We start from the raw sequence: 57,671 nt of genomic DNA, 5'->3' as shown, positions 1-57,671 counted from the left end.
GGCGCAATCACCACCACCGAGGTCTTCCTCGAGCAACTGAAAACCGGCGGCGACATCGTCAACCTTCCTCGGTCGCCGGACGCACCGCCCACGCCGGAAACGGCGGCTACGCCGCCACCAAATGGGGCATGAACGGCTGGTCGGAATCCCTGCGCCAAGAACTGCTCCCCGCCATCCGGGTCACCCTCATCGAGCCCGGCGTCGTCGACACCGAACTACCGACCCACATCACCCACGAAGAAACGCGCGAGGCCGTGCAGAAGGGCTACGACGCCGCCACCGTCACACCCGAAGACATCGCCGAGGTCATCGCATTCACCCTCACCCGCCCCCGCCACCTCGCCATCAACGAAATCCTGCTCCGCCCCGCCGACCAACTCGGCTGACCCGCCGACCGGGCCAGGCCCCGCCGAAAACCCCTATCTGCCAGGAGGAACCCGGCTAATGAAACACATCGAACTCGGCACGCTCGACGTCGCCCGGATCGGACTGGGCGCGATGGGCATGTCCCACGGCCTGACCGGCGCCGGCACCGACGACGCGGAATCCATTCGCACGGTGCACCGCGCCATCGACCTCGGCGTCACCCTCATCGACACCGCCGAGATCTACGGCCCCTACATCAACGAGGAACTCCTCGGCCAAGCCCTCCAGGGACGCCGCGACCAGGTAGTCCTGGCCACCAAATTCGGCCTCGTCTCCCACTCCGGAGCCGGGCCTTGGACCCTCGACTCCAGTCCAGCCAACATCCGCACCGCCCTCGAAGGATCCCTGAAGCGACTCCGCACCGACCACATCGACCTGTACTACCAGCACCGCGTCGACCCGAACACCCCCATCGAGGACACCGTCGGCGCCCTGGCCGAACTCGTCACCGCAGGCAAGATCCGCCACATCGGCCTGTCCGAAGCCGGACCCGACACCATCCGCCGCGCCCACGCCGTTCACCCCATCACCGCCGTGCAGTCGGAGTACTCACTGTGGACCCGCGGAATCGAAGACCGCGTCATGCCCGTCCTGCGCGAACTAGGCATCGGCCTGGTTCCGTTCTCCCCCCTCGGCCACGGCTTCCTGACCGGCACCGTCCGCAACGAGAACGACTTCGAAGAAGGCGACTTCCGCCGCGGCAACCCCCGCTTCACCGGCGACAACTTCCGGCGCAACCTCACCCTCGCCGACGAAGTCCAAGCCATCGCCGCCGACGTCGGCGCCACACCCGCACAAGTCGCCATCGCCTGGCTACTCGCCCAAGGCGACGACATCGCCCCCATCCCCGGCACCAAGCGCGTAACCCGCGTCGAGGAAAATACCGCCGCCGACAGCCTCCACCTCCCCGACGACGCCCTCACCAAACTCTCCAACCTCCCCCCAGCCGCCGGCGACACCCACACCGAAGCCGGGCGACGCATGCTCAAACGCTGAACAGAACGAAGACGAACCATCCGCTCGTCGGCACTCCGAGCGCTGCGGGAATTTCGGCATCGCCTTCCTCGCACGGGCCGTGATCGTGGTCTCGATCACCGGCGCGCGTCGAAAGGCAAAGAGCCCAACGACTCTCGGCCCGATAACACCATCGATGTCCATACCGACCCGCACCGCGCACTCTCCCAAAGATGCTCTGACCCGACCACGTCGTGATCCTGGGGTATCGCCTCGGCGCAGGGTCGTTGACGGCTTGTCCGGGCGCTGCCGGTTTGGTGGTGTCTCGGCAGGGCAGCACGGCAGTGCCGGGGGCGGGACCAGGCTCCCTCGGCTCCAGCAGGAGGATGGTCAGCGTCGGCTGGGTCCCCGCAGTGGCTGCGGGGATCGGTCAGCTGACCGCTCGCGGCCGGGAATTCCACGACAGGCGTGTACTCCACCGCCACTGGCACGAACAGCCCGGGACTCCGCTGTAAGTATGACTTCCACGGTTTGACCGAGTCATTCGTCAGGGACAGGCCGTACGGCCGGAACCCAGCACTGGGTCGCATATCCCTGTGGACGATCTTCGTTCGACACCTCGTCGGCCGAGGCTATGAACAGGCGCTCCGTATGCCGAACCACGCGACCAGAACCATTGGTAGGCAGCGAAATATCGAGTTCGATCCAACTCGATGCAGGATCCTCGCCAATCCCTTGCTCGATCGGGACAGATGCGGAAAGGCGCACCATGTCCGGCCCCCAGTACGAAGAGGCCAGCAGGTCGAACTGACACACCGTAGGGGGGTCAAAGGCATCCAAGCATGCCCGGGTCAGAGACTCCTCGATCATCGGCTGTCCCTTGCGCGAAATTCTGCGGATGACGGACTGGTCGCGGCCATCAGACCGATGTGATTGGCAAACCAGTTTGGACGTAGTCGCAATGCTCTCAGAGTAAGGAGGTGCCTTTACTGCCCGAGGGACGTTATCCATTTCAAGGGTGGGGTTAGCTTGCTAATTTCGATGTTGAATATTTCATGGCCTGGACGAATAGTGTAGTTTTCGTGTACCATATCCCCCGCCGGATGATATCTCGCATCGCGTAGGAATTCTTCCTTCGCGATGCCCCCAAGGAGCCAAAGTCGTTTCCTTGGATACTCGTACGATGCGAAAAAGAAGTGTTCGACCGGCTCTTCGGCATGTTTGGCAGTGATTTGGGCGGTGTAGTCCTCGCGGGGCGCGACCTTTCGCTTCACCGTTTTCATACCAATCGATATGTTGCCGATTATGAAGTCTGCGTTGCCAGCGACATCTTCCACCAGCCATTCAACCGGAAGGGCTGTGTTCCGCCGTGCCCAGCCGTTGAAGCAAAGCTCTCCGATTTCTCCGACCCATCTGAGGTCGCTGTCCTTTTCCTTAAATATGTTTCCGTACCGCTTGTCTCGTTGGGCCCGGATGCGCTTCGCTTCAGCAATGAAGTTGTCGCGCACCTCTCCCTCTACAAATTGATGCACCAGCCGACTCCAATCCGGTACACGACCCGTACACACCAATCGAGAACCCCGCCAGAACCGCTTTCAGGTTCGATAATCTCCGACATTTCTTTAACCGACTATTCGTACGGACCCAAAAAACGAGATCCGTTGAAGTGGATTAGATGAGTCGGGTCCTCCGCGCACCATACATCGGTTTCCCACGCGATCTGAGTCAGATACTTACGCATCTCCTTGCGATCGGGGAAGCATGAAACATAAACCAGCCCGGGAGTCGCCAAGGCGAAGAGGTCAGCTAGTTCCCTGTGACGCTTCGAGTCGACTGGACCGTGCGAGTTGGCAGCCTCCATAAGGACAAGCCAGTTCTCATCTTCCAGATAGACGACCAGATCGGGCATTTTCCCGTGCTCATCTAAGGTCACGCCGAGTTCATAAAAGCGATCTCTTTCAAAGACCGCGAACTTGTCACCAGCATCTCCAACATATAGAAGCTCGCCACCCGGGGTGTAACGCGAACAGAATTCCTCCGTCATTTGTTTGATCAGGGGGTTCTGCCCGCCCGGTGTCAGGGAGAATTGCTTACCGTCCGGACTAACCACCGGTATGCGATTCATTTCTCGAGCTGCTGCATACTGCTTCTTGAGACTAGGTACGCGCTCGAGGTACGACGCGACAGCTGATTCGAATTCCGGTGTCCCGAAGAGCCAAATGACCTCAAGCGCTGAGATACTCACTTGGTAGTTCCACCTCGGCGAGTTCTTCGGCCGGTCCGGGCGGTCGGGGTTCTCTTCCACCAACATGGCCTGTACGAACTGGTGGAGCGTATACCGTCGAACTGTCTCTCGGGAGCTGGCGGCGTAGTCGCGCTCGTACATGTCGCGTATCCAGTCCATGATGGCCCGAGTACCGAGCATCGGATTAGTGGCAGCATTCCACGGATCCGAGGGCCGAAGCTGTAGCAAAGCCAGCAAAGTCATCGCTGATCGTTCGTTGGAGCGCTCATCGTCCATGCCGAGCGCACGCAGGACGGTCCTCGCCTCGTCGACTCGGTCAGAGATGCTGTTCACACAGCACTGTGTACCATATCGAGAGCCTTCTGGACGAGCACGTCGATCTCATCCTGCGCTGAGAGTTGTTGCGAGGCAACCGAACCCAACCACGACAACGCCTCCCTATCTGGGAATCTCAAGGTTCGCAGATCTGTTGCGTTGACTTGGGTATGCCCCGAGAAGATGCGGAAGAACTTGTCCACAAGGGACGAGTTGAGCCACATCGACAAGCCGAAAGCGGTCTCCCGATCCAAACCGTGACCGTCGCAGTGGAATACGTTGACATGGTTCTCGAACGCAATGGGGCCATGCCTTTTCTCGGGCGACCACACTGCCGCCACGATGCGGCGGCGTTCCTCCTTCGAGGAGAACCGCTTCACAACGCAATACCACCCCTCCGGGACCAACATCTTTGCATCCTTGTCGGTCTTCGGTAAAAACCACTGAGGCTTTCGGATCGGACGCGGCCAGTCGACCATTCCGTCCCGGACGTTGCCCGGGTAGATGAGGGGCACTGCAGTTTCGTCGGGTTCCATGAGTAGGCATTCCTTCGACCGGAAGTCGACGACACGCCCAGTCGAAACCGTGATGCCAAGGGTTTGCAACGTGCCAGGGCAGGCCATCATCTGCTCAGCGACGCCGGTGTCCTCGTCGTTGGCAGCGATCCGGATGAACCTGTGCGGATCATCCGGGTGTACGACGTCGGAGTACGCGACGACCCGGTGCGCAGCGTCGTCCTTGTGCCCGTTGCTGGTAGACAACGTCACGCGGTCGCGGCGCCCGTCTCTGGTTCCGCAGACGATCACGTTCTCCTGTAGGACACCAGTGTCAGCGAAAACTGTTGAACGAGACTCGAATACGTGGACCCGGTCCAGTGCAAGCTCGTCAAGCAAGTAGCTGCGAAATGCACCGAAGTACGGGCCGTTGCAGAATGACCGAGGCGTGATCGCTACAAGCTGTCCCCGAGGCTTGAGTGCGTCAGTCGCCAACGCGAGGAACGCCGCATACAGGTTCGGTGCGTCGATTCCCTTACTTCGGACAGCGGCGCGAGCTGCGGACGACGCAGCCAGCTTCGCGTACGGTGGGTTCTGTATCACAACATCGAATCCGGTGAGCCGTTCGTCTGCATCCAGCCCCGCGGATGCTGCGATGTAATCATCGGCCACCAGTTCAGTACTCACTCGACCGTCGCCAGCGCGCTTGCAAACTTCGAGGGTGTCCGCTAGGAACGGCAGTACCGCCGAGTCGCATTCGACAGCGACCACGTCTACCGACAGGCGCGGACGTTCTAGAAGAACCCTCGACACCAGCGCAGCCGTGAGCATTCCAGAGCCGGCTCCGGGATCGAGGACCCGGATACATCCACTCTCCGGCAGCGAAGGCATCATCGCGATCAGCGATGCTGCCCGGCGTGGAGTGAAGAACTGCCCCAGCGCATCCTGGCTCTTCGGGTCGAGTCCGGAGAGGGCCTCTACGCGGTTCTGTTCAGCCGTGGTCAGGACGTCAGGCGACATTCGGCCATCATGCCCGAGCAAGTCGAATGGTCCAAGCCTGGCGAGGTACCGAGGCGGCAATGTCACTGCCGAGCGAAGGTCTGCTCACTGACGAAGACACGGCCAGTACTACTACGTGCAGACTGAACGTAGGCACTCCACGAAGAGGCCTGAGGATCGACGACCGCCCTGATCGGGTCGACTAGGCCGCAGCTATCGTGATCGTAAGGGCTGAAACGCGCGTCGAGTCCGTTCGCGTCTGACCGGTTCTGCGGGTGGGTCGGCAGCCGCGAGCCGTAGGACGTGTCAGCGGCGGACCCGGATCCGGACAAACGTGCTCACGAACATCGGGCGCGGCGGATAGCCGCCGTTTCAGCCGGACATCGAAATGTGTTGCTCTACGATTATGCAGACCGGTCTGACCTAGATGGCCCCGAATACGGGTCAGGAAGGCGTGGGGGTGACATTGAGCGGCCAACAATCTGGACGCCGGACGCCACTGGAGGTGCAGCACATCCGAGATGCGCTGAAGCGTGAGTTCTCAGCGTTGATATCGATGAGCGACTACGAGGGCCGCCAACCTCACGAACGCGAAAACGCATTTCTGTCCAGAGCGCTGTCGGCAAGAGCAACGCGGATACTGACTGATTGCACATCCGACGAAGCCGCCGCTGGGGTGATCGATGGGCGCAACGACTTCGGCATCGACGCCGTGGGATTTTCGGCCTCGGGGTCCGAGATGTGGCTCATCCAAGCAAAATGGAGCGATAGGGGGCAAGCCGGATTCGACACTGCCGCCGCGCACAAACTTATACATGGGCTCAAAAAGCTCGACAACCGAGACTTCGACCATTTCAATGCCCGCCTGCAACTGCTTGCAGACCGAGTTCGAGCCGTGTTCTCCATACCGACCTGCAAAATCTACCTGGTCGTGGCAGTACTGGGCGAAGGGCGACTGTCTCAAGAGACCGAGACGATTCTGCGGGAGGCTGCCCAGGAATTCGGCGGTTACGGCCGCACCGTACGGCATTGCGTATTGAACCAGGCGGACTTCCACCAGGCAGTGCGCGACGACCTGGCCCCCGAGCCGATCGATATCACCGCCACCATGACCGAAGGCTGGCACTCCCGCGACACGCCTTACCTTGCTTACGATGGCCTGGTCTGCGCCCAGGAACTGGCCACCTGGTACGCAGACCATAGCGAGAAACTTTACGACCGAAACGTCCGTCGATCGCTGGGCCTCACCGACGTGAACCAGACGCTCGTCACGAGCCTCATCAATGACCCTCAGGGTTTCTGGTATCGACACAACGGCATCACCGTGCAGTGCGACGAGATTGATCCAGAGTTCTTCGCCCAACGCGGGCCCAGCAAACCAGTTCGTTTGACCCTGCGCAACGCGAGCGTCGTGAACGGCGCCCAGACTGTCACCTCCGCGCACCGTGCGTACGAACAGGACCCGGATGCGCTCGCTGACGCCTTCGTCACGGTGCGGATCATCTCCGTCTCCGACGCCCCCGCCGGATTCGCGAAGGAGATCACCGAGGCCACCAACACCCAGAACCGGATGGAACGTCGCGACTTCATCGCCATCGACGATGTTCAAGCCAAAGTCCGCGAGGACTTCCGGCTGACTCTGGACAAGGACTACGTGCTGCGCCGCGGTGAGACCGCTCCACCCCCCGACTTCGGCTGCTCGGTCCACGAGGCGGCCGTCGCGTTGGCATGTGCCCACCAGGATCCTGCGCTTTCAGCGCGTATCAACGGCAACCCGGATTCGGTCTGGGAGGACGGCCCCCACGGCATCTACCCCAGACTGTTCGGTCAGCAACCCAACGCATACCAGATATGGCGCAGCGTCTTGCTTTTTCGCAAAGTTCGCGACCGGTTGCATCGATGCCGACCGATGTTGTCTGGCCGAGCCGCTTCAATCGCCGATAGCGGCGCCCTGCTCATCGCCCACATGGTGTTCCAATTCGTCGATGCAGACGGGATAGACGAGCCCGACCCAGAGTGGGAATCTGCCCTCGATACGGTTGGCGAACTTGTGGACTCGACACTGAAACAGCTGATTCCGTCGGTGGACAAGCTGTTTGGCGACGGCAGCTATGTGACCACTACATTCACCAGCGAGTACCGCTGCGAGCGGCTCGTCGCCGCGACTCTTCGCGCAGTCGAAGAGGGCGCCGATGCACCCGACCTCAAACATTACCAAAAACCGAGCGCCTCGAAATCGACCAGCCGATCCAACGTCGTCTCGCTGATACTCAACGCTGACGGCATCGCATTCGGGACCGAACTCACCTATTTGCCCGGCCCGACCGAAGCCCGCGCGATAGGCGACTGGCTCGCCACCGACCCCGACAGATCATGCGCGATCTGGATCAAGAATAGGACGAAACCCCTGCAATGGAAGGTCGATGGCAAACGATACTCGCCCACCGGGCTCGTTCGCCATATCTGGCAGCAGGCGGGGTGGAAAGAGGCACCAAGCACTGTACGGGGACCTAAACACTGGGGAATCCAGAACGAAGGAACTCTGATCGAGATCGCCGATCGCATCTGGCAGCAGTACCATACTGACGAAATTCTGTGACCCGTCAGTTGCGATACCGCTAGGGCCACTGCGCGGTACTCGACGAACGTTGTGATCGTCCCCTGCCAATATCGCACCACAGGCCAGGTATAGCCGCCGTCCTTCAGACCGACCAGGGCCGCGAAGCCTGGCAGCGGGCCTCTACAGGGAGCCATACTGTGAGCCGGGGGAAGGATGATGCGGGGCGAGACTCTTCCATCGCCGGTCACCAGACGTACACCGCGCCAAGTAGATCCGACGCGCTGAACATCGTGAGAGTAAGCCCACGCCAACCTGTCTAATCGTGAGGGCTGTCTAATGGTGAGGGGGGACCGCAGCCTAATGGTGAGGGCGGGTCCATCGGATGGCCCGCGGCGTCCGGTCGCCGCGCGGGCGGGCCGGATGGGGTATCGGCTCGAGGAGGCCGGCGGCCTCAATCCCGATCCCGCGCGCGCTGGCATCTGATCGACTTCACCGACGAGTCAAGGATATTCAGCGGCAGCCTCGACGAGATCAACGCGCGTAACCACGAAACGGACGCGGCCACAACCGTTTTCGCCACGCGGTAGGGATCGCCTGCCGATCCGGCCCGGCTCTCCCGCACCGGTCGACACCGCGGCACACTTGTAGGCTTCGGCAGCTGCAGCGAATTTGCACATCCTAACGACTGGGCTGAGAGCATCGGTCTAGCCGGCGCGTCCGCAGCAGCAGGAGCTCTCGTGTGGATCGGCGTCGATCGACTATAGTCTGGCGGTGCCCGGCACGGGGGCGCGGCTCGATGTTGTAGGTATCCGGCAAGTCCTGCAACGAGTCTCAAGGACGCTCACCCTCCACACGTGCACAGACCAGCCGATTATGTTGCGCAGGATGCATGTACCTGCCTCTGACTGCTGAGCCGGACAGCACGGAGGATGTTGGCATGTCCGCGCTCGGAACTACCTCGCTCGTGGTCCTGGTGCCTTGTATTGTCTCCCTGGCAAAAGCCATTCGAGTAATCGTGATCGTGCGCACCGCGAAGTCCTTGGTGGAGGACTGCGATTCGGAGCAACGAGCGGACCTGAGTGCCCGGCTGATCGGCGTGCTGGCTCCGGGCCGCCCGCCATCTCGGCCTCCACGCCGTCGCCGGGGCGCAGTGCTCGGAGGCGGGCATGACTAAGTCGTCGAACAGGGCACAGACAGCGAGAATGTGTAGCGCTGCGACCGGTGCGAGCTACGTGGAGAGCCAGAAGTGGTTCGATCAAGGGCTGATCAGCCGTCAGCAGCCGGTGCCCGAGCCGTCGACCGCAGAGCAGCGGAGACTCGAAGCCATTGCGGCTCGTGAACTGGCCGAAGCGTTCCGTCATGGCCAACTGGACGGAGCGCTTCTGGGGATCCAGAAGGCCAAACCTGCGCGGGACGGCTTCCTATGGCTCAAGCCGCATCCTGCAATGGCGTATGCGGTTGTTCACCGGCTCTTGCCATACAACGACCGCAACTATGGTGGACTACGAGGCGTTCCGGGCCTACGTCCCCAAAGTCTCGAGGACGGATCGCTCGTGCTCGCCGACGTGCTGTCGACCGCCGGGCTAATCATTCGGGTGCCCTCCGACTTCTCCTTGCGCCCCGTATCATCCGGCCACGACGGCGATAACTATGACGCCATCTGGCACATCGATCCCAACTCTGCCGATGACAATGAAAGAAACTACCTCCGCAGTTGGTCGAGAATATTTGACGACGCAGGAGCGCGGCGTCGCGATCTGGTCCTCAGTCGATTGCTGAGAAGACCCGGAATACTCCGACAAATAGCAACGACGCACGGACTCGCTAACACGTGGTCGCACTGGCCCAGGGATATTGTCATCGAATGGTGCTGCGGCGCCACCGAATCGAAGGCGAAACTCCTGCTGCATAAGAGCGGCTTCACCAAGGAGTTGGACGGTGTCGAGGCCGACAGCCACGAATCCAGACATAGGATATGGTGGGGAGATACGGGACTCGACTTACGGTACTCCTCACACTACATTCCCGAATACGATTGGGTCCGCAATATCTCCGCAGGTTATTCGATCGACGAAGCCCTGGGCCGGTATCCTCTCCTGCATTGCAACCCTCCGAACATGCGGAAAATTACTCCCGCCGACCTCGAGACAATGACTCTGGCCTTGTTCACGAAGATGGGATTGGGCTCGACCTCCGTAAGCTCACGTGACGCGGGCGAAGACTTCGTTATGACTGATGACTCAGCAGAGCACAGAGCCTGCCTCGTTCGGGTCAAGCATGCAAGAAGCCCGCTAGGGACGGATGTGGTCCACTCACTCGCAAATCGCGTGGCGCGCAGTGGAGCAACTGAAGGTATCCTCGTGACAACAGGACGGTTCACTGCCTCCGCTCGCGAATCCTCTGTCCGCCACGAGCAAATTCGACTGATCGACGGTGACGGCTTGGTGGAGGCTTTGGCGGAGCACCTCGGGATCGGGTTGGCCTTGTAATCGCGCTGCTACGTCACTGGTTGGCCGAAACTTTCCCTCGCTAATTTTTAGTTCAGGCAATCGTAGCGGACGGGCTGCATTCTACGCTACGCGCAACAGTTTTAGGGCCGCGCGAGCAGTCATCCACCAGTTCGGGCACGTGCTGGCCTTCTACAGCCTGCCCAACGAGTTCAGACTGGATACATGGTTAAACAAGCAACCGGGGCGCTCCCCTGGCCGGCAGTCACTGGGGATCACCGACGCGTCCACACTGGCGCATGTGATCCGTATGCATCTGGAACAGGCTCATTGTTCTGCCGATGAGCAAAGCCAGGCCAGCATGCCAACTGTGAGTCCTGTGGACGGACGCAGACGGAGCGCTCGACGCTGGCGATCGCGGTATGGCCGATTATGTGGAGGTAAAATGACACCGGTAGCTCAGGTGGATCGCCTCGCACGGTTGCGGCGCGCGTCCAACGCCCTGCGCGCCGCCGCAAGTTCGTTCTCCTCGAAGCGATCGTTGGCGCATTGAATCGCGGCATCGACGAGATCGCTTAGGCTCTCCGTGTCGACCTCTGGGGGACAACGGAAGTTATCAGTCTGAGTTTCTCCACCTCCACCTCCACCGGCATAATGCAAGCCAGACTCGGCCAGTTTGCCGCGGAAGTGGTCACCCCAGAAGGGCGGGGCCATTGGGCTAAATGTCACTGAGACTTTAAAATTTCCGGTTTGTTCATTGTCATTCCAGGGCTCCACCACGATGTCCTCGATACGCTCGATGAGGTTCACCCCGAATGGTGGACAGGGGGCTTGCAGATTCAGGCGGCAGTGGTTCGAAGTGAACGCTCGTAGTCGTCGGGGCTTTGGTTCCCGATCGCGGAGTGCCGCCGGATAGTGTTGTAGTAGTTCATCCACTTGTCAACCGAGACAACGAGTTCGGCCTTCGTCGCGTAGGTGTGCCGGTAGTAGTGCTCGTGTTTGAAACTTGACCACAGCGATTCTGAAGGGCTGTTGTCCCAGCAGATTCCGGTCGCTCCCATCGACCGGAGCAACCCGTGGCGCCAGCAGGCTCGCGCGGTCGAATGCGCGGTGAACTCCCCACCGCGATCCGAATGCAGGATCGTGCCCTGGACCCGGCCTCCGCGTATCTCGACCGCGGCATCGATCGCTGTGGTGACCATGCCGGCGCCGATATGATCGGCCAGACTGTAGCCGAGCACTTTGCGGGTGTGGCCGTCGCGGATCGCGCAGAGGAACAGATCCCCCTGACCACAGGTCAGGTAGGTGATATCGGTCGTCCAGACGGCGTCGGGACGACCCTGATCGAAGCGGCGGGCCACCAGATCCGGAGGGAACGCGGCCGCCGGATCGGTCACGGTGGTGCGCACTTTGAACGTTCGAGGACTGATCCCCTCGAGCCCGGCCTGCGCCATGATCTTGGCGACGGTCTTGGCGGAGACCCGCTCGCCCCGATCGCGTAACTCACCGGTGATCCGCGGTGATCCGTATGTGCCGTGCGATTCGCGATGAACCGCGGCGATCTTCGTCTCCAGATCCGCCCGCCGCTGCTGCCGGTCGGTGAGAACCGTTGCCGCCCTGCGATTCACATACGCGTAATAGCCCGAGGTTGATACCCGCAACAGTCGCGCCATGCGGCGAACCGAAAACCGGTGCCCTGCAGCCAGATCGGCACCAGCAACGCCGGTCGCAGTGTCGGGGCCGGCGTACTCGGCCATCAGATCGAACCGGGCCGGTTCGTCTGCATCGCGGCAAAGTACGCCGACGCTTTTTTCAGGAACGCAATGTCTTTGTCCTGTTCAGCGACCTGCCTCCGCAGCCGCTGCAACTCGGCCCGCTCCGCAGCATCCAAGGGCTTTTCCCCGTGGATCTCGGCCGCGGCGATCCTGCGCCGCTCATCTTTGACCCACGTCCCCAGCAGACTCTCGTGAATACCCAGCTCCCGGGCAACTTCAGCGACCGTGCGACCCGAATCGATCACACGATGCGCAGCCTCGACCTTGTACTCGGCCGTGAACGACCGACGCTTACGAGGAGGCACACAGACATCCTAACCAGCGGGAACAACCATCCCGCTAACTCGGTGTCCACTCCCCGGGGTGAACCTCACGATGCGCTGCCAGCGCGCAACATTCGCCACTGCGATGACTTCCAGGAACTCCGCGTCGGTTTGCAGCGGCTCAAGATTCTTGGTGAACGGACCTCCCATGCGCCAGGCTTCCACGTTCGACAGCCGTCCGATTTGCTGACGGGGCTGGAATCTGTCGGGTGGCCGAATGGGGACGGCTTCGGTGGTGTGGACTCGCTTAATCTCTCCGCCGAGTCCCTGGTGCCACCGCCGCCCGCCGGCATCGGTGTATTCGACAGCGAACTTGATGCCGCTCACGTCACTGGTGTGGACGGTCACGAGGGTGAACCATGATTCATGATCGGTCTGATCGCGGTACGGGGTGAGCTGTTCAGCGGTTGGGATGAATTCGTGGAGCCGGTTGTCCCGAGCGACCAGATCAGCTGTCCTGCGCTCGACGCCTTCGTCCGATCCATAGGGTGAATCGACGTACGGAACACTGACATCGAAGAACAAGTCTTTGCTTCGATTCTCGATCCGATAGGTAGCCAACGACGAGATCGAGTGCTCGTCCTCCACCTTGTAGATGATCAGAAGCCGGGCCTGCGCCATGTCGTTGTCCTCCCGGATCTCCGCCGCCTGTCGGCGGTCGAACCGGGAGTGCGCGCTGGCGACCGAGATGCTGAATGCGGCGATCAAGAAGGCCGCTGCCGTACCCAGTCCGCCCGCCCAAGTCCCCCAGGCCGAGAACCAGTTCGAGGTGATGTCTCGCGGGCTTCGTAAGGACTTGACCACAGTCAGCACGACGAAGGCGAGGGCGAACAGGACGACGGCAACACACACTCCGATGAGGACGCACTTGAACTGCCGCTCTTCGGGCAGCTGCACACTACCCTCCTCTACACGGGAATGCCGCTGCCCCTTCACCTTGCGTCTCCTCTACAAGGTCCACCAGCTGATCGGAGACAGACTAGACGACCGCGTGCACCGCGTGGTCTTGGGCGGCAACGATACCTACGGAAGGGCGATAGGCAGCAGATCCGACCAGTCATCCCAAAGTTGCGTGGAGATCGGGTTGCGTTCGCAGGGTAGGCCTTCGACGGCTCGGGCGAGTACGGGAGGGGCGGAGGGTTTTGCCGTGAGGGCGTCGAGCATCCGCGCAGTCGCGTCGGGTAAGGGAAGTAGTGTCGCCAATATTTGCTCGAAGTCGTGTGCGCTGGTCGTGGCGGTCGGCACGGGGATTGGTTCGAGCAGGTCAGCGTAGAAGACACTGTCGATCAGATGGATCGGCTCCAGGGTCACCACGAGCCCGCGCACCGGGCGGTCGTCGGGGATATGGTCGAGTTCGCTGACCCGTTCGGTGATAAGAGAGGCGGTTGTCGCGATCTGGCGGCGTGCTTTCTGTACGCGGTCAGCCAGAACTCGCAGTCCGTCTTCGTGGCCGAGGCGGGCCGATTCGATGGACCGCATGCCCTTGACCTCTACGAGCAGGACGAACTCGGGCAGTACGACGATGTAGTCGCAGGTCAGCTTACTGTCCCGGCCGTAGCGGATCTCCGGATACACCTGTGCGCCAACGGCTTCGAGCAGACGAAGGTGACGGCCGACCAGCTTCTCGAAGGAGGTGCCGACCAGGTTGGGGAAGTCGTCGCCGAAGTGGTCGAGACCGGTGAAGTAGATGCCCAGCGGGGTGACCTTGTCGATCACGTACGGGTTGATCGGTGCCAGATAGCCGTCGGCCCGGCGGATCAGCGGACGGGCCAGCAACGGGTTCGACAACCACAGTTTGTGACGGGCCGCCTGAGGGGCCGCCTCGGCGGCTGCGGCCGCGGCCGCGAGCGATGTGACGTCGTCACTGAGATGGGCGTCGAGAACCGTGCGCGCGGTGGCGGCGTCGGCACCGCCGAGCGCCCGCAAGGCGGCGTGTTCGACGAGATCCGCATCGGTGAAACGGCCGCCGGTCATGCCGGTGCGGACGAAGACCGCGAACACCAGGGCGAGATAGTTGGGCAACGGCATCCCCAGGGCGGACTCCCATGCGGCAGCTGTCGGCATGCCGGTCAGCGCCGGGTCGTGGTCGACGAACAGCGCCAGGGTGCGCGTGATGTCCTCGAAGCTCAGCGTGACCGTTGAGAAACTGCTGGTAGTTGATGCGCGCCAGCAGCCGACGCATCACCGGCTCCTCAGTGATGCCGTGATCGGGAAGGTCGGGGTGATCGACTTCGATCGCCAAGGCACACAACGCGAACAGTTGCTTGTCGGTGACCGGCCGGTCTGCGCGATAGGTCATGGACTCAGCGAGGGCCGTACGCGCGATCGCGGCGAGGGTGAACTGTCGAATCGGCGAGTCCTCGCGGGTGCGGCGTGTTTGCACCCAATCGGCCTGAATCTTCGCGCTGGCCTGAGCGACCCTGTCCAACAGTCGGTCTCGATGAAAACGTCGGACCTGCTGAGCGAACTCTCGGTAGGGAACTCGACGGGAGAACTGCACCGTGCCATCATCTGTCCTACGGACACTGGTCGCCACCGGGTTTCGAAGCTGGGCCCGCCTCGCCATCGCCACGACCGTTTGTCGGAGCCGTGGGCGTGCGGTTGAGTCAGAACCGGCGGCCGAACGCGTCGGCAACCGTCTTCAACATGTTCGATCCGACTTCGGATAGCCGAATCGCCTTTCAACCGTCAATGTTCCCCAGGCGAACCGCTGTTCAGCGACGGTCCCATCCTTATAGCGCCCTGCCCAGGGCACGAACCTGCGACAGCCCAATCGCGATGGGGCGCCGGTCCCGCCCCGCTGTCCACAACGCGATCAACGGTGTTCCGTTCCGTTAGCGAGGCTGGCGCGGTCACCCGGACCGGCCGTTCGCCGCCCGGTTCCTGCGGCGTACGGTGGCTCATCTAACTGTTGTTATGAGTACGGGGCACGGGTTGTGGTGTGGTGGAGTCCATGGACCGACTCAAGGGCCTTACGGAGCAGGAAAAGGCCGCATGCCTGATTGCCGAGCGCGTGTTAAGCGCGGTCGCCGAGCCCTGGGACATCGCCGGTCGCAGCGGCGTTGTCGATGCCATGCTCACGCTCGCGGACGGTCGACGCGCCGCGTTCGAGGTCACAGTGCTTGCGGCTGAGGGAGCGCTCCAAACCGACTCGCTGATGAGAAGGGAAAACCATAGTTGGCCGCTTCCTGGAAAGTGGCTGTGGAGCATACGAATTGGCGCACCCGCGGATATTCTACGCCTTCGTGATTCGTACCAACGAATCATCTTGGCATGCGAAGCTGCCGGTGTGCAGCGGCCGGAGGACCTGCCCTGGCGGGACCAGATGGCCGACCCCGACATACGCTGGCTCGTCGAAGAATCGACGTCGAAGATGACGGGACATGACTCGGCGCCAGCGGTGGGCGGCGGAGAGACGCGTTCGGCCATGCTGGGACCTCCTGCTCGTGTCGGAATTGTCGACCGCTCGCTGACTGGTCTACGGCCAGCTCTCGAAAAAGCATTCGCGCAACACCACATGCCGCGTCATCTCGAGAAACTGATGCGCGCGGAGGCTGACGAACGGCACCTTTTCATACCGATGCATCTGAGCGCGCTTCCGTTCTCGGTCATCGACGGATTGATGGCCAGCGAGACGCTTCCGCCCGACGCACCGCCGCTACCGCAAGCGATCACACATCTGTGGCTCGCACCGCCGTTTTCGCGTCGAGTGCTGCTGTGGAACGGAGCCGAGTGGCGCAATCACCACCCCTACGACGACTGACGGAACACCGCGCCGTGAGCACGTCGGCAAGGCATTCCTGCGTATCCGTTCGAACTACTGTCAGGGCGTCCTCTCCTTCTCCCCTCGGCTCCTTCTCCCCTCGGTGCCAACGCTGTTCGCGTACGCCTCACCCGACTCACATCCACGATCGACTGCGGTCACGAGAGGATTGACCTGATCCGGGCGAGCCCACCGGCCGACGAAGTAACGGCTTAGGCAATCTGCCGCCGCTCGCCGCCAGGCGCAGTGAAGAATGCAGTCACCGCTCGCGGCCGTACCCGCGTTTCGCATCGCAGCGTCGCCTCAGCGACAGGGTTCGTCCGGTGCTGCTCGGCTCCGTGTACCGCGATGCGTTCGACGGCCTGTCGGGCCATGTTGCCCGTTGCTCCTGTGTGTGGCGTGAGGTTCACCCCGAATGGTGGACAGGGGGCTTGCAGATTCAGGCGGCAGTGGTTCGAAGTGAACGCTCGTAGTCGTCGGGGCTTTGGTTCCCGATCGCGGAGTGCCGCCGGATAGTGTTGTAGTAGTTCATCCACTTGTCAACCGAGACAACGAGTTCGGCCTTCGTCGCGTAGGTGTGCCGGTAGTAGTGCTCGTGTTTGAAACTTGACCACAGCGATTCTGAAGGGCTGTTGTCCCAGCAGATTCCGGTCGCTCCCATCGACCGGAGCAACCCGTGGCGCCAGCAGGCTCGCGCGGTCGAATGCGCGGTGAACTCCCCACCGCGATCCGAATGCAGGATCGTGCCCTGGACCCGGCCTCCGCGTATCTCGACCGCGGCATCGATCGCTGTGGTGACCATGCCGGCGCCGATATGATCGGCCAGACTGTAGCCGAGCACTTTGCGGGTGTGGCCGTCGCGGATCGCGCAGAGGAACAGATCCCCCTGACCACAGGTCAGGTAGGTGATATCGGTCGTCCAGACGGCGTCGGGACGACCCTGATCGAAGCGGCGGGCCACCAGATCCGGAGGGAACGCGGCCGCCGGATCGGTCACGGTGGTGCGCACTTTGAACGTTCGAGGACTGATCCCCTCGAGCCCGGCCTGCGCCATGATCTTGGCGACGGTCTTGGCGGAGACCCGCTCGCCCCGATCGCGTAACTCACCGGTGATCCGCGGTGATCCGTATGTGCCGTGCGATTCGCGATGAACCGCGGCGATCTTCGTCTCCAGATCCGCCCGCCGCTGCTGCCGGTCGGTGAGAACCGTTGCCGCCCTGCGATTCACATACGCGTAATAGCCCGAGGTTGATACCCGCAACAGTCGCGCCATGCGGCGAACCGAAAACCGGTGCCCTGCAGCCAGATCGGCACCAGCAACGCCGGTCGCAGTGTCGGGGCCGGCGTACTCGGCCATCAGATCGAACCGGGCCGGTTCGTCTGCATCGCGGCAAAGTACGCCGACGCTTTTTTCAGGAACGCAATGTCTTTGTCCTGTTCAGCGACCTGCCTCCGCAGCCGCTGCAACTCGGCCCGCTCCGCAGCATCCAAGGGCTTTTCCCCGTGGATCTCGGCCGCGGCGATCCTGCGCCGCTCATCTTTGACCCACGTCCCCAGCAGACTCTCGTGAATACCCAGCTCCCGGGCAACTTCAGCGACCGTGCGACCCGAATCGATCACACGATGCGCAGCCTCGACCTTGTACTCGGCCGTGAACGACCGACGCTTACGAGGAGGCACACAGACATCCTAACCAGCGGGAACAACCATCCCGCTAACTCGGTGTCCACTCCCCGGGGTGAACCTCAGAGGTCAACCAGGCGGTCGAATGCGTACATGCGGGATTGCGCCACGCTATCGCAGCTTCGGGCTCTGCCCACACTCTTCGCGCGGAGGTTGGAGACTTGGAACGCGACAGCCATTTCGTGACCATCGACATCGGCGTACCCCGCTAGTTGCCCGCTCACCCGCGCCGACCGTCATAATCGGCTCATGGGGCCTCGCGACAGGCGTAGTGAGAGTGTCGATCTCAGCGAGATGGAGTGGAAACACCTCAGAAAAGTCATGCAAGTAACCCGATCTACAGTGGTTGTCGACGGGTACGAGCCACCCACGGAGCGTTTCCGGTCCGGCACGGATGACGTGGAGAGTCGAGTCGGGCGTTCGTGGATCCACATGGACCGGGCGCTAAAGCGATTGGCGATGCTGAAGACGAAGCCGACGCCTGGATTGCGAGGCCTCTATTATCCTGGGGCGACACCGGCAGGTGTCCCGCTGTGGCAGTCGATTCTCTACTTCGATGAAACGTTCGTGATCAATCCGGGGGCCTCGCTGGCAAACGGGCGCAATCTCCAGCCGCTGCATGACCAAGTGTGGTTGGAGGAACTCGATGCCGAAGCTCTGGACACGCGGCTGCGTGAGACCTTCGGCAAGAGTCGGGCCTCGAGGGCTCTCGAGTTCATCGAACGGCTCCGCGAGTTCGACCGGGCGAGCCTTGAACTCAAGCGGGCCGATGTCCTGCGCGCGATCCCTCCTCAGGTGCAGAAGCGCCCCGACTTCCTCGAGCTACTCATTGCCGACGTGGATGACCCGGAGTTCGCGGCCGTAGTGGAAAGCGGCTGGCGAGAGCCTGCCTTCATCGCGTCGTTGAAGGTGGAGTTCGGCAGAGGGCGAGGCCACGGCCCTGCAGCGGGCTCGCCACTGGTTCGCGCCGGGCGTAAGCTCCTTGAGTCCTTGAGGATGCGGGAAGAACATGGGTCGCTGTGGTCCGAGCCCGACATTTTCGGATCTACTTACGGAGTCCGCGAGGTAGAGCCGGTAATTGCGGCCTCGATTCTGCTCAACCACGCTTTCCTTGTCGCCGAGGAGTACGGGTTCGTTCCTTTCACTGACGACCCGATGTGCGCGTTGCTCATGCGGCGCAAGCTGGAGCGGATCGCCGCAGAACCCGGGTTCTCCGACTTTCGCCGGATGTACGCGATCGGTGCCTCAGCACTATCGCTGCGCGTGCTTGAGGAGCACCTACCTTCGTTCAACTTTGAACGCGCCGAGGATGTCTTGGAGGCCCGCGAAAAACTCCGCGGCCCACTCGAATCCTTCCGGCACGCCATGGCGGCACTGACCGCCGAGGTCGAGACCGCCCCGTACGACCCCGCCTACCCCGACCACATCGAGCGGATCGTGTCCACCAAGGTCCGCCCCGCCATCGTCGCGCTCGAAAACGAGATCCGCACCTCCCGTGACGGCTTCGTCAACAAGGTCCTCCGCAACACCCAGACGGGCACGCTACCCATCGTCGGCTCTATCTTCATCGGCCTCCCGGCTTCGGCCGTCATCGCCATCAGCGCCGGAGTCCTCACCCTCGAGGCCGCCGCCGAGACCTACCTGGAGCTGTCCCGCAAGAAGCGGAACGGATTCACCCTCTTCCTCAAGCGCTGAATCGTCCACGTATCAGCAACGACTCAGTAAGTGATTAAGGACCTTGTTACGCCTCTTCAAAAGGTTGTGGTCCTGGGCGAGTGGCGACCAGCCGGCCCTGAAGACACGGCAAGCCACGGAAGCCGATCGCGGCCCAGCAGATCATCGTTTCGGAGGTGGCGGGATGGCGTTCGTAATCGCAGGCGAGAGGGGCGGTGATGTTGAACCCATGCCTGGCAGATACGACTTGACGCTAGTTCTCTGTCGTCGTTGCTACTTCCGGCGGCGGAATATCCGACGTTGACAGCAAGGGATTCGAGGGACGAAGCGGTTCCGCCTGCTGGCTGGCGCTGCGATGGGCGTGTGGCGGCGTCTACATCGCGCCGCGCTCGACGAGCTGGGCAGCCCGATTCCTTCCCACGACGGCATAGGGTGAACGGATGGCTGCGCTCGATGAGATCCCGCCGACTCCGCACGGACACCAGCGACACCTCTTAGCTGTACCGTTCGAGACCGACTTCAGCTTCACCTCGATCGTCACCGGCCCAGACCCCGACGAGAACGGGATCGACGAGAACGAGCGAGCAAGACGGCATCGGCTCCGGCGGGAACATCTCGACGAATACCACCGACGCGTTTCCGATGCAGCATACGCAGTTGTTGAGCAGATGAGCGGGAATCCTCTGGCCAGGCATGGCTACCTGTTCGGAAATCCAGTCGAGGCCCGCGAAACATTCCCTGTCGAACGTCTCACTGGCGCGGCGTACTTCCGGGAGTTCTATGCGCCGGAAGAAGATTTGGCGAACTGACAACAGCAGCACTCTCGGCCGACGAACGAATGATTCGGTGTCGACGCATGGCAACCGACGGGACGAAACACCGTTGGGTTGCGTCGTAGACGGTGGCGCAGATTCAACCCATCCCAAAGTTACCCCAAACTTTCGCGGTGAATATGCGTGATCCTGCGTGACCCAGCATGCCGCGTGTCTGACCAAAACAGCAGGTAGGAGGATGCACAGGATCGGCTGTGATCAGGGGTGAATGCAGGAAGACCCCGAACCCTTAACGGCAGGTTTCTGGTTCGAGTCCAGATGGGGGAGCTTTGACCAGGGCGAACGTATCAGTTCGACCCTGGTTTTGTCCGTTTTTGGGGGTCGAACGACACGGAAACGACACGTTTTCAGCCGGAGAGGCGTCCCAAGGCCGCCGTGAAGTCGGGTGCTTCGGTCGGCTGGTCGATGTAGTGACGTTTGGTGACCGAGTCGTTGGCGTGGCCGAGTTGTTGTGCTGCGGCCTGGGGGCCGTATTCGTCGGCGATGAGGGATGCGACGGTCTTGCGGAAGGTCTTGGGCGTGACCCAGGCGAACTTCTCTCCGCGGGCTTGGCGCCACAGGCGGTTGAAGTTGTGTGGATCCCAGATACCGCCGTCGCGGTTGGGAAAGACCAGGTCCAGGTCGTTGTCGACTGCTTCGGCTTTGACTCTTCGTAGGGTGTCCACGACGAACTGCGGCAGGACCACTGTCCGATAGCCCGAGTCCGTCTTGGTCCATTCCTGGCGGATGAGTCCTTTGCCTTTGATTCTGATGATTGTGCCGGAGAAGGTGATTCGCGCCGGTTTGTTGTCGAGGTCGACATCGGCCCAGCGCAAGGCGAGTGCTTCGCCGGGGCGTGGCCCGGTTCCGAGTTCGATGTCGGCGACGTCGAGGACCCGTGGGTTGCGTCTAGGGCCGTGCGTGTAGGCGGGCGCGCCATCGAATGGCTTTCCGGCCACCCAAGCCTCCAGCTGCGCGCGAAGCTCTGTGAGGGTCTCCATGTCGGCTGCACGCGGTTTCTGGCGCTTACGGGGAAGGTCTGCGACCTCGCGGACCGGGTTGCGGTCGATGGCGTCATGTCGGACGGCCATGCTCATCATCTCGGAGAGAATGACCCGCTGCCGCCGCGCTTTCTCCCGGTGACCGTCGAGCACGATCCTTTTCAGATGCGCGTCGATGCGGGATGTGGTGGCCTCCCACAGGCGCAGGCCGCCGAGCGCTGATTTGATCTTGACGGTTCCCTCGCTCGCCCGGTGGTCGGTGGACACTTCGATCTCCCGCCGGTACAGATCCAGTGTCTGCTCGGTAATGCCTTCTTGCAGAACCTTTTCCGCTAGCCACAGGTCGGCCAGATCGGTGAGTTTCGTGTCCCGCGTGATCAGTCGTCCGCGGGCCCCGGTGCGCTCGGTGAGCGCTTGGCGGAGGGTGTCTTCGGCTCGGCCCTTGGTGGGGCCGAATTTGTGTGCGGTGCGGGTGATGCCGTCGTCGTCTCGGTAGCGCGTGGTTGCACGCCAGCTTCCGTTCGGCTGCCGCTTGGAGGTGATCCGGCCGTAGGTGCCAATCGGAAGCGATTGCCTGGGCAAGGTTTGTCCTTCCTGCTGGGGAGTGGTGGTGAGGCGGGCGGTGGCCTCGATTGGGACGACTGGTTTCGGTGCGTACGCGAGGAGTTTGCGAAGCGCGCGAGTGCGTGATCGAGGCTGCCCGGTTTCGATCGTTGAGCCACCGAACAAACTGCTAGATCTCAGCAGTGCAGACAAGAGCCAAGCGATTGCTGCAAGATAGCTGAAGTATTTGCGTGTGCTTACTGGTCTCGGTGGTGGCTACGGTCTTCCTTCGTTGGTGGCCGACGTCGAGAGTCCTGTGCGCGACCGGTCGACGCATCGGGATCGGGCCGTCCACCCTTGTCGAGTTGTTCCTGCTCCCACGCGAGCAGATCGCTTAACCAATACCGTCGGTATCGCCCTATCCGCGCATATCTGGGACCCCGCCCAGCAGAAGCCCAGACTGCGAGCGTCTTCGCCGGAATCTTGAGCCGTGCGGCTAGTTCGTCCGTGCTGAGCCACACGTCATCGGAGTTCAACGGAGCTCCTCGAGGAAGCTGAATCCCTGTCTCGTGCAGGGCAGACCGACTGCAGTCGGCGCAGAGACAGCGGCGTGCACTAGTCGCGAGTCAGCTTGTCTCGGAAGAGGAGTGATGGCAGGCATCGGGGCGGGAAACGTGCGCCCGAGGCTGCGGCGATGATTATTGGGAGTCCGCCTCAACGGAGTTCCCTCCTTCTCGGGTGTCTGCCGCGCGCGTGCCTGCGGCAGCGTGTGCTGAAAGACGCCCTGAGAAGCTAATTTCCTTGGTACCACGGTCGCTCGGGTCCAGCAAGATCGGACAATCGCAGGAACCCTCGGACGTTCGCCAACATCGTCGGCAGCGAGCCAGACCTGGTCACCGTTCACCGTCGCTTGAGAACGAAACACCGTGTCCCAGTTGGCCCCCGACATGCTCGTCGCCAAGGCAGTGGCGGGATGAACGTGAGAGCACCTCGGACTGGGCTGTTCTCGCGAGCGCACAGGGGAGTCGAGCCTTCGATACGCGCCGGTACCTAGCTGTGTGCGTGGGTCTGCGATGAATGACGGCCGAGGTGCGGTGGACAGACCGTTGCGGAACGAATACATGGGTAGCTCAATTCTGACCCAATCCGCGATTCATCCCCAACCTCCATGAAACCCCAAATCCCAGATCTACGCCACCGAAAGCAGATTCGGACGATGGCTGCGTGTTCAGCACAGTGCCTGGCCGGCGCGGCTCGCTCTGGACGGATGTCAAAAACTCCTACTATCAGGAAGTAGTGATTGTTGGCTGGAAGCGAGGAATCGGGCCAGAAGTAGCCGGATCGACTCGCTGCGGCTAGTTGTCGAACCCCCGGACACCTTGTGAGTAAGGCATCGAACAGAGACTTTTATAGAGAGTCTCGATAGCCGTGTCAATATATCCCGTCTGAGGGATTGCGATGCCCTGCGGGCGTTGGTCAATCGGCCCCAACTTTATGGCGCTCGGGGCGGGGTATGTCGAACATGAGAACGGGGACGACCTGCGGGTTTCGGGTGGGCGGCTGGTTATCGAAGCGGCACCAGCTGTAGTCGACGACCGCCGTGTCTCAGTCCAGGTCGCTCCAGCTCCATGCACCAGCCGGGCTGCCGTCGGGTTCGCGTCCGAATCGGAAGGCGCCCGGATTCTCACTACATTCTCTGAACTGAGTGAACATCGCGGCAGCTGGCAGCCGCTGGATGAACGCAGCGGCCTGTTCGGTCAGACCCAGAATGCGCAGCGAGTCCACTAGCTCACTGGCACCGGCGTATGCGTTGGCGGCTTTGGTGATTGCTCGTTCGGCGATCGTGGTGGCCTGTTCGGTCAGGTTCAGTTTCCGTAACGAGTCCAGTAGCGTTGCGGCACCGTGCAGGTTGTTGAGGGCGGTTTGGGTGGTGGCTCGCTCGGCGATCAGTGTGGCCTGCTCGGTCAGCCCGAGATTCCGCAGCAAGTCCAGCAGCGCGGCGGCACGAAACGGCTCGTCGAGACTGGTCATGGTTGCGGCTAGGTCCGCGAATTTGATGGCCGCTTCGAAGTGCCCGTAATGTCTGCACGCAGTCAGGACCGCTTTCAGATCAGCCGCGTTGCCGAAGATGGTCTCCAAGGTGATGCGCTTGGAAATCGTGGCGGCCTGTTCGGTCAGTCCCAGTTTCACCAACGCTTCCATTAGCGACCAGACACCGCGCAAGCTGTCCAGGCTGGTTTCGGTGGTGGCTCGGTCGGCGATCGTGGTGGCCTGTTCGGTCAGCCCGAGATTGCGTAGCGAGTCCAGGAACGCTGCGACTTCGCTTGCTTGGTCCAGGCTGGTTTCGGTGGTGGCTCGGTCGGCGATCGTGGTGGCCTGTTCGGTCAGCCCGAGATTGCGTAGCGAGTCCAGGAACGCTGCGACCTGGCTTGCTTGGTCCAGGCTGGTTTCGGTGGTGGCTCGGTCGACGATTGTGGTGGCCTGTTCGGTCAGCCCAGCCTTTTTCAGCGGCTCCAGCAGCACTCGGACATCGAACCAGTTCTTGAGGCGGGTTTCGGTGGTGGCTCGATTCGCGATTGTGGTGGCCTGTGCGATCAACCCGAGATCGAGCAGTTCTTCCACCAGAGTTCCGACTTGTTCTGCGTCGTTGTCGAGGTGGGTTTCGGTGGTGGCGCGGTTCGCGATTGTGGTGGCCTGCTCGATCAAACCGAGCTGCCGGAGCATTGACAGTAGGTATCCGGCATATACGTCATCGAGAGCGGTTTCTGTGATGGCGCGGTTCGCGATCGCGGTGGCCTGCTCGATCAGACCAAGCCCCTTTAGCAACTCGAGCAGCCCCGCGACATACAGAGTTCTGTCGAGGTGGGTTTCCGTGGTGGCGCGGTTCGCGATCATGGTCGCCTGTTCGACCAAACCGAGCTCCTGTAGCTCTTCGAGCAGCCATCCGACACTATCCGCCTCATCGACCGAGAGGTGGTCGATCGCCCACGCCGACGGTTGCTCGTCGTCGGGGAACACCATCGGTAGCCGGGTCAGCAGACGTTCTGCGGAGAATCCGTCGCCGTGCCGGGCAGCGTTCTTCCACAGCTGGGCCGCTTCTCGATACAGGCCTCGATCCCACGCGGCTGCGCCGAGGTCGCGCAGGTCCTGGGGCCCGGCGTGGGCTGCGGCGGTCTCCCAGAACGGGATCGGCGGGATGCCGTCTCGGCGGCGTGGACGGCCGTACTGGTCGAGGTAGTCGGCAAGCTTATACGCTGGCCCTCCATGCCCGGCCGGGTCTCGGCCGGTGCGGGAGCGCAGCGGAGCGGGGACGATCCGGGTCAGCGGTCCCTCGGCGCCTTTGCACGGGCGTGCGGTGTCGGCGAGCGCCTGTTCGAGCCAATCCGAAGCCGCGGCCACGCGGTTCCAGTCACTGGAGGTCATGTAGGCATGGGTTGCGTCGGCAAACAGGCCGAGAGGTATCGCGTTGCGGTGACCCATACGGCGGGCGTCCATGGCGATCTCGACAATAGCCTGCGCCGCCGGCGAGAGTTCGAATTCGTAGCGGCGCACCAATTCCGGGCCCCCTGCGAGGTACTGGGAGATCCGGCCGTCCTCGGATCGCCCGCGTGCCATCTCCATTCGGGGATCGGTCGCTGCGGCCGCCGTCAGGGCGGTCGGGTCGGCGTCGGCGAAGGTTGACGGTACCTCGATCACTGTGGCAGTGGTTTCGAGCAGGTTTCGGGCCTGGGAGGCATGCGAGCGGCACAACTCGCCGTAATAGGAGCGCCACAAGGTGCCCACGACCAGTACAGGTGCCCGGGCTGGATCCCGGACGAGGTCGCGCAGCGCGACGGCGGCGTCTTCGTCACCGGCCCGGTTGTCGCCGCCGAGGTATTCCTGGGTTTCGTTCAGCCATACCACAGTCCGGGGTCGCACCCAACCGAGCTCATTGAGCGCTGTGCGGCGGTTCGGGCTGGTCGGGTGCCACAACCGCCACCCTCCCAGGTCTTGTAGTCGCGCCACCGCTTCCCACAGGGCGCGGGTCTTACCGGTAGAGGAGTCGCCGAGCAGCACCACCATCGCGCTGCGCCCGCCCGCGGCCGTGTCGACGATCTCGGTCAGGCGGGCATCGTGGGGGCGCGGCACATACACCGTCAGGCCCTCCGCCACGCCGGAGTGATCGGCAGTGATGGCCTTGTGCACACCCAACTCGAACGGATCCAGCTCCGCAGTCAACAAGACACCTACGCCTTGGCCGTAAGCCCGCTGATACGCGCGCTCCCAAGCTGCGAGCTCCTCTCCGGTAACCGCACAAGCGCCAAGGATTTTCCCAAGTGTGCGCCACCGGGGGCATTCACTCTTGCCGGTGAGGACATTGCTGAGCGTCGCCCGTGCAACACCCCTGTTTTCGATAGCGTCGTGAGTCAGATGCTTGCGCTGGATCAGCGCTGCCAACGCAGCACGCCACTGTGCGGGTGTCTGGACCACATCGACGTCGACCATCAATTCACCCCCTCGTCCGGTTCGGCTCGAACGCAGTCGCGAAGCCGAATGCTGTTGCAACACTATGACCTCCCACCGTCAGCGTTTGTCCATACTCAATGAGCCCGAGCAGACGGTCCGTTCATCGAAGTCCGTCACCGTGCACCCGCACAATGCCGGGACGAAACTGCGCGGAACCCAGTTCGACGTCCGCACTCGGCTCTCGCATCGCAGCCGCTAACCACGCCGCGGGCGGGCAGTCACAGGCCGTCGGTGTCGTCGTCCCGGAGACGATCGGTGGACTGAGTGATGGCGTTGCGAAGGTCACGCGCTGCATCGATCACCAGTTGGCAGGTGCGCAGCAGCGTGGCGACGGCAGCGGGAACCTGGGCAGCAGCCTGGAGGACGAGGACGAGTGCGCCGATCCCGGCGAGAATGTCGAGAGTCATACCGTCACAATCGGTTCTGATCCAGTTCGGGCGCACTGCGGTCGGACAACCGAACCTGCAACCCCTGGTGACCACCCCGAGACCGCTGCACCGCTCAAGCCGAATCGAACCCCGCCGAACGCGTGGACGTTGGCATGGAGTCGGCCGAGTGGTGCTCGATCCCGACCAGGCCGTGCGGCAGGCGCTGCGGCACCTTCGCCGCCACTGGACTAGCAACGGTCTGCGATTAAAGATTTGCGGGCCTGCAGTTTCCGTGGCGGCATCTCAGGGGCCCACATGTGCGCCAGGCATCGACAGGCTCGTTATGGACGGGCTACTCAATAGAGGTCTAGCACCGGATCCCGCTAGGCTCCCTCTGGCGGGGGCTGAAGCCTCGCTACGAGACCCCACGACCTCAGAGGTAGTCGATTGGACTGGGAGAAGCTTGACTGGGAAGTATTCGAGGCCCTTGTTGCTCTACTGATGCAACGCGTGGGGTTTGTGATCACCTCGCCCCCAGATCAATCACGAGGTCCCGATACAGGCGTTGATTTCGTTGTTCGCAACGCTAACGAACAAGATATTTATGTGCAGGCTAAGCACTCTCGCCGACCGCCGACGTCTTCACAGATTCGTCAAGTTGCTGAAACTTCACGGCGCTTGAGGGCTCAACTACCAGATGCCGAATTCTTTCTCGTGTCATCGAGCGATCTGCGTCCGCAAGACCGAGACGGGCTTGCACAGGCAGGAGTGACAGTTTGGGATCGTATGTACCTTGACCGACTACTCGAGAGCAATCCTGATGTGGCACAGCGCATTGAGGATGCTACGGAGGCCAGGGATCTGACCGGCCTATTCGAGGAAGCTCGTCGTACGTCGGTTCCGACTTTTGCGGATCGTGTCGCTGCCGATCTTGCTACGATTCCGCCGGGTTACCAGGGATGGAAATTATTCGAAAAGGAGGCGGCCCGGATCCTGACTGAAATCTTCCTCCCGGATCTCGATCCGCCCGATACGCAGGTCAGGACCGACGACGGGCTTGACATCATGGATGCCACTACCCCATTCCGTACGCACATTCCTTATGGTCGGCACTGCGCTCAGAGTTCAAGACAAGGTTCGTGGTGGCTGAATTCAAGAACCACGCGGACCCGATTGGCCAACGCGAAGTGGAGTCGATATGCCAATACATGCTACCCAAAGCATTTCGAATGTTCGGCCTACTCGTATCTCGAAGTGATCCGGGCAATTCGGCAGTAGCTGCGCGTCGACGAGCTTGGATGGATCCGGACTTTGGGCACGGAAAGATGATTGTCTTTCTGAGCGACGAGGACTTGATACAGATGGCTCAGCGCAAAGATGACGGTCGTGATCCCTACCAAGTAATAGATGACAAACTGTCGGCGTTTCTCCTCACGCTGAGCCCGTAACGTACGAAGCTCCGTCGCACGGCGGAGCTGCCGTGTAGCCCATCTACAGACCTTCTGGTCGCACATCCGCTGCTGCCGCATATCGCGCGCTTGGGCACATCGACGACTGGCGTAGGAAGCCGCCAAGAAAGCCTGGCGCCACACTCCAACTACAACTGGGAACGGGCGGAAACAGACACCTCAGTCCTCTCGCCGCCGCCATCTATAGCTGGAGTCGCAACATGAGCGATCGGTGACCGGCAGGCTACGGGGCCAGGCCGCCTTCTGAGCGCTCCGATTCTGTCGGAATCCTATGTCACACTGGGTTTTCGGTAGCGCACGGCATCGGGAGGGCGTGTGGCGACCAGACCATGGGTGGAGCGGCTGGCGCCGTCTACGCTGAGAGCCAAGCCGATGTCCGGACTATTTGTGTGCCCTACAACGGCCGCTAAAATGAGCCGTGGCTGCGCCGGGAACTGCCCTCGCATGCGAATCTCACGAACCGGGGTTGTTCGGGTGACGCCAGTCCTACATGTAGTGCGCGTATCGGCCGGATGCCGGGGCGTCGGTGTCATGGTGGCGCAGGATGTTCCCTACGGTCCGGGCGGTGCGCAGGGTGACGGGGATGCTGCCATCGAGGCGGGTGTTGTTCCAGTTCATCTTGGTCAGAGCGAGAATCTCGGCTGCGAGAGCATCGGGGCTGGAGTCAGCGGAGATGACTCGGATGCCGAGCGGTTGGGGCACGTAGTGGCCCGGGTAGGTCTTGTAGAAGGGAATAGCCCCGGTCGTGTACAGCAGGTGCCGGTCCTCATCGACGGTCAGGAACGTGCCGCGCAACGGTGGCTGCTGCCCCTTGCGGTACAGCCGGATGGTTTCTGAATTGGTAAGCCACAGCATCTCGAGCAGTGCGAGGCGTTCGTTGTTCGCCGCCTGGTTGAACCCGGCACGCTCTTCGGGAGTGTAGTTGCTTGCCTTGTGCAAGACGATGCGGGCAGGAGCGTGGAGGTGCTCAGCGCGGTACCGCTGGAGCGCGGTCTCGAGGAGTTCTAGGGCGTCCTCTTCGGCCAGGTGTGGCTGACGGTCCTCTTTGGAGATGGTGGCTGGGCCACCGCGGACGATGATGCCGTCTCCGCGCTGGTTGTAGATCTGGGCGACACTGGTGTGCAGGGTCGAAGCTGCCGATTTGTAGAACGCGATGCCGATGTAGCACGAGGAGAGGTCCGACGGGTCTCGAGACAGCCGCCACGGCACTCCGCCGTTCTTGTAGTACAGCGCCGTGTGCAGGTTCCACGCACGTGTTGCCTCGTCTTGGTTCGCACCAATCCTGCCGGTGTGCGGATCCTTGAAGGTGGGATCCCAAGTGTTGCGGCGCACAATTTGGATGGGTTGTTTGTAGCGAAGGGACCGAGCCTTCAACAGTGCGTGAAAGTCAGCGACAAACCCCGAATTCCGCCCATCCGCGCGCGAGCCGTCGATCTCAACGTCATCAGCGTTCTTCGGAGCCTTCGACAATGCCGCATCGTTCAGGTTGTCGGGTCGGCACACGATCACCACGTCGCACGAAGGCTCGTCGTGTAGGGACTGTAGTTCGGCGTCGTAGATCTCGACCGCGTTCGCCACGGCCCGTTTCGGATGCAGCCCTTCGAGTCCGTCGAGTCGGCGTTTGGGGATGACACGGGTCAGGCGTGGCGTGAAGTTGACGGTCGAGCGGAATCCGAGCGTGGTGTCGAATCCCGGGAACGGGATATACAGATGCGTCAGGTGAGTGTTGGGCATGGCCCCGATGCCGAGGCTGCACTTGTCCAACCACGCTCGAAACCCATCGATCGATGCCTGTGTGCCGACGATTGCGGCCTTCACCACACGCGGACTTGGATGGGAGACGTCTGCTGGTCCAAAATGCCACACGCCGTGTTTGGGGTCGATATGTCGGCCCCCGCCCGCGAACTCCAACAACGGCTCCTCGATGAACGACACCTTCACAAGTCTTCCTTACCTTTCTTCGTAGGTGGCCGAGCCCGCATCCAGTGGGTGTCGAATCACCTGGGAGTGGCGGGTATGGCTTTCATGTTTTTGCTGAGGTTCATGGCCGAGGAGGATTGGCCGCCCGCCGCTCCACGACGACCCGACTGCTGATTGAGAAACGCGAACCGATCGCTGTGTAAGGACACGACAGCGTGGTCGTCGGCCATCCGAACAACCAGTGCGAACCTGATGGAGGTGGTTGTGCCGCAACAACTGTGGGTGGGAATCGACGCGGGAAAGACGGCGCATCACTGCGTGGTGATCGACACCGACGGCACACGACGGTTCTCGCGGCGGGTCGGCAACGACGAGACCGAGCTGACCGGGTTGATCGACCAGGTCACGACACTGGCCGACGGCGCGGACCCGACGTGGGCGATCGACCTCAACCACGGCGGCGCGGCCCTGTTGATCACGTTGCTGCTGACTCGGGACCAGCGGCTGCTCTACATCCCCGGCCGGGTCGTGCACCACGCCGCCGGCAGCTACCGGGGCAACGGCAAGACCGACGCCAAGGACGCCGCGATCATCGCCGACCAAGCCCGCATGCGCCGTGACCTGCAACCGTTGCGTGCCGGTGACGAGATCGCGGTCGAGCTGCGCATCCTCACCGCGCACCGCACCGACCTGTCGTGCGACCGAACCCGGGCGATCAACCGGCTGCGCGCTGCTCTGGGCGAGTATTTCCCCGCGCTGGAACGCGCTTTCGACTACAGCAAGTCCCGCGCCGCGCTCATCCTGCTCACCGGCTACAACACCCCCGACGGACTGCGTGGGCTCGGCCGTGACGCACTGACGCAGTGGCTGCGAGACCACAAGGCCCGCAACGCAGCCACGGTCGCGGCCACCGCTGTCGCCGCTGCCGATGCCCAGCACACGCGAGTGCCCGGACAGCAGGTCGCCGCGGCCATGGTGGCGCGGCTGGCGAAGGAGGTGATGCGGCTCGATGACGAGATCGGTGACACCGAAACCGTGATCGAGCAGCGATTTCGCCGCCACCGCCACGCCCGGATCATCCTGAGCATGCCCGGCTTCGGGATCCTGCTCGGCGCGGAGTTCCTCGCCGCCACCGGCGGCGACATGGCCGTGTTCGCCAGCGCCGACCGGCTCGCCGGCGTCGCCGGCCTGGCACCAGTGCCCCGCGATTCCGGGCAGGTCAGCGGCAACCTCAAACGCCCCCGCCGCTACGACCGCCGCCTGCTGCGCGCATGCTTCCTGGCCGCCATGGTCGCCACCCGGCACGACCCAGCCTCGCGCGCCTACTACAACCGGAAGAAGACCGAAGGCAAACGCCACGTCCAAGCCGTGCTCGCACTGGCCCGCCGACGCCTCAACGTGCTGTGGGCAATGCTGCGAACCGGAACCCTCTACCAAGCCCCCGCACCGGCGACAGCCACCGCCTGACCACATCAGCGGTCCCCACACCACTTCGAGTCACTTGACAACTTCATTGAGAATCCTCCTCATCGAAGTCATCTGCTGCGAACAGCATTTGGTCGTCCGCAGAACCGGAGTCGACAAGGTCCGCATCGTCGTTGGTATCCGATTTGTCTGAGGGCGTGGTCCAGTGCTTGTCCGTGATACCGCGATCCAGTTCGAACGTGATGGGCTCACCGAAGTCCAAGATGCGTTCCGGCGGCTCGTAAAACAGGTCCGGTGCGGCCTCGCCCATCAAGAAGCTCACCCACATCAGCGTCTCGCTCAACCGGGCTTGGTTCTTCTCGATGCGCTTCATCTTCGCCAGACTCTTGTCCGCGAACTTGAACTCCTGATACCCGTCGTCGCTGAAGTAGTAGTCCGGAAGCACCTCGCAATACCACTGGCCATCAGTGAATGAGAAGTGCGTGCGCAGCGCCGCATGCCGGTAGAACGCGGGCCGCGACGGGTCGTCCCGGTGCTGGTAGTAGCCCTTGAACACCAATCTCTCACGACCCGACATCGAGACGATGCGTCGCTCCGACAAGTCAATCGTCGCCCGGAAATGCAAGAACTTCCGCAAGTTGTTCCATCGGCAGTCGTCCCGCAAGTCCTGCCTCAGTGCCGCCTTCAGCAGCCAAACCGCCAACCGATGCGCGTCCGCGTCACCATCTGCAAGTTCACCAAACGGCATCTGCTTCACTTCACCTGACGGCACAGTCTCCAACGCGGTCCCTTCGGGAGGCGCCCACATGTAGATGCGGCCGCCCTTGAGAACGAAATCGGAACGAAAACGCAGCCCAGACTCCTTCTGCACGGCATACACCGCACCCGGCCTCGTGTGTTTTGTCTTCGCGACATAAAGAAGATCGGGCACATCGACCGGTAGCAGGTTCGACAGCAGCCGCTCGGTCTTCCGCTCCGCGGCTGGCGTGTGCGCCACACCATGCGGATCCACAATCGCGAACAGTCTTCCAGTGAAGTCGCCCACGAATTCCTGAGTCGCCTTGTTGAAATCGATACGCCGCGAAGCCCGATTCACCGGCACCTCGAACCACGGCTGGGCATGGACCCACCATGCCTTGCGTTCCTTCGGATGAGAGCAGATGAGGATGACCGGTTGATCGGCCTTCATCCAGTACTCGATGTCCTCGTCGTCGCACAGGTACCAGAACCCGTCGTCGCTCTCCCCGCTGAACGGTATGTCGGAAGCTTTTGACTGGACCATGATGTGACGGTTTGACATCTCACCTGTGCTCGGGTCCCGCAGTTCGATGCTCCCGTCGATGCCGGCATCAACTACCCGGTCGTGCCACACGTGACCCATTTCGTAGATGAGCATGTGAATCAGGCCGATGCCGCCATCACCCTTGTGCTGGCTGTCGGTGATCTTCTTCGGCCCGCGACGACTCATCGACCTCACCTCGGAAAACGCGCTGGTCTGAAATGACGATAATAAGAACGGGCACCGACAAATCGAGGCAAGAGGCGAAGAGGGCCGGTAAGCGAGGCCGTGGTCGACATGTGATGGCGTTCCCGGACCTGCTGACTTGAGGTAGCCGAACGTGTCTGCACCACGAGATCCGCCATTCCCCTTGGCAGTTCGGTGAGTAGGTTAGGTCCGCCAGCCTTGTTGGTTCATGCGTTCGAAGTAGGCGTCGTCGGCGTCTTGTATCTCAGCTTCTGATTTCGGCTCACGCCGTTCGTCGGGGGTTTTCTGTTCACTGCCCAGACGTTGGAGTTGGTCGCGGATCCGTGGGTCGGCTTTGTTGACCAGGTGCTTGACCTTGGCTCTAGCATCAGCTCGCGCCTTGCGGTGACAGTCTCGCAGCACTGCCGCGAGTTGGCTGCCGGGTGAGCGCATAGCGCCTGGCGCGATCTGCAGATCAGTGATCTCGCCGTCGGCGTTGACCTCGACGAGTACTCCTCGCACTTCGCCGTGGCCGCGTACCACAGCGATCGCTGCGGCGAGTTGCTGGCTGTTGCTGCGGATCTCGGTGAGTTCTCGTTGAAGTTGCCGCTCCCATTCCTGGATGTCGGTAGTCACTGTGAGCGGAGACCTTTCTCGGCGGGGACCGAGTAGACCACGTCGCCGGGTTCGATTCGAGACGAGACCTCGGTGGAGAAGACGAGCGAGAACTTGCCCGGCTTGGGCTGGTGGAAGTCGAGCGCTTCCAGAACTCCCCGGTAGGTTCTTCCGTCTTTCTTGTGCAACTCGACCTGTTCGCCGACCGTGAAGTCCCCGACTGCCCGGCCGACCACGAACGGAGTCGGTCTGAAACTCACCGGGAAGATGTCTTCGACGTAGAACTCACTCATTGCTCATTTCCCTTTCCCCGCGAGATATCGTTGCCAGAAGGCTTCATCGGCGGCGTACGCCTCGTCCTCCAGTTCCCTGGTAACCCCTGTTCCCACCCGGCCCTGCGCGTACGGGACTGTCGGAACAACGGCGGATCTTGATCTCGGTCCGATCGGCCGGACCTGATGGTTCGGCAGGAAGGACCGACTGATGTCGGAGACACTGGCTGCCGTGGCGAAAGACGCGGTGGACACCAAGAAGCTGGCCGAGCAGCTGCTCGCGCAGGCCAAGGAACAGGGTATCGACCTGGTCGGGCCGGGCGGGCTGCTCAACCAGCTGACCAAGACCGTGCTCGAAACCGCGTTGGAGGCAGAGATGACCGAGCATGTCGGCTATGAGAAACACGACCCGTCCGGCCGTGGAACGGGCAACTCCCGCAACGGAACCCGAACGAAAACCGTGATCACCGAGATCGGCCCGGTCGGCATCGACGTGCCGCGCGACACCAATTCCTCGTTCGAACCCAAGATCGTCAAAAAGCGGCAGCGGCGCCTGTCTGGGGTCGACGAGATCGTGTTGTCGCTGACCGCGAAAGGCCTGACCACGGGCGAGGTTTCGGCGCATCTCGCCGAGATCTATGGGGCTTCGGTGTCGAAGGACACGATCTCGACGATCACCGAGAAGGTGGTCGCGGAGATGACCGATTGGTGCAACCGGCCCCTCGACGCCGTCTATCCGGTCTTGTTCATCGATGCCATCCACGTGAAGATCCGCGATGGTCAGGTGGCCAATCGACCGGTCTATGTGGTCATCGGTGTCACCACCGCCGGGGAACGTGACATTCTGGGGTTGTGGGCCGGCGATGGCGGTGAGGGAGCCAAGTTCTGGCTGCAGGTGTTGACCGAGCTGAAGAATCGTGGCGTGGCCGATGTCTGCATCGCGGTCTGCGACGGACTCAAAGGACTGCCCGAGGCGATCAACACCGTCTGGGCGCAGACGATCGTGCAGACCTGCGTTATCCATCTGCTGCGCAACAGTTTCCGTTATGCGGGCCGTCAGCATTGGGCCGAGATGAGCCGCGATCTCAACCCGGTCTACACCGCTGCGACCGAGGCTGCGGCTCGCGAACGGTTCGGCGAGTTCGCGGCGAAATGGGGCGAGCGTTACCCCGCGATCGTCAAACTCTGGGACAACGCCTGGCCCGAGTTCGTGCCGTTCCTCGACTACGACGTCGAGATCCGGCGAATCATCTGCTCCACCAACGCGATCGAGTCCCTGAACGCTCGCTACCGGCGCGCGATCCGCGCCCGTGGCCACTTCCCCAGCGAGCAGGCCGCGTTGAAATGCCTGTATCTGGTGACCCGTTCCCTGGACCCGACCGGGAAGGGTCGGGCACGATGGGCGATGCGGTGGAAACCAGCATTGAACGCCTTCGCCATCACCTTCGAAGGCCGGATCCACCCGACCGGGAACTAACCCACACCGAGGTCGGATCCGCCGTTAAACCGACAGTCCCGCGCGTTACTGGTCGATGTGGACACGCTCGTGCACCAAGTTGCGGAGCAGTGTTTGTTCATCGGCGAATGCGCTGGGGGCCAACGCGATATGTCCCGGGGCGGTGCTGGCGCTGGCTTCCATGTAGTCGAAGTAGCGCACATCATCGGCGGAGCTTGCTACGTCTACGCGGATGCCCGTGAGGTCGACACCGGCTCGGCGGGCGTATTCCTCGATGGTTTCTTGGGTCATCGGCAGATGGTTTCCGCTTTCGAGAACCTCCTGGTTCGTGCGGGGTCCCATCCGGGAGAACAGTTGCCCATCGGTTAAGACGGCGTCGCGTCGTGCGAACGGAGTCATTTTTATCTTGGCGGCGCTGACCCAGTTGCGGACTCGCTCGAACAGCGGCTTGAGTCGTTCGGCAAGTGGTTTCACGACGTCGGTGATGAGCTTTGTCAGCTTCGTCGCGAGTTCGCCGATGAATGTCGTGATCCGGCGGGCGCGGATCGCGATACGTCCGGCCAAGGCCGCGTTGCCAACCCATTCGGACAGGGTTGCCGTGAACGGCGCCAGCGCTGCGAAAGCGACCTCGCCGGCAGCGGTTTCGATGGCGATTCCGCGTAGTTGCTCCAGGACCTTGTGGTGCGCCTCGTCGAGGTGGTGGGCGTACTCACCGCAGGCATCGCCGAGTGTCTGGCATGCATCGGCCAACGCGGTGAAATCCGTTTGCCGGGTCTGGCAGGTGCTGGCGGCGATCTCGATCTCGGGTGACTGTTGATTGTTGAGGAGCTCGACCGCCTGCGGGGCTAGACCGGCGACGGTGCGGTAGTCGGCCGCCGCAGTGTGCCAGGCAATCTTGGCGGCATTCAATTGGTCTTGATGACCGTTGGGCCAGGCGAACCCGACGGCGTCCTTGATGATGGACCATCCGAACGGTTCAGGGATTCCATCCCCAGCTGCTGAAGGGGCGTCTCCTGGGAGGCAGGGATCGGTCGAGAGCTGTGGTGTGGTGGGCGGTTGTTGGTCGGCTGGGTTCGCGTTTGTCTCGGCGACCTGGTGGTTGTACGCACCCGCCACGATCAGATTCCTGGTCTGGCCGCACGCGGTTGCCAGTTTGGATGAGGTCGATATCGCAAGCTCGGCGGCTTCGTCGTAGCCTGACGCCCACTGCCCGCCGACGCTGTCGCTGCCAGCCATCCCCGCGTACGTGGTCAGCACTGCGACCAACGCGGAGTGGGTGGTTACAGTGTCAGTAGACATCTGGCCGAAAACCTCACCGGCAGAGGTGTATTCAGCCCCTCGGTGCACGATGAGCGGCACTGTCGGTGTTGTCACTGCGGCCACATCCCGACGTTCGTTTGAACTGCAGCGGCGTAACTCGTGTGCGCCCGACGGGCCACCTCACGCAACTCGTCGAGGTTTTCCCGCATCTCTGCGGCACCCGCCATCCAACTATCGTGCGCGGCGCGCTGAGCCTGGGCTGCTTTGCTCGACCACGTCTGGTGCAGGTCAGCGATATGCCGGTCGACTTCACTCAACCAGCCCTCAACGGTGCGCCCGAACTTGTCCATCGTGTCGATCGCGGCGTCGAGCTGTTCGAGGTCGACGCGGTAATCATCACCGGTCACGGCAGATCCAATCCCTGTAGCCCGGTGATCGCATCCTGGTTGATCGTGTCACGCGTCTGGTACTGGTTCGCGGCTTCAGCGAGGTTTGCCGAGGATTCCTCCAGCGCGGCGATGACCGTCTCGGCACCGTGCTTCCATTCGAGCCAGGACTCGTCGTAGGCGCTGGCGGCTTTGCCTTGCCATCCATCGGCGAGAAGTTCCTTGCCGATCGTGTCGTCGAGCTTCTTCAGCTCGTCTCGGATCGCCTGGGCCTTGCCCGAGGTAAATCGTGCCGCCTCGCGTAGCCGGTCCACCTCAACCTGAAGCTCCCCGGACACCCCGCCTCCCTCCGTCGTGCAGCTCGCCTCTGAACTATATGACGCAGAGCGCACCTGCCCGGTTCCACACCATGGCTTGCCCGGACAGCTGGGCCCCGATCGGGGCCCAGGCAGCGGACATCCCGATGTCGCCTGGAACCAGGCGTGACACGATGCCGTCGAACTGGGTATGGACGATTAGGAGCGCGCGGCGTTGCGCGCCATGGGGGTCGATCCAGATGATCTGCGCGTGCAGTTCGGGCAGGCATGGTCGGGCGCCACGGGGCAAGCGCCAAGCGCGGCCAGCAGTCGATCGCGAGTAGACCCAGGCGATTCGAGACTGGGCTCGTAAGAACGGCATGGAAGTGTCCAGCCGCGCGGGCGAATCTCAGTGGAAGTGGTTGAGGCCTACAAGAGTGCGAGCAAGTAGCAGCTGTCGGCGCTCCGACAAAGTCGGAATGATCTCAGTGATTCGGGATTACGCGAGTGTTGCGCGCATCCCCAGGAACTGCTTCACCTCTGCAACTGCGGCATGGGGCCGTACCGCAATCGCGATTGCATCCAACTTGCGTTGTAATCGAGCGGACCCAACCGCGCTGATGCTGTTGAAGTTCGCCGTAAGTAGCGAACAGCCGTGGGCAGCATCGCCAGCCTTGATGTGGGTGTGGGCAAGCTCCAACTGCCACACGCTTCGCTCACGGGGCCATTGCGCTGTACCGGCAATAGCCTCCTGCAGATAAGCCACGGCCTGGTTGTAGTCACCGGCTCCCACGTACGAAATGCCGGTCAGCCCGTTGAACTCCGCTTCGGGCAGCCATGCCCAATCGGGGTCATATCCTCGTCCGGACTCGTACGCGCGGTGTGCCCGGCTAAGCGCTTTCTCCATCGCTGGCTTGTCAGAAGCGGCACCCAGAGCTTGTGCCTCGCGAAGAGTGGTCAGTGTGCGCACCTTCGGGCCACCGCTGCGACGAGCGGCATCCTGCGCGGCCTGTGTCAGATGTACTGAATCCTGCGGACGTGGCTGACGGTCGGGAAGTCCTTCCAGCCCGTCGGTATCCAGGTCGAGAATGCTGGCGTTGAGCAACGCGTGTGACGTGGCGATCCCGTCGCCTGCTGCGGCAGACGTCTGGGCCGCGTCGGCGTAGTAGCGGCGGGCGGCGTTTCTACGATCCGCGTCGTAGTGCACCCATCCTGCTGCGGTCATCATCTCTGCGGTGGCCGTGGCCAGCGCTTTGCCGGTGTCCTCGTTGTAGCTGCCGCTGTCGAGCAGCTGCTGGACGTAGCGAGCCTGGCCAGCCGCCAGATGGCACAGCCGGTCACCGCCAACAACGAGATCCAACTCGTGAATCTGGTTGATACTGTCCGTGATTTGAGCGACGTCGCTGGCACCGACTTTTATCCCGGATGACGCAGCGTGGGCTGGCACGTTCGCCGCGACCATGGCAGCGCCTGCGCCCCCGAGTGCCCCTGCTCTGAAGAAGTTGCGACGGTCCATGTCTGCCTCCTCGTCCGACTCCACTACCAGTATGGCCAGCGGAACCTGAAGCGCGCGTGCGACGAGTCGCAGGACACGGACGTCGTGTGAGGCGGGGCCGCCGCGCTCCAAGCCCGAGATTGCGGGCTGAGAGAAGTTGAGCAACTCTCCCAGCTCTGCCTGGGTCATCCCGATAGATTTCCTAATCCGGCGGATGACTTCGCCGGTTGTCATATACATATCCAGCGTCCCCAATTGTCGGCTGATTTGCCCAAGCTGTCTACCTGAAACCGTTCCCCCGCAGAATATATGGGTTTTCGTATAAACAAAACGGAAACCTCAATTTCCGCGCCCACCCGGCGTTTTAGCGGCTTTACGGTCGGTTTCGGTACCCGGCACCGGGCCGACGCTGCTACCCCCTCGGGCGGCACATTGGCCCCTGTAAGCCAGGGCCGGTGGCCAAAGCCCCCGGTGCCGGGCACCGCCCGACCTTGCTGCTTGCTGCACCGGAAGAAGGACGCCCGATGCCCACGAATTCTCTTGCCATGTACCAACTCATCGCCCTGTGCGACGCGGGTGCCCATCAGGCACCGATGCTGCCGTTCACAGTTGCCCAAGCGCACGAGATCATGCAGATCCATATTGCTTGCCGTGCGAAGCAGTGCCCGCGCAAGGCTGCCGCACAGCAGATCCTGATCGACGCCGGCCGGATGGTTCTAGCCCCGAACAAACTGCGGTGATAGTGGTGACGAAACACCAGTCGCATGTCGCATCGCCGCCGCGTCGAATTCGCCACATCCACATCGAATTCGGAGCGCTGAACTTGGATTACCAAGCCAGTGCCGAACAAGCCCAAAATGTGGCCGATGAACTGGCCCAGGGCTTTCCTGAATTCGTTGTCACGGTCGATGACGATGTGCGCGTCGATCTGCCGCCTTTGCCGTGCGGCGAACTTTGGGACTGACCTCACCGGCCAACCATCGAGCACCAGTTGTCTGCGAAATGTAAAGGGACGCACACTGTGCCATCTGACCATCAACCACCAGATCAATTTGTATTCGGGCTCTCACTGAACAGAGCGGCGTTGTTTTCAGCCCCTTCGGTTGAGGCTCGGCCCGATCAGCCACTGCCGGATGCGGGGCCGTTCCTGCGGGTGTTCGCGAGCGTAAACGAACCCGGCACGGTGCTAATGCGCTGTGCCCGGCAGTACATCGGCATCTGGCGCTATGTCTACGAGCATCGCCGCAACACGGGCGTCCCGGCTGAGGAGCACCTTTCACTGCTGACGTGGCTGATCGACCGCGAAGCGGGCGGGCACGTCAGCGGGATTACGGTCGACGCTGACGCACCGACGAATCCGTCGTCGTATGGCGAGATGGTGGCCTGGCTGGGTTGGAAGTACCTGCTGGTGGCGCTGCGGCAGGACCAACCCGCTCACGCCGAACACGATGCGGTGGAACTGAATCGGCAGATCGAAGCGCTCGACCGGTTGGTCGCCGATGCGAGGGCTGGACGGGTGCGGTTGCCGGACAAGGCCCGGGGTGTGTTTCCACCGAAGACGATTCGGCCGGAAGGAGCAACCAGCGACGAGTCTGACAGACCGCGGGCGAATGGATCGCCCGATGAGGCGGAGTGCTGATGACAAACTCCTTCAGCCACAGGGCATTCGTTCAAGCCGAGGGAGTGCTCGCGGAGTACATGTGTCAGGTGCACCTGATGGAACTCACCCCTGATCGTGCTCGCCAGCTCCTCGAGATCCACCGCTACCACCATCCGGATGACTGCGTGGTGCATGCGGAGGCGGCGTATCTGCTCGTGTGCGAGGACGAATCCTGAACGATGCCAACGCTGCTCGTCGCCATCCCGTGGCGCGGCTCAGTCGTCTCCACAGCGGTGTTGTGCTTCCGGTTGGGCTACTGGTGGAAGACAACCGAGCTACAGGGGCGGCATGCGGTAGGGAACGTGTCGAGTAGGGACGATCCGTGGGAGTCCAACGAGTACGAGCTCGGCGACGAAGTATTGACGAATGCATCGCCGTTGGCGAGACCACGGCGGTGGTGGAGCGAAGATGACGACACCGAGGTAACTCCGGTGATCGATGACGCCGCGGATGACCAGTAGCTCGGACATGCGCCGTCAACGTGGCCCGCTCCGTTTCCGGAGCGGGCTGTTGGCGGCTAATGAGAGTTCAGTTTCGCCCCTTTGCGCAGCCGAACCGCCTGTGCCCGTTTAGATCTCGCGATATCGCGCCAGGACTTGCTTCACGGCATCCGTAACCGGTGGTTCCTCTGCCAGGCTGGTCCATGTGTACGCGTCGTGTTCAGTCAGCTGCACTGTGTCGGTATTCGCGACCTCGACCGTGAAGTTGAACTGGCGGCTCTTCCTGCCGCTGCCGGATTGGTAGTCGAACTCGCCCAGGTAGTTTCGGATGGCAGTAACGTCGAGGCCGGTCTCCTCCTTGACTTCCCGGATCAGGGCTTGGTCGATGGCTTCGCCGGGATCGACTTTGCCACTGGGAAGTTCCCAGATCCCACCCATGAAGTCGTCGGCGGGACGTTGCAGAAGTAGGATTTTGCCGCCGTGTTGGACGACGGCGCCGACGACGAGTTGTTGTACCTCGTCCTGGTCGGCTTCCCGCGTCAACTTCTCCAGCAGTGTTGTGTCGATCATCTAGTTCTACCCTTTCAAATCGGCGTGGTGGGTGATGACTTTGTAGAGCGCTTCGATGTAGCGGTCGACGAGCGGCAGGTCCTCGTCTCGATGCCACACGGGGAGTTTGAGCGTGGCGTGGTGGAGTTCTTCGGCTCGTGGGTAGTCACCAGGGGCGTAGGCCAGCTTGCCAGTGAAGGCGGGAAACAATGGACCTGGTTCTTGGAAGAGAGGCAGCAGGTTCAGTGGGCAAGTCGATCCTGGTCGGTCGAATTCGTGGCAGCCCTCGGCCTGCAACGCGGCGTGGAAGCGCTCGACCGGCACGTCATCGAAGAATTCACCGTCGTAGAGAATCGTGAGTCCGTACCAGGCTGGTCGCGTGTACGGTTCGTGCCAGGTGATGGTCAGGCCCGGCTCCCGCTGGAGCTCGTCGTGGATGTGCTCGGCGATGCGCTGCCGCCCTGCGAGGTAGTCATCAAGATGTGAAAGCTGTTCCAGCGCAATGGCTGCGGCCAGTGGGTGGATGCGATGCTTGAGCCCCATGCCCGTCACGGCGTAGCGACTAAGCTCGGAACGCGCTGGGATTTCGTTTCGGCACCGCTTGTTGTACTGGCCATGCAGCAAGACACGGTGATACACCTCCTCATCATCGGTAAGGATGAAGCCGCCTTCGCCTGCCGACAGCGGTTTCGGCCCGTTCATGCTGAAAGCGGCGGCTTGCCCGAACGTACCGAGCTTCTTCTCGCCAATGCTCGCCCCGTGAGCGTGGGACGCGTCTTCGAGCAGTAACAGGCCGTGCGCGTCGGCCAGTGTGCGCAGACGTTGGACTTGTGCGGGCATCCCCCACATATGCGTTACCACAATGGCTTTGGTGCGTTCGGTGATACGTCGCGGCACGTCGACCGGATCGAGGTTGCCACTCGTGTCGCAATCGGCCAAGACTGGGGTCGCGCCCAGGTGCAAGAGCGGTGTGGCGGTGGCGAAGAACGTGTATGCCGGCACGATCACTTCATCGCCCGGCCCGATGCCGCAGGCGGCGTACATCGAATACAGCGCAGCTGTGCCTGAGCTGGTCACGATGGCATAGCGGACACCGAAGTAGCGCTGGAGCGCATCCTCCAGCCGGCCGATGACACCTGAGCGGTCGTAGATCGAGGTGCCCTCGTCGAGCTGGTCGAGGACGGCGATGCTGGTGGCCTCGGTCAGTGGTGGCCATGAAAAGTGCCGCGCTACTCCGGATATGACCGGTGTGCCGCCGAGCAGCGCCAGTGGTGAGGTCACAAGAGCTCCTTGGGATTGATGTGAATGTGGTTGCGCGCAGCCTCGTAGCAGGCGGCGACGAAGGCCATGTGCGCGAGGTTTTCGGCTGGACCACTGAGGTTGGGTCGGGTGCCGTCGATGACGCGGTGGAAGTAGTCGATCTGGCAGGCCGCGGCCGAGGGCCAGGCTTGTTCACGATGCAGTGACTCGATGACATCGCCGCTGTTGGTTAGTCGGCGGATGCGGCCACGCTCCAGATGGACGACGCCGTCAGACCCGACAAGCCGGATCTCTTCGGATTTCGGCCCGATGAACCGCGAGAGGAGCAATGAGCCGTAAAGGCCGCTGTTGTACGAAAAGTGAATGAGCGCTGTGTCTTCGGCGTCGTAACGCCGGTCCGGCCGCGCACCGACCGACAGTTCGGCTGCGATACTGTCCGGCAATCCGAAATACCACAGGAGCAGGTCGATGAGGTGGTAGCCCATGTCGATCACGCAGCCGCCGCCCGCCTTGGCGGTCTGCCCACGCCAGCCCTCGGACGGGTCATCGACATGCACGGTGTAGCGCGCGTCGATCAGAAACGGCGTGCCGATCTGATCAGCGAGCTGCGGGAAGCTCGTATAGATCGGATTGAATCGCCGTTGCAGCGTGACCATCAGCTCGATGCCGGATCGTTCGCACAAATCCGCTAGTTCGATGGCCTCGATCAGATCGGTGGCGAACGGCTTTTCCTTGAGGACGTGGACCTTGTGCTCCGCGGCCGACTCGATGACCGCCCGACCGGCGTCGTGTGGCACGCAGACCACCACCAGGTCGAGCGGCTCCGCCTCGAACATCTCGCGGTGATCAGCGAAGCCCGGCACTTGATGCAACGCTTGCTGCTCGCGCATGACGTTCGGGTCCTCATCGCAGACGGCGACCAACTCGACGTGATGCGAGGCCACGAGCGCAGGTAGGTGATCGTTGACAGCCTGATGCCCGAGGCCCACTACACCGGCGCGCAGTGTCGCGCTACGGTCAGCGCCACGGCGCGCTGTGCGCCACCCGGATCCAACGTCCGGGCCGACGGTACGCGACACTGGTGCCGCACCGAGCGCGCCCCGGACCGATTCACATGGTCTCATTGGTCCCCCAACTGATCACGTTGTGCATGACGCCCCCGCCAAATCGGAGCCGCTGTTTCAGCCTCACGCACGCGGCGCTTCCAAAAGAGGGCAAGTTACGGGGCAGATAATCTGCCCCGACTCAGCGTCGGTGCCGCTGGATAGACTCAACGGACCGATACCGGCAAGGGAAACGCATGCAACCAAACGTGCAACTCCAGCAGCGACGGGAAGCCACACCGTCGCAGGTGACACCTGGTCAGGTAATGGGCCGCGCCGAGCTGGCCGAGGCCGTCAACACCTACATCTGGCGCCAGCACGGTCAGCGGCGCGAACTCGATGCCCACACCATCGCCCGCTACGAGCGCGGCACTGTCCGCTGGCCCAACGAGCTCTACCGGGAAGCCTTCCGCGCCATCCTGCACGCCACCGACAGCGAACTGGGCTTCGTACCGAATCGTCGGCGACGCGAAGCGGCGGCACAGCCAGACGGGTTGCTCGCGATAAACCTGTTCAGCCCTTTCGATCCAGGCATCGGTCCCGCCCACTATTTCGGCCCGAACGCCGACGACAAGCCGATCCGCCGTATCGGCGCAACCGAAGTCATCGACATCCAAACGGCCACGCGCACAATCGCTTCGGCGGAGAACCTGCGTGGCGGCGGTGCGATCAGCCTTGTTGCGGGCAGACAACTTGGCCGCTTCGTCCGCCTACTCGATGGAAAAGCGTCGCCAGGCACCCGCCGGGCCCTGCTCGAAGCGATCGGCAACTTCGGCAGCGTCGCTGGGTATGCCGCCTTCGACATCGGCGATCACACGGCGGCGGAGCGCAGGTTCCGGCTCGCACTATGGTGCGCCGACACAGCCGGATCATGGGAACTGCGCGCCAGCACACTGGCCGACATGGCACGCAAGATGGCCTATATCGGCAATCCTGATGGCGGATTGTCGCTCATCGAGCTGGCCCAAGTGCGATCCGAACGACTCTCTGCCACAACACGCGCCATGCTCAGCGCCCTGCGCGCCCAATACTTGGCCGCCATGGAACGCACCGACGAAGCTCTCTCCGAAGTAGCACGCGCCGACGAGTACTTTGCCCAACGCAGCCCCGCCACCGATGCTCCCTGGCTGTGCTTCTATGACGAGGCCGAGCACCTCGGCAGCACCGGCAAGGCCCTGATCCCGGTCGCGCGGACTCGCCATCGAATCGAGTTGGCAGCCCATAGGATTCGACAAGCCGTCCAACTTCAAGCCGCGGAATACCCCCGTTCCCAGACGTTCTCGCTCACCCGACTGGCTACCCTGACCATGCAGCTCGGCGACCCGAAAGAAGCAGTCGACCTCGGAACTCGTGCCGCCACGCAGGCGTTCCAATTCGATTCCCATCGCATCCAGAAGGAACTGCGGCGATTGGCCGCTGCTTCGTCTCGTCACCGGCGAATAGGCGACGTCGTAGAACTGTGCGAGGTTATTACCCGCCGATCTGCGGCGAAAGCAGCGCTATGACCGGCACATCGTCATCCGAGGCAGTACTGGCGAAGGCTGCCCGACGAGCTGGTCTTGCCCTGAATGAGCAGGAGGTGATCCGCGAGGGATCCCACGCCATTTACCGCGTCGGTGACATCGTGGCGCGGATCGGGAGACCGGGCAGACTGGAGGATGCTGAGCGGGAGTTACGAGTGTCGCAGTGGCTCAACAGTTCCGGCATCCCGACCGTGGAGACGGTATCGGAACTGCCTCAACCGATCGTTGTCGACGACCGACCCGTCACCTGGTGGCATCTCATCCCGGACCATCGGCCCGCCACCCCTGCCGAACTCGGAGCAATGCTGCGAGCACTGCATTCGTTGACACCACCGGCCGATTTTGAGCTGCCGAGTTACGACCCGTTCGGTGATCTTCGTGAACGATTGGCGACGGCGAGCACGGTGGACGACGACCGAAGGTGGCTACTGACGCGATACGACGAACTACACAAGCAATATGACAAGCTGCCGGATCCGCTACAGCTCACGGTGATTCACGGTGATGCCTGGCAAGGCAACCTAGTCGTGCCGCCATCGGGCACTCCCATAGTCCTGGATTTGGACAAGGTGTCGGTTGGCCGACCTGAATGGGATCTCATTCAACTTGCCGTCGACTACACGGACTTCGCGCGGATTCCCGCGGCCGACTACCTGTCGCTCGTGAATGCTTATGGCGGCCAGGACATCACGGGATGGTCGGACTTCAGACTCTTCGCCGATATCCAGGAGCTACGTTGGGTGGGGTTCGCGTTAGAGCGAGCAGCAGCGAATGAGATTGCGGCGCAACAAGCGAAGCATCGAATTGCTTGCGTGCGTGGGCAAGTACCGAAACCGTGGGTATGGAAGGCACTCTAAGCCGGTAGCAGCAATCGACGTCCTAGATAGCGGTTTCGGCTGACGCCGAACACGGCATGGCAATGCAAACCGCACTGCTCTGCGGCTCGATCGTGGCTGATGAACCCGCAGTCCACAGTGGATCGGGGCACTGGGCTAGGAGTTCAGGTATCGGTCCGTGTGGATGCGGTCCAAGCCCACAGGTAGGTCACCGGCGCGGCGCTGAGGCGAGGTCTGGGTAACCGGGCACTGTCAGCGCGGTGAACTGGTTGTGTTTAGCCGGATGTAAGGGTCGCTTCGCTCTGGTGCGCCAACACCCACTTGATGTGAGGCGGGAGTTGAGCCGAGGCGCATCTACCGGAGAACTGGCCAGCTCTGCACGCGTTATTCGCCGAACGGCGAATACGAACGCTGCTGCCGAGGACCGCGCTGCTGACCGACGGTTGGCTGCAGGAATTCGCCGATAGCAGAACGGAATTGAATGTCGTCGGTGAATCGTTTTACAGGCCGAGATCGTCGTAGCCGAGCGTCGGATCGATCACCGGGTCGAGCTCGTATTCCGGGAAATCTTCGGCAGCGTTGTCATTCTGGTGGCGGGTGCGGAAGGTGTCGTCGGCGTCGGCTTGTTCGGGTGTGAGTTGGGCGCGGCGTTGTTGTTCGACGTTGAGGTAGGCCAATTCGTCATGCAGCCAGGTGGTCGTGTCGACTGCTGTCGTGTCCGCGGATGCGTTGCCCGGTGCGGGTCCGTAGAGGATGGCTTCGGTCTCGGCGAGATCAATGCGCTGGCTGATGTCGGTGATGGCTTGGGTGAGTTGGTCGTCGGTGAGCATCTGCACAGGGTCGGCCACATCGAGGGGATTATCGGAGAGTGGTGTCGTAGGTTCGGTGGTGGATGTTGGCGTGTCGGATAGCGGATGGTCCTGGACCCAGGTCGCGATGGCGAGGCATTCGGCGAGGGTGCGGGCGGCGTGCCAGTCTTCGGGGTGGTGCTCGGGTCTGTGTTTGGCGGGCTCTGGGGAGGGGTGGCTGGGCTCGTGCAGGAGCGCGTCGATGCGCCAGGCCAAGGCACTGGCGTACTGGTCTGGACGGAGGTTCGCGGTGCCGTCGGGTTGAGCGGCGAGGATGAGTTCGTATGCGGTGGTGAGGAGTTCGGCTGGTGCCCAGTCAGTGTCGGTGGCGCTGTCGAACGCGGCGACCAGGCGCGGCCAGGCGGGGTCGTCGATGACGCGTTGCGCGGCGTCGTCTCCGAGGATCTGGTGGAGTTCGTCGGTCCAGTCGGGCGTGAGGTTGCCGGTGTCGGTGCCCTCGGCGGCGACGAGTTCGAGCTTCGAGTCGTGACCACAGGGCCGCGGCGGGCATGTCGTCTGGCAACGTTCGTAGTGCGGCGGCGTGGGTCAATCGGGCGTCGATGTCGATTCCGGATCGGTGGGCGATCTCGATTTTGTCGGCGAGGACTGGCCACCACGGGTCGGTGAAGATGCGGGGTTGCAGGCGTGTGATCAGCGGCGCCCACTTGTTGGTGGGCAGGTTCAGGTCGTCGAGAGCCTCGGTGACGCGGGCGTCGATCAGCTCTTGGTGTTGGCGTTCGAGCCCGGTATAGCGGGCGGGTCCGGTTGGGCGTGGGTCGTGGTCATCAATGTGTAGGGAGGCCCGCCACACAGCGAGGTCTTCGAGCAGTCGCGGGGTTCGACCCGATGAGCGAGCGCGCCCAGTGCGGTGCGGACGCCGGTGTCCAGGTCTGGACTTCGCTGCGGATTTGTGTGGCGAGGTCGGTGATGATGCGCGCGCGGGCAGCGAGTTGGGTGGAGTCGAGTTCCGCGCGCAGCCCGCGGGGGATTCCGGACGCCCATGGCAAGGGTGCGCCGGTGGTGGAGTGCATGCCGGAGGGATCCAGACGCCAGTCGAGTACGGCGGCAACGTCATCGGCGGTGTCGAGTTCGCGGGCGTTCGCGGCGGTGTGTAAGGCGGCCATCGGGTCATGCCCGGACAGTGCGATCATCGCCAAGTGTTGACGTAGTACGGGGTAGGCCGGGCTGTCGGTCAGATTGGATCGCACCGCTTCCGCGGCCGCGTCGAGGCGTTCGAGACTGTCGGCGCCGATGGCGTTTTCGGCGGCGACACCGATGGTGTCGAGGTAGATGTCGAGCGCGCGCCCGATCCGTTTGTGTGGTTCGAGTGCGTCGCGCAGCATGGTGTGCGCGGACTTCTGTCCGCCGTCGCGCCCGAAAATGCGCAGTAGAAGCTCGACAGCTGTGCGTGGAAACACCGCCGGTTCACTCCAAAATGAGCCCTCACTGCCGTCCAACGCGGTCGGTACGTAGGCGTGGTTGGCGTGGATTCCGCGGGTGAGTGCGACATAAAGCTGTTGGCGTGACTCGCCTCCGGTGAGCGCGACATGACACGAATCGGCTGTAATTCCTTGCGCGGAATCGATCGTTGTCGCGTACCCGAGGCGCACATGCGCGGCCACGTAGTCGGCGGGAAGCCGCACGCTGTGACCGAGTTTGTGGTCCGACCGCAGATGTGTGGCGGTCAGACCTCCATCCGGATGTACGGCGGTGACGGTCCAGGGGTAGCCGTTGCGTACCCAATCATTGTCGCCGAGTCGTAGTCGTCGGTTGTTGCGACGAGTGCGAATTGTGTCCCCGACCGAGGCGTGAAGTCCGTCGGCGAGAGTACATTCCGCACCGATCCCACCGCCATCGCGAGCGAGGCGGTCGGCGCGGGCGCGGGCATTAAGTTCGGTCACGATTTTGTGGTTGGCGGCCAGCATGATGGTGCCGCGTCCCGCACGCTGGTCGGCGACCCAGGCCGTGAAGGTGTCGTTATGGGTGGCACCTTCGTGCCCGGCGTGGATGCGGCCGTTGTCCAGATACCAGCCCAGCGCTGCTGGATCTCCCTCACGCAGTTGCAAACTGGCGGTCGCTTCAGCGTTCGAGGCGAACCGTACGACGTGGGTGAGGGTCATGCTCGCCTCGGGTGCGGCCGCGTCCATGTCGGCGTCCACGCCGCCGGCCTCGATCGACGCGAGTTGGCGTGGGTCACCGATACAGCGGATCGTCGCGCCGCGGTCGGTCAGGAATCGTAGTAGGCGAAGGCGTTTGAGGTTGCCGATCTTGACGTGCTCGTCGACGATCACCAACGTGTCGGGGTCGATGTCGAGGATCCATTGCGGCAGCGACGGCGGCGCTTCACGGTCCAAGGCGAGGTTGTCGAAGCGGGGTGTGTGCCCGGCCAGGACATCGACGACCTTGTCGACGGTCTCCACCCGCGCACCGATCGCCTTACCCAACTCGGCCGCCGCCGACGCGGTCGGTGCCAACCCGAGAACCCGGCCGCCACTGGTATGCCAGGCGTCGGTGAGCACCGCCATCGCGGTGGTCTTGCCCGTTCCCGCCGGTGCGTTGGTCGTTCGTATACGCAGATTCGAGGTGGCGAACCCTCGGATCACGCTGATCTGCCCGGCGTTGAGCGGCCGATCCGGATTCCGGGTGTCGTAGCGGTGCACGGCCGCAGTGACCGAGTCAGCGGTGAGTTGGCGTGCGCCGGGCTGCACCGACATGTCGATCAGCTGCTGTTCGATCGACAATGTCCGGGCCGAGGTGTAGATCTGCGTACCGGCGCCGGTGTAGACGCTGGTGCCGTCGCGGCGACGCAACAAGTCTGGGACTGTATGTAATTCGGGTTCGTCGGTCAGATCGGGGTCACCGCGCGCGATCACATGCTCGGGTGACAGTGTTTCGGCCAGGATGGCTTCGGCGGCTTGTTCCCAGTCCTGGCCTCGCACGTGGCCGCGGAGTTGGCGTTCGATTTCGGCACGCAGATTGGTGGCCTGCCAGGTGGAGAGGTGCTCGGAAACCACCTCGATGACCCGCTGCGCGGTCCGGTTGATCCACCCGGTGGTCACCGCGACACGCTGGGGCCGTACGGGATTCAAGACCGCGACGATCATCGACGATAATGCTTCGCGGCCGCCGAGCAGCGCTATCGCCTGTGAGCGCCAGGTGCTGCGCTGCTCGGCTAGTGACCGCAATAGGTGTTTGGGCGGTCGGGTTTCGAGAGTGGCTTGCTGGGCCAGGTCATACATTTCGGTGGCGATCGGTTCGCGGTCAAACCGGTGCTGGAACCGTGCGGCGAGTTCCCCCACACGCTCTTTGATCGCGGCTTCGCGCCGCGACCACGCCTTGATCAACCATGTTGGGATGTCGACGATTTCACGGATCGGACGTTTGGACGGATCGGTGGTGGGTCGTTCGGCGAACTCCACACCCACCAGGGTCTCCATATGGTGTTCCAGGCGGGTGTTGTAGATCTCCGACACGGTGACCACCGCCCGGTAAATCGCGGTGCCATCGAGGGTGCGCCAGCGCCCGTCCGGGGCGCGGACACGGTTGGCGATCAGCACGTGGGTGTGCAGGTCCGGATCCCCGGCACGGCTGTCGCGATGCGTGAACTGAGCTGCCACGATGCCCTCCACGTCGACTTGGCGCACACCGTTGCGGCCGAGTCTGGTGAAGATCGCGTGCTCTTCCAACCAGGCGAGTGCGTCGCGCACCGCACGCTGATGCGCGAGCTCGACCTTCTCCGCGACGGCCCGCGGCGCGAGAGCCCACAACGCCGACACCGACTTCACCGGGGAGAAAGTGATGTCGAAACCCGCGATCGCAACAGTGTTCGGACGCGAGTTTCGTGCCACCCACCCCGACAATTCCCGCTCATTCAGGGGTGCGCGATCGAACTGTTCGCAGAACATTTCGAACGCGACACGGGTACGAATCGGTGCCCGTTCGTCATCGCTAATAGCGTCATTAGGGTCGAATCCGTGCGCGATATTGTGTCGCTCGAACGCCACCGCGCACCGTTTACGGAACTCAGAAACCTCCGCATAAACGCGGAACGGATTACCCAAACACGACGCCTGATCGGCGGCGCGCGCCGCGTCTTTGTGCTTGGCTCCCTTGCCGATCTCGCTGTCGTAGACACGGGCTTCGATCACATCCGCGTTCGGATGACGACCCAGTCCGAACAGGGATTTCATCTGTTCTTCGGTGACTTCCTCACCCGGTTGGAGGCCCAACGCGGCCAGGCCCGTGCCGTGCCAGCGGCCCGGAGCTTCCCCATGAGCGGAGTAATAGTCGGCGAGGCTGGAACGGCCGCGAGCCGACACATCATTCGCGGCGACATTGCGCAGATAATATTGATACCCATTGCCTGCCACGACTTTATGAATCGTCGCGGTCATATATCCATCAAGCACCCGGCCGGCCATTTACGCCAGGGGGTGGGCTTGACTATTTTTTCGTCAAATCAAGCAAAACCGCTGGTCGTTACCGAATCGCAACGGTGGAGGCTAACAAGACAGCATGATCGGACTCTGCTCCCTCACCGCTAGCGATGAACCTTGTCGTGTCAACAATGCCCGGGTCGGCGCAAGCGGGTCACGGAAACCGTTCCGGGATAGTCCACCTCGGAGACCGGGAGGTTGTCGCTTTTGCGCTGATAGTCCGGAAGGGCTCCTCGGATGCAAGAGGTGTGCTTGTGGAAGTGAGGGGAAATGGGGTGGTGAGGGTGGAAATGAGGGGGCGCGGGTGTAAGTGGGGTTGCGTGGTGGTGTGCGCGTGGAGGTGAATACAGTTGTGGGCGTGAGGGGGTGGGGGGTTGGTGATTCGGTGAGGGCTGGTGGCGGCCGGTCCGTCGCGGGAGTGGGCACCGCGACGGACCGGGGCATCGCGAGACGCTGATGGTCTGGGCGGCGGAGGGTCGCTGTGCGCGAGCGTTCTGGACTACCTCGTACCGGGCTCGGTGGCGGTGGTGGTGGAAAACCGGCAGCGGCAGCGAGCTTCGGTCAGGGGGCACGCCCAGTACGCGAAGATGGCGAACCAGCAAGGAGTAGTGGTCGGCGAGAAAGTCGAGCCAGGGTGGGGCACGGCATGTACCTCCTACACGGATACGGAGTGAGGGGACTGTCGGTGGGTGGTGACCGGTCCGCCGCGGGAGTGCGGCATTGCGGCGGACCGGGAATGTGAGACCCGTTGTGGGTGAACCGGTGCGGAGACGAGCTTGGGTCAGGTGGCGGTGCGGTAGAGGTCGTGGCATTCGCCGCACAGGTCGTCGATGTCGATGTCGATCCCACGCGGAGGGTTCGTAGGGCGGTCGGTGTCGCGCAGGAAGAGGGTGCGGATGTAGTCGATGACGACCCGGTCCTCGTGCACGGGACGATGTTTCGTGGTGATCGCTTCGAGGTTGCGGTTGAGGGTTCGCGGTTGGTCACGGGGGTGTCGTCGGTGGCGAGCAGTCGCCGCACATTCGCGTCGAGGGCGGTGAGTGGGCCGGTCGTGATCCATCGGTGTGCTGCTCGGTGGGCCGGTACAGGCTCGGGTCGGTTCGGGTGACGAACAGTTCCAGCCATGCCTGCAAGTCGGCGTCGGCGCGTCGCCACAGCCAACGCAGTGCGCTCGCGCGATCACGTAGGGGGCGTGGGTGAAGGTGTCGGCGAGTCGGGTGAGGCGGTGGAGGTCCTCGTTGGCGGCGAGTTCGGTGAGGGCGTGCTCGAAGGTGTCGCGGGCGTCGTGGTGGCGGCTGGCTTCGAGTTGCCAGTTGATGTGAGCGATCGCGTCGAGGAAGGACCGGTCGTGTGCGGCCGCGGCGGTGGCGCTCGATCGCGCCGAGGACGGGCATCCCCATCGAACGAGCTAGGGTCGGCGCTGTTTGTCGAATGGGACGGGATGTTTGCTTGCCGCAGCGCGCCGTGGGCGCTGATCCTCTTGGCTGAAATTCAGCAACCGGCGGATCAGTTCGAACTAGCGCCGCTGAAAATGCATGGCACCGAGGGGAACTTGCTGCGCACGCTGTTCTGATGAGAATGCGCGCTAGCGAGGCGCGATGGTTAACGGCCTACCGATGCGATTCGCTGTCCGATTCCCGTTCAAGTCAGCTGTCGACACCAGCCGGTTCCGGTTTCAGCTACCCACGAACACCAGCGCGGTGGGCTGGACCTGTTGGCCCTTGATGTAAGGGCAAGGCAGGACGATGAGCCGACGGTCGCGCTCTTGTGTGAGGTCCCGGATGCGAACTATCCGGAGAACGACAAGACCGACCTTGAGATTCACGAAACCCGGCTGTTCCTGCGCGGCCTCGGGGACCATATTTCACGCGCGGTCGTGAGTGAGGGACCGGCCACAACGAACCACCAGACTGTTGGGCTCACGCAGCCGGCGCGCACTCGTCGCGGTGGAGAGACGGTTAGAGTGCCGACTACCGATCGAGTTCTGCCGCGGTGAACATTTCCTCGCGGAGAATGCATTGCGGTGCGGTTCGTGATTCGGTACCCGCAACCTGGAGGGGATGTGCACGCGACGTTTGCGATTCGGGACTGACTGCTCATCTACTGATTCGTCCGGTACGACTCGGAACAGGCGCCACGTGGTGCCCTCGGGATGGTCGCGCTGGGCATAGGATTGGGCACCGGTGAAAGCGATGAGCGGTGGACGACAACATCGAGGCACGGACCCGTGAGGATGAGCCGACAGCGGCCGGATGGTTCCGACCCACGATGACGGTCGACCAGTACCCCCATTTGCAACTCATGGTGCGCCAGATCGTGAAATCTAGTCAGCGACGTGCGGAGTTGTGGTTTGTCGGGAAGGTGTGAGCATTGACAAGCGATGGCGAGGACATAGCTGCTTCTGTTTCGTCGGGTGACGATGCTTCGGCGTTCGTAGGAGCCACGACTGCGGGCGGCGGACTGGGGGCAAAGCTTGCCGATGTCTATGAGGGCTATTGGACTGTCCTGCGTGGCGTTCTACCGGTTCTCGACGGCACCTTCTCGACATTGCGAGTAGAGCCGCCCGGCGAAGACTCGATCGAATTCAAACTGTTCGGTCACGCCGTGGACGGACTTGTCGAGGGGCATCAATGCAAGCGCTCCCATGGCACCACGTGGACTCTTGGGGCGTTGCGACGTGTCGGGTTCCTGGACGGGCTTCGGGGAATGACCGACCGAGGATGGCATGCTGTTTTCGTCTCCGAGCAGATATCGGTGCTGGGGAGTTTGACGGAGAAGGCAGGACGTGTCGCTGGTGACGAGTTTCGTCGCGACCTGAACAAGAAGAAGGAGAAGCCGGCATTCGACGAACTGCTTCTCGAATGGGGTCTCGACGAGGATGCGCTGCATAAGCGGCTAGGTCTGATGTCGTTCATCGTCATCGGGCACGAGGCTCTGAAGCGATTCACATTGGGGCTCCTGCCCTACGTGATGGAAGGCGACCCCGGTGTAGCGGTGTCGGTGCTGTGGCAGAGTCTGAAGGAGACAGCACCTGCCGAATTGGACTCGGTAGGTTTGTGGGATCTTTTGAAGGCGGCGGGGCATGGGCCACGAGGTGGGGACCCGATCGATCTCGCCGGGCGATTGTCCGGACTGGCCGATACGTATGTCCGTCGCGCTGAGTTGGAGCGGCCACGTTCGCTGGCCGAAATCCCGCGCAGGCAGGCCGCCGAGATCGTTGACGTCGTGACCGGCGCTGACCGTCCGTCGGCGATCATGCTGACTGGCTCGCCGGGCAGTGGAAAGTCCAATGTGTTGGCGCAAGTGGTGTCCGGCCTTCGCGACCGGGGCGTGGTTGTGGGCGTTCTGCGGTTGGACGACGCGGACCCTGTCTCGACTGCCGACGCGCTGGGCAGACAGGCGGGTATCGGATTCGGTGGCTCACCGGTCGCTGTTGTCGCACGCGCGAAAGCGGACAGGGTTGGCGTCCTCGTTGTCGACCAGGTTGACACGATGTCGAGGCTGTCGGGCCGGGGCGACAAGGTTTGGTGGGCGGTCGCCGACATGCTTGAAAACCTGCGTGCCAGTGGTGGTCTGACGCTGATCATGGCCTGCCGAACCGAGGATCTGGCGTTCGACGCCGGCTTGCGCCGGTTGGTCGGAATGGATGGATCCGGCGAGGCCGAACAACCACGACAGTTCAAACTGTCGGAGCTCACTGTGGCAGAAGTGAATTCGGCGCTCCATCGAATCGGACGCGACGCCTCCTCTGCCGCGCCGAAGCTAGTGGAACTGCTCCGAAGCCCCCTGAACCTGGGCCTGTTCATCGAGATCTTCGAGGATAGCTCCGAGGGCGACCGGGACTCGCTGATGGCGATGCGGTCTCGGATGAATCTGCTCGACCGCTACCACCAGTGGAAAGCCGACAGATGCCGAGAAAGGCTGGGAAACAATGGATTCGCCGAAACCACTTTGGATATCGCGGCGAGAATGCACGAAGGTGGTGTTCTGTCGCTGCCGCTGAATCGACTGACTCTCATTCGCGATTCGGTTGATACGCTGATCCATCACGGAGTACTCGTCCGTGATCAGGAGCGGATACGGTTTTTCCACGAGACCTACTACGAATATCTCGTGGCGCTGACCGTCCTTAACGCTGGACGGAATGCCGCGGACGTACTGTCCGAAGGTAGGCAGCTGCTCTCTCGGCGCGGTCTTGTGCGCGCGATTCTCACGCTCGAACGTGACGATCCCCTGAGATATCGCGAAGATTTGGCTCGAGTCCTGGCGCGTAGCAATCGTTCTCACATTCGCGGTGCCGTACTTTCTCTCCTCGGCACGCAGAGCGAGGTGGACCATGAGGAGATCGATCTCCTTGTGTCCATCGCGGCCGATGAAACGGACCCGATGCGCAATCAGGTGATCCGGACCCTCACAACCAAACCGTTCGCAGAAGCCATGGCTGACCAGGGCATGCTCGATGTCGTAACCGAGACCTACTGCGGAACGAACCGACCGGGCGACGACCGAGTTCGCGCAGCCCTCCAGAGCCTCTCCCCGCAGGAGTTGCTGTACCTGGTGGTGGAGGCCGCGCGGTTTAGCCCGGATCGCGCGGCACAAGCTGCGCTGCCGATCGTGCAATACACCGATCGGGTCGACGAGTGGATCGGTGCGTTGATCCGCCTGACCCATCTCGCCGGATTGGAAGGCGGGACAGGCACTGGGAACGATCTCCTGCGATTGTTTCGAGGCGTGATCTCGGCTATCTGCGCTCGTGAGTCCAGTGGAGACGGGCCGATCGGGCAACCTGCCGAGTCACAGGCCGCGCTGGATCAATGGCTCTCCGACTCCGGCGCGGTGTATGCCGTCGACAACTTCATCGACAGATTCCCAGCCGTCGCCGCCGACGCGGTCACGGTCTGGCTCGACGCGGCACGGCGCATCACCGACCGCCGCGGTTTACAGCAGTCGGTCTTCGATCGTGGCCCACTGGCCAGTTACCGGCGCAGCGACCCGAACTTGCGAAAGTGCGCCGAGCAAACACCATTGCACTACATACAACAGCTGTCGGACTTCGTGCTCGATGACTACCGTCGCATCGGCACCGGGCCCGGCTGGACACCCACCGAGTCCATCATCGACGCGGCAGAAGGTCTGCGACAGGATGTACGGCTGTTCGCCACAACGGATTCGCTGGAAAGCCGAGCCGACGACGCTATCCGAACCGCGGTCGCTGCTGCGGCGTCGAGCAATCCAGATCTGCTGGCACCGATTCTGAGTCGTTTCGCCGACTTGGACACCTTCGCGGCGCACCGGCTACTGGCTATCGCGTACCGCCACGCCACCGGCACTCTCATCGATGACGCCGCGAGATGGATCGCAGATCCGCGCGTGCGCGGTCTTCCGGAAGGAGACACGCCCGGCTGGGCATGGGGATCGGTGGTCGGTCGGGTTGCCGCCGCTGGCAGCGACGAGCAACGTGCCCGCGCATTCACCCTTGTGGCCGCTGCGTACGGCATTCAAGACGATCACAGTGACGCGCCAGCGGTCGACACAGAAATGTGCCTGACTGACGAAGAGCATGTCGTGCTGTCGCTGCTGCGCCGCGAGACTGGCGATCAGATGCCGGAGGTACTTTGTCATCGGTTGGACGCGCTCGACGCGGTCCTGGGTGAGGCGGTGAGCGAACCCGTGCCGCTGTTCAGAGTCGGTTCCTTCGAGCGGCCCGAGATCTCGATTCCCACCGACCTCGATGATGCGGATTGGCTGGCTGCGGTAGCGGACTGGCCGGACGCCGCGACCGACGAGGAGCAATCGGACGCGAGGAAGCGCGGGCTACGTGCTGCGGCAGAACAAGATCCGGCCCGGTTCGCTCGTCTGCTGATCGAGTTTCCGGTGTCCGCGCCCGCGACGGCGGTGATCGCTGTCATGGCCGGTATTACAGCGGCACTGGAAGCTCGTGCACAGACCGACGAGCTCCGGCAGGGGGCGAACGTTGTCCGAGTTTACGATGCGATCCGCAATGCGTTCGGCAGGCCACACGATCCAGATCTCGACATGGCGATAGCGAGGTGTATTCATCATCTCGCA

General features: G+C 62.5%; 48 protein-coding genes (2 of these 48 running past the window's edge). 19 read left to right on the top strand and 29 right to left on the bottom strand.

The window, feature by feature from the left end; all coding sequences use genetic code 11:
- Both ACFMRZ_RS32100 and ACFMRZ_RS32095 read left to right on the top strand, forming a co-directional pair.
- On the top strand, positions 1 to 386 hold the 3' portion of the coding sequence (locus ACFMRZ_RS32100; protein WP_400181970.1) for an SDR family oxidoreductase. It extends 79 nt beyond the left edge of the window; 386 of the gene's 465 nt are visible here — the last part of the coding sequence; its start codon lies beyond the left edge, outside the window; its stop codon occupies positions 384 to 386.
- A gap of 58 nt (positions 387 to 444) precedes the next feature.
- Complete coding sequence (locus tag ACFMRZ_RS32095) at positions 445 to 1,422, top strand: aldo/keto reductase (protein ID WP_400181969.1); 978 nt, start codon at positions 445 to 447, stop codon at positions 1,420 to 1,422.
- Positions 1,423 to 1,920: 498 nt separating this feature from the next.
- On the opposite strand, the gene ACFMRZ_RS32090 is transcribed toward ACFMRZ_RS32095, so the two are convergent.
- From ACFMRZ_RS32090 to ACFMRZ_RS32075, 4 genes are all read right to left on the bottom strand, one after another.
- A complete protein-coding gene (locus ACFMRZ_RS32090; protein WP_400181968.1) occupies positions 1,921 to 2,250 on the bottom strand; it encodes a hypothetical protein in 330 nt (109 codons plus the stop codon).
- A gap of 116 nt (positions 2,251 to 2,366) precedes the next feature.
- Complete coding sequence (locus ACFMRZ_RS32085; RefSeq protein ID WP_400181967.1) at positions 2,367 to 2,888, bottom strand: hypothetical protein; 522 nt, start codon at positions 2,886 to 2,888, stop codon at positions 2,367 to 2,369.
- A gap of 122 nt (positions 2,889 to 3,010) precedes the next feature.
- A complete protein-coding gene (locus tag ACFMRZ_RS32080) occupies positions 3,011 to 3,958 on the bottom strand; it encodes a BsuBI/PstI family type II restriction endonuclease (RefSeq protein WP_400181966.1) in 948 nt (315 codons plus the stop codon).
- Positions 3,955 to 5,454, bottom strand: a complete 1,500-nt coding sequence (locus ACFMRZ_RS32075; protein ID WP_400181964.1) for an Eco57I restriction-modification methylase domain-containing protein — start codon at positions 5,452 to 5,454, stop codon at positions 3,955 to 3,957. The genes ACFMRZ_RS32080 and ACFMRZ_RS32075 overlap by 4 nt, the downstream gene beginning before the upstream one ends.
- A gap of 439 nt (positions 5,455 to 5,893) precedes the next feature.
- Between ACFMRZ_RS32075 and ACFMRZ_RS32070 the strand changes: the two genes are divergently transcribed.
- The gene (locus ACFMRZ_RS32070) at positions 5,894 to 8,032 is read left to right on the top strand and encodes an AIPR family protein (protein WP_400181963.1); all 2,139 of its coding nucleotides are present in this window, start codon (positions 5,894 to 5,896) and stop codon (positions 8,030 to 8,032) included.
- A 1,193-nt stretch (positions 8,033 to 9,225) separates the two neighbouring features.
- The gene (locus ACFMRZ_RS32065; RefSeq protein ID WP_400181962.1) at positions 9,226 to 10,482 is read left to right on the top strand and encodes a restriction endonuclease; all 1,257 of its coding nucleotides are present in this window, start codon (positions 9,226 to 9,228) and stop codon (positions 10,480 to 10,482) included.
- Positions 10,483 to 10,899: 417 nt separating this feature from the next.
- Here the strand turns inward: ACFMRZ_RS32065 and ACFMRZ_RS32060 are convergent, their stop codons facing one another.
- The 5 genes from ACFMRZ_RS32060 to ACFMRZ_RS32040 all read right to left on the bottom strand — a co-directional run bounded on the left by ACFMRZ_RS32060 (position 10,900) and on the right by ACFMRZ_RS32040 (position 14,566).
- Complete coding sequence (locus ACFMRZ_RS32060; RefSeq protein ID WP_400181961.1) at positions 10,900 to 11,250, bottom strand: hypothetical protein; 351 nt, start codon at positions 11,248 to 11,250, stop codon at positions 10,900 to 10,902.
- A gap of 29 nt (positions 11,251 to 11,279) precedes the next feature.
- The gene (locus ACFMRZ_RS32055; protein WP_400181956.1) at positions 11,280 to 12,197 is read right to left on the bottom strand and encodes an IS3 family transposase; all 918 of its coding nucleotides are present in this window, start codon (positions 12,195 to 12,197) and stop codon (positions 11,280 to 11,282) included.
- Complete coding sequence (locus ACFMRZ_RS32050) at positions 12,197 to 12,520, bottom strand: transposase (protein WP_036509337.1); 324 nt, start codon at positions 12,518 to 12,520, stop codon at positions 12,197 to 12,199. Before ACFMRZ_RS32050 ends, ACFMRZ_RS32055 begins: the two co-directional genes overlap by 1 nt.
- 9 nt (positions 12,521 to 12,529) lie before the next feature.
- Entirely contained in the window at positions 12,530 to 13,435 is a 906-nt protein-coding gene (locus ACFMRZ_RS32045; protein WP_400181960.1) for a hypothetical protein, read from the bottom strand.
- A gap of 126 nt (positions 13,436 to 13,561) precedes the next feature.
- Positions 13,562 to 14,566: a nuclease-related domain-containing protein gene (locus ACFMRZ_RS32040; protein WP_400181959.1), complete on the bottom strand. Its 1,005-nt coding sequence runs from the start codon at positions 14,564 to 14,566 to the stop codon at positions 13,562 to 13,564.
- Positions 14,567 to 14,651: 85 nt separating this feature from the next.
- On the opposite strand from ACFMRZ_RS32040, the gene ACFMRZ_RS32035 reads away from it, so the two are divergent.
- Together ACFMRZ_RS32035 and ACFMRZ_RS32030 are read left to right on the top strand one after the other, a co-directional pair.
- Positions 14,652 to 15,143, top strand: coding sequence for a hypothetical protein (locus ACFMRZ_RS32035; RefSeq protein ID WP_400181958.1), 492 nt, complete (start codon positions 14,652 to 14,654; stop codon positions 15,141 to 15,143).
- Positions 15,144 to 15,491: 348 nt separating this feature from the next.
- The gene (locus tag ACFMRZ_RS32030) at positions 15,492 to 16,301 is read left to right on the top strand and encodes a hypothetical protein (RefSeq protein WP_400181957.1); all 810 of its coding nucleotides are present in this window, start codon (positions 15,492 to 15,494) and stop codon (positions 16,299 to 16,301) included.
- 439 nt (positions 16,302 to 16,740) lie between these two features.
- Here ACFMRZ_RS32030 and ACFMRZ_RS32025 read toward each other — a convergent pair whose 3' ends face one another.
- Together ACFMRZ_RS32025 and ACFMRZ_RS32020 are read right to left on the bottom strand one after the other, a co-directional pair.
- Entirely contained in the window at positions 16,741 to 17,658 is a 918-nt protein-coding gene (locus ACFMRZ_RS32025) for an IS3 family transposase (RefSeq protein ID WP_400181956.1), read from the bottom strand.
- Entirely contained in the window at positions 17,658 to 17,981 is a 324-nt protein-coding gene (locus ACFMRZ_RS32020) for a transposase (RefSeq protein ID WP_036509337.1), read from the bottom strand. The genes ACFMRZ_RS32025 and ACFMRZ_RS32020 overlap by 1 nt, the downstream gene beginning before the upstream one ends.
- A gap of 462 nt (positions 17,982 to 18,443) precedes the next feature.
- Between ACFMRZ_RS32020 and ACFMRZ_RS32015 the strand changes: the two genes are divergently transcribed.
- Together ACFMRZ_RS32015 and ACFMRZ_RS32010 are read left to right on the top strand one after the other, a co-directional pair.
- Positions 18,444 to 19,679, top strand: a complete 1,236-nt coding sequence (locus ACFMRZ_RS32015) for a hypothetical protein (RefSeq protein WP_400181955.1) — start codon at positions 18,444 to 18,446, stop codon at positions 19,677 to 19,679.
- A gap of 419 nt (positions 19,680 to 20,098) precedes the next feature.
- Positions 20,099 to 20,467 (top strand): hypothetical protein, encoded by a 369-nt coding sequence (locus ACFMRZ_RS32010; protein WP_400181954.1) that lies wholly within the window; start codon positions 20,099 to 20,101, stop codon positions 20,465 to 20,467.
- Between the two features lie 371 nt (positions 20,468 to 20,838).
- On the opposite strand, the gene ACFMRZ_RS32005 is transcribed toward ACFMRZ_RS32010, so the two are convergent.
- From ACFMRZ_RS32005 to ACFMRZ_RS31990, 4 genes are all read right to left on the bottom strand, one after another.
- On the bottom strand, positions 20,839 to 22,053 hold the full coding sequence (locus ACFMRZ_RS32005; RefSeq protein WP_400181953.1) for a tyrosine-type recombinase/integrase: 1,215 nt from the start codon (positions 22,051 to 22,053) through the stop codon (positions 20,839 to 20,841).
- A gap of 218 nt (positions 22,054 to 22,271) precedes the next feature.
- The gene (locus tag ACFMRZ_RS32000; RefSeq protein WP_400183020.1) at positions 22,272 to 22,535 is read right to left on the bottom strand and encodes a helix-turn-helix domain-containing protein; all 264 of its coding nucleotides are present in this window, start codon (positions 22,533 to 22,535) and stop codon (positions 22,272 to 22,274) included.
- A 1,084-nt stretch (positions 22,536 to 23,619) separates the two neighbouring features.
- Positions 23,620 to 26,499 carry a hypothetical protein gene (locus ACFMRZ_RS31995; RefSeq protein WP_400181952.1) on the bottom strand — a complete coding sequence of 960 codons (2,880 nt, stop codon included), beginning with the start codon at positions 26,497 to 26,499 and terminating at the stop codon, positions 23,620 to 23,622.
- Positions 26,500 to 26,738: 239 nt separating this feature from the next.
- Positions 26,739 to 26,927 (bottom strand): hypothetical protein, encoded by a 189-nt coding sequence (locus tag ACFMRZ_RS31990; RefSeq protein ID WP_400181951.1) that lies wholly within the window; start codon positions 26,925 to 26,927, stop codon positions 26,739 to 26,741.
- Between the two features lie 408 nt (positions 26,928 to 27,335).
- Here ACFMRZ_RS31990 and ACFMRZ_RS31985 point away from each other — a divergent pair, with 408 nt between their 5' ends.
- On the top strand, positions 27,336 to 28,166 hold the full coding sequence (locus ACFMRZ_RS31985; protein ID WP_400181950.1) for a restriction endonuclease: 831 nt from the start codon (positions 27,336 to 27,338) through the stop codon (positions 28,164 to 28,166).
- A gap of 677 nt (positions 28,167 to 28,843) precedes the next feature.
- On the opposite strand, the gene ACFMRZ_RS31980 is transcribed toward ACFMRZ_RS31985, so the two are convergent.
- Complete coding sequence (locus ACFMRZ_RS31980; protein WP_400181949.1) at positions 28,844 to 30,298, bottom strand: hypothetical protein; 1,455 nt, start codon at positions 30,296 to 30,298, stop codon at positions 28,844 to 28,846.
- Positions 30,299 to 30,541: 243 nt separating this feature from the next.
- Here ACFMRZ_RS31980 and ACFMRZ_RS31975 point away from each other — a divergent pair, with 243 nt between their 5' ends.
- Positions 30,542 to 31,744: an IS110 family transposase gene (locus ACFMRZ_RS31975; RefSeq protein WP_400177378.1), complete on the top strand. Its 1,203-nt coding sequence runs from the start codon at positions 30,542 to 30,544 to the stop codon at positions 31,742 to 31,744.
- A gap of 43 nt (positions 31,745 to 31,787) precedes the next feature.
- Here the strand turns inward: ACFMRZ_RS31975 and ACFMRZ_RS31970 are convergent, their stop codons facing one another.
- From ACFMRZ_RS31970 to ACFMRZ_RS31960, 3 genes are all read right to left on the bottom strand, one after another.
- Positions 31,788 to 33,170: a DUF4365 domain-containing protein gene (locus tag ACFMRZ_RS31970; protein WP_400181948.1), complete on the bottom strand. Its 1,383-nt coding sequence runs from the start codon at positions 33,168 to 33,170 to the stop codon at positions 31,788 to 31,790.
- A 201-nt stretch (positions 33,171 to 33,371) separates the two neighbouring features.
- The gene (locus ACFMRZ_RS31965; RefSeq protein WP_400181947.1) at positions 33,372 to 33,803 is read right to left on the bottom strand and encodes a YbaB/EbfC family nucleoid-associated protein; all 432 of its coding nucleotides are present in this window, start codon (positions 33,801 to 33,803) and stop codon (positions 33,372 to 33,374) included.
- The gene (locus ACFMRZ_RS31960) at positions 33,800 to 34,075 is read right to left on the bottom strand and encodes a hypothetical protein (protein WP_400181946.1); all 276 of its coding nucleotides are present in this window, start codon (positions 34,073 to 34,075) and stop codon (positions 33,800 to 33,802) included. The genes ACFMRZ_RS31965 and ACFMRZ_RS31960 overlap by 4 nt, the downstream gene beginning before the upstream one ends.
- A gap of 190 nt (positions 34,076 to 34,265) precedes the next feature.
- Here ACFMRZ_RS31960 and ACFMRZ_RS31955 point away from each other — a divergent pair, with 190 nt between their 5' ends.
- Positions 34,266 to 35,531, top strand: coding sequence for an IS256 family transposase (locus ACFMRZ_RS31955; RefSeq protein WP_400177628.1), 1,266 nt, complete (start codon positions 34,266 to 34,268; stop codon positions 35,529 to 35,531).
- Positions 35,532 to 35,576: 45 nt separating this feature from the next.
- Here ACFMRZ_RS31955 and ACFMRZ_RS31950 read toward each other — a convergent pair whose 3' ends face one another.
- The 4 genes from ACFMRZ_RS31950 to ACFMRZ_RS31935 form a co-directional block, all read right to left on the bottom strand.
- The gene (locus tag ACFMRZ_RS31950) at positions 35,577 to 36,884 is read right to left on the bottom strand and encodes a hypothetical protein (protein WP_400181944.1); all 1,308 of its coding nucleotides are present in this window, start codon (positions 36,882 to 36,884) and stop codon (positions 35,577 to 35,579) included.
- Positions 36,881 to 37,177, bottom strand: coding sequence for a WXG100 family type VII secretion target (locus ACFMRZ_RS31945; RefSeq protein ID WP_400181943.1), 297 nt, complete (start codon positions 37,175 to 37,177; stop codon positions 36,881 to 36,883). Before ACFMRZ_RS31945 ends, ACFMRZ_RS31950 begins: the two co-directional genes overlap by 4 nt.
- Complete coding sequence (locus ACFMRZ_RS31940; protein WP_400181942.1) at positions 37,174 to 37,494, bottom strand: WXG100 family type VII secretion target; 321 nt, start codon at positions 37,492 to 37,494, stop codon at positions 37,174 to 37,176. The genes ACFMRZ_RS31945 and ACFMRZ_RS31940 overlap by 4 nt, the downstream gene beginning before the upstream one ends.
- Before the next feature lie 457 nt (positions 37,495 to 37,951).
- On the bottom strand, positions 37,952 to 39,181 hold the full coding sequence (locus tag ACFMRZ_RS31935; RefSeq protein WP_400181941.1) for a helix-turn-helix domain-containing protein: 1,230 nt from the start codon (positions 39,179 to 39,181) through the stop codon (positions 37,952 to 37,954).
- 221 nt (positions 39,182 to 39,402) lie between these two features.
- On the opposite strand from ACFMRZ_RS31935, the gene ACFMRZ_RS31930 reads away from it, so the two are divergent.
- The 4 genes from ACFMRZ_RS31930 to ACFMRZ_RS31915 are packed head-to-tail and all read left to right on the top strand — an operon-like array spanning position 39,403 to position 40,783.
- Positions 39,403 to 39,687 carry a hypothetical protein gene (locus ACFMRZ_RS31930; RefSeq protein WP_400181940.1) on the top strand — a complete coding sequence of 95 codons (285 nt, stop codon included), beginning with the start codon at positions 39,403 to 39,405 and terminating at the stop codon, positions 39,685 to 39,687.
- Positions 39,688 to 39,692: 5 nt separating this feature from the next.
- Positions 39,693 to 39,911 (top strand): hypothetical protein, encoded by a 219-nt coding sequence (locus tag ACFMRZ_RS31925; RefSeq protein ID WP_400181939.1) that lies wholly within the window; start codon positions 39,693 to 39,695, stop codon positions 39,909 to 39,911.
- A 57-nt stretch (positions 39,912 to 39,968) separates the two neighbouring features.
- The gene (locus ACFMRZ_RS31920; protein ID WP_400181938.1) at positions 39,969 to 40,586 is read left to right on the top strand and encodes a hypothetical protein; all 618 of its coding nucleotides are present in this window, start codon (positions 39,969 to 39,971) and stop codon (positions 40,584 to 40,586) included.
- On the top strand, positions 40,586 to 40,783 hold the full coding sequence (locus tag ACFMRZ_RS31915; RefSeq protein ID WP_400181937.1) for a hypothetical protein: 198 nt from the start codon (positions 40,586 to 40,588) through the stop codon (positions 40,781 to 40,783). Before ACFMRZ_RS31920 ends, ACFMRZ_RS31915 begins: the two co-directional genes overlap by 1 nt.
- Before the next feature lie 393 nt (positions 40,784 to 41,176).
- Here ACFMRZ_RS31915 and ACFMRZ_RS31910 read toward each other — a convergent pair whose 3' ends face one another.
- From ACFMRZ_RS31910 to ACFMRZ_RS31900, 3 genes are read right to left on the bottom strand one after another with little or no spacing between them, the layout of a single operon-like run.
- Complete coding sequence (locus ACFMRZ_RS31910; RefSeq protein WP_400181936.1) at positions 41,177 to 41,617, bottom strand: NUDIX domain-containing protein; 441 nt, start codon at positions 41,615 to 41,617, stop codon at positions 41,177 to 41,179.
- A gap of 6 nt (positions 41,618 to 41,623) precedes the next feature.
- Entirely contained in the window at positions 41,624 to 42,877 is a 1,254-nt protein-coding gene (locus tag ACFMRZ_RS31905) for a DegT/DnrJ/EryC1/StrS family aminotransferase (RefSeq protein ID WP_400181935.1), read from the bottom strand.
- Positions 42,874 to 43,980, bottom strand: a complete 1,107-nt coding sequence (locus tag ACFMRZ_RS31900; RefSeq protein WP_400181934.1) for a Gfo/Idh/MocA family protein — start codon at positions 43,978 to 43,980, stop codon at positions 42,874 to 42,876. Before ACFMRZ_RS31900 ends, ACFMRZ_RS31905 begins: the two co-directional genes overlap by 4 nt.
- A gap of 176 nt (positions 43,981 to 44,156) precedes the next feature.
- Between ACFMRZ_RS31900 and ACFMRZ_RS31895 the strand changes: the two genes are divergently transcribed.
- A complete protein-coding gene (locus tag ACFMRZ_RS31895; protein WP_400181933.1) occupies positions 44,157 to 45,464 on the top strand; it encodes an XRE family transcriptional regulator in 1,308 nt (435 codons plus the stop codon).
- Entirely contained in the window at positions 45,461 to 46,339 is an 879-nt protein-coding gene (locus tag ACFMRZ_RS31890; protein ID WP_400181932.1) for a phosphotransferase enzyme family protein, read from the top strand. Before ACFMRZ_RS31895 ends, ACFMRZ_RS31890 begins: the two co-directional genes overlap by 4 nt.
- Positions 46,340 to 46,818: 479 nt before the next feature.
- Here the strand turns inward: ACFMRZ_RS31890 and ACFMRZ_RS31885 are convergent, their stop codons facing one another.
- From ACFMRZ_RS31885 to ACFMRZ_RS31875, 3 genes are all read right to left on the bottom strand, one after another.
- A complete protein-coding gene (locus ACFMRZ_RS31885) occupies positions 46,819 to 47,382 on the bottom strand; it encodes a hypothetical protein (RefSeq protein ID WP_400181931.1) in 564 nt (187 codons plus the stop codon).
- A gap of 569 nt (positions 47,383 to 47,951) precedes the next feature.
- Complete coding sequence (mobF, locus tag ACFMRZ_RS31880; protein WP_400181929.1) at positions 47,952 to 51,560, bottom strand: MobF family relaxase; 3,609 nt, start codon at positions 51,558 to 51,560, stop codon at positions 47,952 to 47,954.
- An 823-nt stretch (positions 51,561 to 52,383) separates the two neighbouring features.
- Positions 52,384 to 52,530 (bottom strand): hypothetical protein, encoded by a 147-nt coding sequence (locus ACFMRZ_RS31875; protein WP_400181928.1) that lies wholly within the window; start codon positions 52,528 to 52,530, stop codon positions 52,384 to 52,386.
- 264 nt (positions 52,531 to 52,794) lie between these two features.
- Between ACFMRZ_RS31875 and ACFMRZ_RS31870 the strand changes: the two genes are divergently transcribed.
- Together ACFMRZ_RS31870 and ACFMRZ_RS31865 are read left to right on the top strand one after the other, a co-directional pair.
- Positions 52,795 to 53,175: a hypothetical protein gene (locus ACFMRZ_RS31870; protein ID WP_400181927.1), complete on the top strand. Its 381-nt coding sequence runs from the start codon at positions 52,795 to 52,797 to the stop codon at positions 53,173 to 53,175.
- A 797-nt stretch (positions 53,176 to 53,972) separates the two neighbouring features.
- A protein-coding gene (locus ACFMRZ_RS31865; protein WP_400181926.1) for a hypothetical protein crosses the window boundary here: on the top strand, positions 53,973 to 57,671 show its 5' portion. It continues 1,074 nt past the right edge of the window; only the first 3,699 of its 4,773 coding nucleotides appear in the window; its start codon is at positions 53,973 to 53,975; its stop codon lies off the right edge, out of view.

This window comes from Nocardia sp. N2S4-5 (genome assembly GCF_044628355.1).
Taxonomy (GTDB): Bacteria; Actinomycetota; Actinomycetes; order Mycobacteriales; family Mycobacteriaceae; genus Nocardia; species Nocardia wallacei_B.
The sequence above is the reverse complement of the archived record's forward strand: the minus strand, read 5'-3'. Positions and strand labels throughout refer to the sequence as shown.

Excerpts from the sequence above, each read along its gene's own strand:
- ACFMRZ_RS32095 (WP_400181969.1), top strand. The coding sequence starts at position 445 with ATGAAACACATCGAACTCGGCACGCTCGACGTCGCCCGGATCGGACTG.
- ACFMRZ_RS32090 (WP_400181968.1), bottom strand. The coding sequence starts at position 2,250 with ATGATCGAGGAGTCTCTGACCCGGGCATGCTTGGATGCCTTTGACCCC.
- ACFMRZ_RS32075 (WP_400181964.1), bottom strand. The coding sequence starts at position 5,454 with ATGTCGCCTGACGTCCTGACCACGGCTGAACAGAACCGCGTAGAGGCC.
- ACFMRZ_RS32055 (WP_400181956.1), bottom strand. The coding sequence starts at position 12,197 with ATGGCCGAGTACGCCGGCCCCGACACTGCGACCGGCGTTGCTGGTGCC.
- ACFMRZ_RS32040 (WP_400181959.1), bottom strand. The coding sequence starts at position 14,566 with ATGCCGTTGCCCAACTATCTCGCCCTGGTGTTCGCGGTCTTCGTCCGC.
- ACFMRZ_RS32035 (WP_400181958.1), top strand. The coding sequence starts at position 14,652 with ATGTCCTCGAAGCTCAGCGTGACCGTTGAGAAACTGCTGGTAGTTGAT.
- ACFMRZ_RS32030 (WP_400181957.1), top strand. The coding sequence starts at position 15,492 with ATGGACCGACTCAAGGGCCTTACGGAGCAGGAAAAGGCCGCATGCCTG.
- ACFMRZ_RS32025 (WP_400181956.1), bottom strand. The coding sequence starts at position 17,658 with ATGGCCGAGTACGCCGGCCCCGACACTGCGACCGGCGTTGCTGGTGCC.
- ACFMRZ_RS32015 (WP_400181955.1), top strand. The coding sequence starts at position 18,444 with ATGCTGAAGACGAAGCCGACGCCTGGATTGCGAGGCCTCTATTATCCT.
- ACFMRZ_RS32010 (WP_400181954.1), top strand. The coding sequence starts at position 20,099 with ATGGCTGCGCTCGATGAGATCCCGCCGACTCCGCACGGACACCAGCGA.
- ACFMRZ_RS31995 (WP_400181952.1), bottom strand. The coding sequence starts at position 26,499 with ATGGTCGACGTCGATGTGGTCCAGACACCCGCACAGTGGCGTGCTGCG.
- ACFMRZ_RS31990 (WP_400181951.1), bottom strand. The coding sequence starts at position 26,927 with ATGACTCTCGACATTCTCGCCGGGATCGGCGCACTCGTCCTCGTCCTC.
- ACFMRZ_RS31970 (WP_400181948.1), bottom strand. The coding sequence starts at position 33,170 with ATGAGTCGTCGCGGGCCGAAGAAGATCACCGACAGCCAGCACAAGGGT.
- ACFMRZ_RS31960 (WP_400181946.1), bottom strand. The coding sequence starts at position 34,075 with ATGAGTGAGTTCTACGTCGAAGACATCTTCCCGGTGAGTTTCAGACCG.
- ACFMRZ_RS31955 (WP_400177628.1), top strand. The coding sequence starts at position 34,266 with ATGTCGGAGACACTGGCTGCCGTGGCGAAAGACGCGGTGGACACCAAG.
- ACFMRZ_RS31935 (WP_400181941.1), bottom strand. The coding sequence starts at position 39,181 with ATGACAACCGGCGAAGTCATCCGCCGGATTAGGAAATCTATCGGGATG.
- ACFMRZ_RS31915 (WP_400181937.1), top strand. The coding sequence starts at position 40,586 with ATGACAAACTCCTTCAGCCACAGGGCATTCGTTCAAGCCGAGGGAGTG.
- ACFMRZ_RS31910 (WP_400181936.1), bottom strand. The coding sequence starts at position 41,617 with ATGATCGACACAACACTGCTGGAGAAGTTGACGCGGGAAGCCGACCAG.
- ACFMRZ_RS31900 (WP_400181934.1), bottom strand. The coding sequence starts at position 43,980 with ATGAGACCATGTGAATCGGTCCGGGGCGCGCTCGGTGCGGCACCAGTG.
- ACFMRZ_RS31895 (WP_400181933.1), top strand. The coding sequence starts at position 44,157 with ATGCAACCAAACGTGCAACTCCAGCAGCGACGGGAAGCCACACCGTCG.
- ACFMRZ_RS31890 (WP_400181932.1), top strand. The coding sequence starts at position 45,461 with ATGACCGGCACATCGTCATCCGAGGCAGTACTGGCGAAGGCTGCCCGA.
- mobF (WP_400181929.1), bottom strand. The coding sequence starts at position 51,560 with ATGACCGCGACGATTCATAAAGTCGTGGCAGGCAATGGGTATCAATAT.